Source organism: Streptomyces sp. NPDC051320 (assembly GCF_040682175.1).
Classification (GTDB): domain Bacteria; phylum Actinomycetota; class Actinomycetes; order Streptomycetales; family Streptomycetaceae; genus Streptomyces.
This window is the reverse complement of record NZ_JBFBAL010000021.1, coordinates 1-57671: the sequence shown is the minus strand read 5'-3', so window position 1 is coordinate 57671 and position 57671 is coordinate 1. Positions and strand designations below refer to the sequence as shown.

General features: G+C 67.9%; 44 protein-coding genes and 11 pseudogenes. 34 read left to right on the top strand and 21 right to left on the bottom strand.

Annotated features, from left to right (window positions below; all coding sequences use genetic code 11):
* The first annotated feature begins 449 nt into the window (after positions 1-449).
* On the top strand, positions 450-824 hold the full coding sequence (locus tag AB0M87_RS31010) for a VOC family protein (RefSeq protein WP_365858864.1): 375 nt from the start codon (positions 450-452) through the stop codon (positions 822-824).
* 450 nt (positions 825-1274) lie between these two features.
* On the opposite strand, the gene AB0M87_RS31005 is transcribed toward AB0M87_RS31010, so the two are convergent.
* A complete protein-coding gene (locus AB0M87_RS31005) occupies positions 1275-2150 on the bottom strand; it encodes a hypothetical protein (protein WP_365858862.1) in 876 nt (291 codons plus the stop codon).
* 436 nt (positions 2151-2586) lie between these two features.
* Here AB0M87_RS31005 and AB0M87_RS31000 point away from each other — a divergent pair.
* From AB0M87_RS31000 to AB0M87_RS30965, 8 genes and pseudogenes are all read left to right on the top strand, one after another.
* Positions 2587-2787 (top strand): annotated as a pseudogene (locus AB0M87_RS31000) (cupin domain-containing protein); the annotation flags it as partial.
* A gap of 527 nt (positions 2788-3314) precedes the next feature.
* Complete coding sequence (gene dnaE / locus AB0M87_RS30995; RefSeq protein ID WP_365858892.1) at positions 3315-6770, top strand: DNA polymerase III subunit alpha; 3456 nt, start codon at positions 3315-3317, stop codon at positions 6768-6770.
* A gap of 388 nt (positions 6771-7158) precedes the next feature.
* On the top strand, positions 7159-7665 hold the full coding sequence (locus AB0M87_RS30990; protein WP_365858861.1) for a DinB family protein: 507 nt from the start codon (positions 7159-7161) through the stop codon (positions 7663-7665).
* A gap of 162 nt (positions 7666-7827) precedes the next feature.
* Positions 7828-7965 (top strand): annotated as a pseudogene (locus tag AB0M87_RS30985) (IS5/IS1182 family transposase); the annotation flags it as partial.
* An 88-nt stretch (positions 7966-8053) separates the two neighbouring features.
* A complete protein-coding gene (locus tag AB0M87_RS30980; RefSeq protein ID WP_365858859.1) occupies positions 8054-8506 on the top strand; it encodes a hypothetical protein in 453 nt (150 codons plus the stop codon).
* 110 nt (positions 8507-8616) lie between these two features.
* Entirely contained in the window at positions 8617-8937 is a 321-nt protein-coding gene (locus AB0M87_RS30975) for a hypothetical protein (RefSeq protein WP_365858856.1), read from the top strand.
* A 54-nt stretch (positions 8938-8991) separates the two neighbouring features.
* On the top strand, positions 8992-9909 hold the full coding sequence (locus AB0M87_RS30970) for an NADP-dependent oxidoreductase (RefSeq protein WP_365858854.1): 918 nt from the start codon (positions 8992-8994) through the stop codon (positions 9907-9909).
* Between the two features lie 178 nt (positions 9910-10087).
* Positions 10088-10273 (top strand): annotated as a pseudogene (locus AB0M87_RS30965) (IS5/IS1182 family transposase); the annotation flags it as partial.
* Between the two features lie 78 nt (positions 10274-10351).
* Here AB0M87_RS30965 and AB0M87_RS30960 read toward each other — a convergent pair.
* The 5 genes and pseudogenes from AB0M87_RS30960 to AB0M87_RS30940 form a co-directional block, all read right to left on the bottom strand.
* Positions 10352-10957 (bottom strand): dihydrofolate reductase family protein, encoded by a 606-nt coding sequence (locus tag AB0M87_RS30960; protein WP_365858853.1) that lies wholly within the window; start codon positions 10955-10957, stop codon positions 10352-10354.
* Positions 10958-11153: 196 nt separating this feature from the next.
* Complete coding sequence (locus AB0M87_RS30955; protein ID WP_365858897.1) at positions 11154-11555, bottom strand: hypothetical protein; 402 nt, start codon at positions 11553-11555, stop codon at positions 11154-11156.
* 94 nt (positions 11556-11649) lie between these two features.
* Positions 11650-12201, bottom strand: a pseudogene (locus AB0M87_RS30950) (pyridoxal-dependent decarboxylase); the annotation flags it as partial.
* A complete protein-coding gene (locus AB0M87_RS30945; RefSeq protein WP_365858895.1) occupies positions 12174-12479 on the bottom strand; it encodes a hypothetical protein in 306 nt (101 codons plus the stop codon). The pseudogene AB0M87_RS30950 and the gene AB0M87_RS30945, both read right to left, overlap by 28 nt.
* A 608-nt stretch (positions 12480-13087) precedes the next feature.
* Positions 13088-13393: an STAS domain-containing protein gene (locus AB0M87_RS30940; RefSeq protein ID WP_365858851.1), complete on the bottom strand. Its 306-nt coding sequence runs from the start codon at positions 13391-13393 to the stop codon at positions 13088-13090.
* A gap of 208 nt (positions 13394-13601) precedes the next feature.
* Here AB0M87_RS30940 and AB0M87_RS30935 point away from each other — a divergent pair, with 208 nt between their 5' ends.
* On the top strand, positions 13602-13928 hold the full coding sequence (locus tag AB0M87_RS30935) for a helix-turn-helix domain-containing protein (RefSeq protein ID WP_365858849.1): 327 nt from the start codon (positions 13602-13604) through the stop codon (positions 13926-13928).
* A gap of 454 nt (positions 13929-14382) precedes the next feature.
* On the opposite strand, the gene AB0M87_RS30930 is transcribed toward AB0M87_RS30935, so the two are convergent.
* The gene (locus tag AB0M87_RS30930) at positions 14383-14952 is read right to left on the bottom strand and encodes an AAA family ATPase (protein WP_365858847.1); all 570 of its coding nucleotides are present in this window, start codon (positions 14950-14952) and stop codon (positions 14383-14385) included.
* 316 nt (positions 14953-15268) lie between these two features.
* Here AB0M87_RS30930 and AB0M87_RS30925 point away from each other — a divergent pair.
* A pseudogene (locus AB0M87_RS30925) lies at positions 15269-15632 on the top strand (IS1380 family transposase); the annotation flags it as partial.
* 59 nt (positions 15633-15691) lie between these two features.
* Positions 15692-16129 carry a VOC family protein gene (locus AB0M87_RS30920; protein WP_365858845.1) on the top strand — a complete coding sequence of 146 codons (438 nt, stop codon included), beginning with the start codon at positions 15692-15694 and terminating at the stop codon, positions 16127-16129.
* Positions 16130-16750: 621 nt separating this feature from the next.
* Here the strand turns inward: AB0M87_RS30920 and AB0M87_RS30915 are convergent.
* A complete protein-coding gene (locus AB0M87_RS30915) occupies positions 16751-16921 on the bottom strand; it encodes a hydrophobic protein (RefSeq protein ID WP_365858843.1) in 171 nt (56 codons plus the stop codon).
* Positions 16922-17071: 150 nt separating this feature from the next.
* Between AB0M87_RS30915 and AB0M87_RS30910 the strand changes: the two genes are divergently transcribed.
* Both AB0M87_RS30910 and fxsT read left to right on the top strand, forming a co-directional pair.
* On the top strand, positions 17072-17245 hold the full coding sequence (locus tag AB0M87_RS30910) for a CsbD family protein (protein ID WP_365858841.1): 174 nt from the start codon (positions 17072-17074) through the stop codon (positions 17243-17245).
* A 391-nt stretch (positions 17246-17636) separates the two neighbouring features.
* Complete coding sequence (gene fxsT, locus AB0M87_RS30905) at positions 17637-19658, top strand: FxSxx-COOH system tetratricopeptide repeat protein (protein ID WP_365858839.1); 2022 nt, start codon at positions 17637-17639, stop codon at positions 19656-19658.
* 418 nt (positions 19659-20076) lie between these two features.
* Here fxsT and AB0M87_RS30900 read toward each other — a convergent pair whose 3' ends face one another.
* The 3 genes from AB0M87_RS30900 to AB0M87_RS30890 form a co-directional block, all read right to left on the bottom strand.
* Complete coding sequence (locus tag AB0M87_RS30900) at positions 20077-21408, bottom strand: enolase C-terminal domain-like protein (RefSeq protein ID WP_365858890.1); 1332 nt, start codon at positions 21406-21408, stop codon at positions 20077-20079.
* Between the two features lie 44 nt (positions 21409-21452).
* Positions 21453-22790, bottom strand: a complete 1338-nt coding sequence (locus tag AB0M87_RS30895) for a gluconate:H+ symporter (protein ID WP_365858837.1) — start codon at positions 22788-22790, stop codon at positions 21453-21455.
* 111 nt (positions 22791-22901) lie between these two features.
* Positions 22902-23864 carry a 5-dehydro-4-deoxyglucarate dehydratase gene (locus tag AB0M87_RS30890; RefSeq protein WP_365858835.1) on the bottom strand — a complete coding sequence of 321 codons (963 nt, stop codon included), beginning with the start codon at positions 23862-23864 and terminating at the stop codon, positions 22902-22904.
* 106 nt (positions 23865-23970) lie between these two features.
* On the opposite strand from AB0M87_RS30890, the gene AB0M87_RS30885 reads away from it, so the two are divergent.
* Positions 23971-24759 carry an IclR family transcriptional regulator gene (locus tag AB0M87_RS30885; RefSeq protein ID WP_365858833.1) on the top strand — a complete coding sequence of 263 codons (789 nt, stop codon included), beginning with the start codon at positions 23971-23973 and terminating at the stop codon, positions 24757-24759.
* Positions 24760-24990: 231 nt separating this feature from the next.
* Here AB0M87_RS30885 and AB0M87_RS30880 read toward each other — a convergent pair.
* A pseudogene (locus tag AB0M87_RS30880) lies at positions 24991-25181 on the bottom strand (integrase core domain-containing protein); the annotation flags it as partial.
* 238 nt (positions 25182-25419) lie between these two features.
* Here AB0M87_RS30880 and AB0M87_RS30875 point away from each other — a divergent pair.
* The 3 genes and pseudogenes from AB0M87_RS30875 to AB0M87_RS30865 all read left to right on the top strand — a co-directional run.
* Positions 25420-25989 carry a TetR/AcrR family transcriptional regulator gene (locus AB0M87_RS30875; RefSeq protein WP_365858831.1) on the top strand — a complete coding sequence of 190 codons (570 nt, stop codon included), beginning with the start codon at positions 25420-25422 and terminating at the stop codon, positions 25987-25989.
* A gap of 50 nt (positions 25990-26039) precedes the next feature.
* Positions 26040-26897 (top strand): NAD(P)H-binding protein, encoded by an 858-nt coding sequence (locus AB0M87_RS30870; protein WP_365858829.1) that lies wholly within the window; start codon positions 26040-26042, stop codon positions 26895-26897.
* A gap of 30 nt (positions 26898-26927) precedes the next feature.
* Positions 26928-27086 (top strand): annotated as a pseudogene (locus tag AB0M87_RS30865) (transposase); the annotation flags it as partial.
* Positions 27087-27182: 96 nt separating this feature from the next.
* Here the strand turns inward: AB0M87_RS30865 and AB0M87_RS30860 are convergent.
* From AB0M87_RS30860 to rph, 3 genes and pseudogenes are all read right to left on the bottom strand, one after another.
* Positions 27183-27602 (bottom strand): annotated as a pseudogene (locus AB0M87_RS30860) (alcohol dehydrogenase catalytic domain-containing protein); the annotation flags it as partial.
* Between the two features lie 1404 nt (positions 27603-29006).
* Complete coding sequence (locus tag AB0M87_RS30855) at positions 29007-30425, bottom strand: MFS transporter (RefSeq protein WP_365858827.1); 1419 nt, start codon at positions 30423-30425, stop codon at positions 29007-29009.
* Positions 30426-30659: 234 nt separating this feature from the next.
* Positions 30660-33260 carry a rifamycin-inactivating phosphotransferase gene (gene rph, locus AB0M87_RS30850; RefSeq protein WP_365858824.1) on the bottom strand — a complete coding sequence of 867 codons (2601 nt, stop codon included), beginning with the start codon at positions 33258-33260 and terminating at the stop codon, positions 30660-30662.
* A gap of 1036 nt (positions 33261-34296) precedes the next feature.
* On the opposite strand from rph, the gene AB0M87_RS30845 reads away from it, so the two are divergent.
* Positions 34297-34833 carry an isochorismatase family cysteine hydrolase gene (locus tag AB0M87_RS30845; RefSeq protein WP_365858822.1) on the top strand — a complete coding sequence of 179 codons (537 nt, stop codon included), beginning with the start codon at positions 34297-34299 and terminating at the stop codon, positions 34831-34833.
* Between the two features lie 77 nt (positions 34834-34910).
* Positions 34911-35294, top strand: coding sequence for a histidine phosphatase family protein (locus tag AB0M87_RS30840; RefSeq protein ID WP_365858819.1), 384 nt, complete (start codon positions 34911-34913; stop codon positions 35292-35294).
* Here the strand turns inward: AB0M87_RS30840 and AB0M87_RS30835 are convergent.
* The 3 genes from AB0M87_RS30835 to AB0M87_RS30825 form a co-directional block, all read right to left on the bottom strand.
* Positions 35225-36232, bottom strand: a complete 1008-nt coding sequence (locus tag AB0M87_RS30835; protein ID WP_365858817.1) for a zinc-dependent alcohol dehydrogenase family protein — start codon at positions 36230-36232, stop codon at positions 35225-35227. The genes AB0M87_RS30840 and AB0M87_RS30835 overlap by 70 nt on opposite strands.
* 140 nt (positions 36233-36372) lie before the next feature.
* The gene (locus AB0M87_RS30830; protein WP_365858815.1) at positions 36373-36720 is read right to left on the bottom strand and encodes a helix-turn-helix domain-containing protein; all 348 of its coding nucleotides are present in this window, start codon (positions 36718-36720) and stop codon (positions 36373-36375) included.
* A gap of 237 nt (positions 36721-36957) precedes the next feature.
* Positions 36958-37749 carry a restriction endonuclease gene (locus AB0M87_RS30825; protein WP_365858888.1) on the bottom strand — a complete coding sequence of 264 codons (792 nt, stop codon included), beginning with the start codon at positions 37747-37749 and terminating at the stop codon, positions 36958-36960.
* Positions 37750-38107: 358 nt separating this feature from the next.
* Here AB0M87_RS30825 and AB0M87_RS30820 point away from each other — a divergent pair.
* Positions 38108-38626: pseudogene (locus AB0M87_RS30820) on the top strand (site-specific integrase); the annotation flags it as partial.
* Between the two features lie 32 nt (positions 38627-38658).
* On the opposite strand, the gene AB0M87_RS30815 reads toward AB0M87_RS30820, so the two are convergent.
* A complete protein-coding gene (locus AB0M87_RS30815) occupies positions 38659-39390 on the bottom strand; it encodes an SDR family oxidoreductase (protein WP_365858813.1) in 732 nt (243 codons plus the stop codon).
* Between the two features lie 129 nt (positions 39391-39519).
* On the opposite strand from AB0M87_RS30815, the gene AB0M87_RS30810 reads away from it, so the two are divergent.
* Positions 39520-40110, top strand: coding sequence for a helix-turn-helix domain-containing protein (locus AB0M87_RS30810; RefSeq protein ID WP_365858811.1), 591 nt, complete (start codon positions 39520-39522; stop codon positions 40108-40110).
* 270 nt (positions 40111-40380) lie between these two features.
* Here AB0M87_RS30810 and AB0M87_RS30805 read toward each other — a convergent pair whose 3' ends face one another.
* Entirely contained in the window at positions 40381-41811 is a 1431-nt protein-coding gene (locus AB0M87_RS30805) for a protein kinase (RefSeq protein ID WP_365858809.1), read from the bottom strand.
* A gap of 619 nt (positions 41812-42430) precedes the next feature.
* Between AB0M87_RS30805 and AB0M87_RS30800 the strand changes: the two genes are divergently transcribed.
* The 12 genes and pseudogenes from AB0M87_RS30800 to AB0M87_RS30745 all read left to right on the top strand — a co-directional run bounded on the left by AB0M87_RS30800 (position 42431) and on the right by AB0M87_RS30745 (position 57215).
* On the top strand, positions 42431-43264 hold the full coding sequence (locus tag AB0M87_RS30800) for a PIG-L family deacetylase (RefSeq protein WP_365858886.1): 834 nt from the start codon (positions 42431-42433) through the stop codon (positions 43262-43264).
* A gap of 95 nt (positions 43265-43359) precedes the next feature.
* A pseudogene (locus AB0M87_RS30795) lies at positions 43360-43530 on the top strand (IS1380 family transposase); the annotation flags it as partial.
* A gap of 543 nt (positions 43531-44073) precedes the next feature.
* Positions 44074-46776 carry a discoidin domain-containing protein gene (locus AB0M87_RS30790; RefSeq protein ID WP_365858807.1) on the top strand — a complete coding sequence of 901 codons (2703 nt, stop codon included), beginning with the start codon at positions 44074-44076 and terminating at the stop codon, positions 46774-46776.
* 357 nt (positions 46777-47133) lie between these two features.
* Positions 47134-48054 (top strand): alpha/beta fold hydrolase, encoded by a 921-nt coding sequence (locus tag AB0M87_RS30785; protein ID WP_365858805.1) that lies wholly within the window; start codon positions 47134-47136, stop codon positions 48052-48054.
* Positions 48055-48158: 104 nt separating this feature from the next.
* Positions 48159-48947, top strand: a complete 789-nt coding sequence (locus AB0M87_RS30780) for an IclR family transcriptional regulator (RefSeq protein WP_365858803.1) — start codon at positions 48159-48161, stop codon at positions 48945-48947.
* 174 nt (positions 48948-49121) lie between these two features.
* Entirely contained in the window at positions 49122-49769 is a 648-nt protein-coding gene (locus AB0M87_RS30775; RefSeq protein ID WP_365858801.1) for an ABC transporter permease, read from the top strand.
* Positions 49762-50766: an ABC transporter ATP-binding protein gene (locus AB0M87_RS30770; RefSeq protein ID WP_365858799.1), complete on the top strand. Its 1005-nt coding sequence runs from the start codon at positions 49762-49764 to the stop codon at positions 50764-50766. The genes AB0M87_RS30775 and AB0M87_RS30770 overlap by 8 nt, the downstream gene beginning before the upstream one ends.
* Positions 50763-51521, top strand: a complete 759-nt coding sequence (locus AB0M87_RS30765; RefSeq protein WP_365858797.1) for an ABC transporter permease — start codon at positions 50763-50765, stop codon at positions 51519-51521. The genes AB0M87_RS30770 and AB0M87_RS30765 overlap by 4 nt, the downstream gene beginning before the upstream one ends.
* Positions 51522-51579: 58 nt before the next feature.
* Positions 51580-52530: a glycine betaine ABC transporter substrate-binding protein gene (locus AB0M87_RS30760; protein ID WP_365858795.1), complete on the top strand. Its 951-nt coding sequence runs from the start codon at positions 51580-51582 to the stop codon at positions 52528-52530.
* Between the two features lie 29 nt (positions 52531-52559).
* Positions 52560-53381, top strand: coding sequence for a nitrilase-related carbon-nitrogen hydrolase (locus AB0M87_RS30755; protein ID WP_365858793.1), 822 nt, complete (start codon positions 52560-52562; stop codon positions 53379-53381).
* Complete coding sequence (locus tag AB0M87_RS30750) at positions 53374-54207, top strand: DUF6282 family protein (RefSeq protein WP_365858791.1); 834 nt, start codon at positions 53374-53376, stop codon at positions 54205-54207. The genes AB0M87_RS30755 and AB0M87_RS30750 overlap by 8 nt, the downstream gene beginning before the upstream one ends.
* 149 nt (positions 54208-54356) lie before the next feature.
* The gene (locus AB0M87_RS30745) at positions 54357-57215 is read left to right on the top strand and encodes an FAD-binding and (Fe-S)-binding domain-containing protein (protein WP_365858789.1); all 2859 of its coding nucleotides are present in this window, start codon (positions 54357-54359) and stop codon (positions 57213-57215) included.
* 274 nt (positions 57216-57489) lie between these two features.
* Here AB0M87_RS30745 and AB0M87_RS30740 read toward each other — a convergent pair.
* Positions 57490-57671 (bottom strand): annotated as a pseudogene (locus tag AB0M87_RS30740) (VOC family protein); the annotation flags it as partial.

The following is a 57671-nucleotide window of genomic DNA, read 5'->3' as shown; positions in this document are numbered from 1 at the left end:
ATTCTGCTCCAAGGCAGCTCGGCACTCTTGGTGCACCTTCGCCGCCACCCACACCATCACCGTGAGCGGTCGCCCCCAGTCCGTGCTGGTTTGCTGCAGCTGCGACGGTCCTAGCCCGCTGGGACGGATGCAGCGTGCCGGCCTTCCGCCTCGCGCAGGACGACGTCAGCGAGCGCCCGGGCGTGGCCGGTCAGCTGGAGGTGATCTGCTCGCAGTCGCGTGTCGTGAGCGTACCCTCGCCTGTCCACGCGAGGTGCATGGCGGGCCTCGCTGCTGGGGCGTCTTCGCGCGGGCGGCCGGCGGTCACCGCTGGAAGCCCTCGCCGCCGTTGGGCCGGTGACCGTCCGCTCCTGCGACGAACTCTGTCCCCCGCAAGACCGAAGCAGATCGGCGCAGGTCTCTCTGCGCAGGCAGATGCGTGGAAGCGAGTGGCGGGGCAAAGTGGGGGCATGACGACGACGCTCGGTGCCTTTGTTCTCAGTACTCCCGATCCGCCCGCGCTGGCTGACTTCTACCGGGCCCTGCTGGGCTGGCAGGAAGTCGATCGCGAGCCGGAGTGGGTCCGCTTGCGGGCTCCAGAACAGGAACGCCCCAGCCTCAGCTTCCAATTGGAAGCCGACCACACGGCCCCCGTCTGGCCTCAACGCCCAGGAACTCAGCAGATGCAAGCACACTTGGACTTGCAAGTCGACGACCTGGAAGCGGAGACCGAGCGAGCTCGCGCCCTGGGCGCGACGCTGGAGGAGTACCAGCCTCAGAAGGACGTACGGGTCTTCCGCGACCCTCACGGCCACCCGTTCTGCCTCTTCCTCCCGGGCGCCTGAACGACCCGGCTTAGCACCGGGACGGAGGCAGGCGGCCGGCACCTCCACCAGCGAGGTCCGAACGACATTCTCCTCGGCCCCCTGCCAAGTACACCCCGACGAGGACGCCGAGGCGTCTGGACACGCTGAGGGACTCGAACTGGAGTGGGGCGGCATGACTTCCAGCGAAGATGCACACCAGGCGCAGCTGGCGGGCCCCCAGCATAGTCCGAGGCCTGCAACTGACGGCGAGGGCGGGCTGTTGCAGCTTTTGAACCAGCGGCTGCTGGAGTCCGCTCTCTGCCCACGTCGGGAGGCTGACGGGTCAGGAAGGTTGGCAGTGCCCGCTGTGATGGCGCTGGTGTTTGTCAGCAGGGAGCCAGCTTTCGGTGATCCCACACCGGGTGCAGGCCGATGAGGACACCGTAGGCCGGGTGAAGCACAGCTCGACCAGTTCATCCGGCAGGGGGGTCAGCTCACGCAGATCAGCCCGAGCACACAGATCCCCGACGGGGAGGTCGCCACCGGTGTGGAGCTTGACTGGGACGTGCCCGAAGTACCTGAAGACGAAGTATGCGACGTGCCCGAAGTGCCCGAAGACGAAGTATGGGAAGCGCTCGAAGTGCCCGAAGTGCCCGAGGACGAAGTATGCGATGTGCCCGAAGCACCTGAAGACCCCGAAGTTCCCGACCCCGTGCCCTCGGTGGCCGTCGGGGCGGGTGGCTGGGTCGCCGTCGTACCGGTGCCGGCGGTCGTCGTGTCGGAGGAGGGCGCGGACGCGGTCCGCTGCGCGGCGGCCTTCGACGTCGTTTGCGGGGCGGCGGCCGTGTCCGGCTGCGTCCCGGCAGAATCCGTGTGGGTCGCGCTGTGCCCGGGACGCTGTTGCGAGGTGCCGGTCGTGGGGGACTGGGAACTCGTGGTCGAAGGCTTCCGGTGCTTGCCCGTTCCGGCCGACGGGAGCAGGGTGGTCTGGTCCGCCGACTGCTCATCGGTGCCCACGCTCGAGAGGTCCGTGGCCGTCGACGCCTCGGCGCGGTGGCCGGAGCCGCGGTCCATCGAGGCGACGGTCAGACCGCCGCCGACGAGCGCGACGGCGGTCGCGACCACGGCTCGGCGCTGGTTCTTCTTCCAGCGGGCCCGCTGTCGGCGACGGGCCGCCCGCCCCTGCGTCGCGGGTGCCGGACCCTCGGCATCACTGTCGGCGCCCTCGAAATCACCGCCGGAGTCCTCGAAAACACTGCCGACGTCGACGTAGGCGCCGTACGCGTCGGTCCCCCGTGTCGCTGCCACCTCCGGCCAGAGCGCTGTGGCGGCCGGGGCCGGGACGGTGCGGTCGCCTGCGGGCAACGGCGCTATGTCCGGGGCGTAAGCACCGCAACCGGGGCACACCAAGGCTCCGTTGAGGTGCCGATGGCACGAGGAGCAGTAGTCCATCCGCTTCTTCCTGACGGTTTTGCACGAGGGATCGAGCGTGGGATCGAGCAGCCTGCAACGGTAACGGCGCCTTCGAAAGATCGTGTGAGGCGGATGTGGCGCTCCTGTGCCGATTCTCTTGCTCATCGCGCGAATTTCCAGGTGACCTGCGTGCCCGTGGTCTTGATCACAGTCACCGTGACCCTCGGGCGAGAGGTACACCGGGCGTTGTCGCTTGGCCCTGCGCCGGGGAATCCGAGCAGCACCGTAAAGATCAACGACGACCGCAGAACATGGATTCGAGCCCCCGAAGTCGCCTGAGTGGCCTTGTTCGCGAGTCATGGTTCCGACTCAGGTTCCGTGATCGGTGACACACCCGCACCAGGCCGGTGTCGTGGAGACCGTCAGTGTCACCGCCGGACGGATGACGCGCGTCGTCGACGGCACCGAACACACGGTGGCGGCCGGGCAGACAGCCACGTTCGACGGCGATGCCCGCCACACCTACCGCGGCTCGGACACCGAAACCTGCAACCTGATCATGACCGTTCACATCCCACCCGACCCTGCTCAGGATCTGCGGCAGACCCGGCGTACGTCGGAGTGCGGCTCGAAGTCCGAAGCCCACACCAGGTCGCCGGCACGCGTGAGGCAGATGACTCCGTCCAGAATCGGATACACGACCCGCTCCACATCGTGCCGGACTACTGAGCCCCCCACCGTGCCGCCGCACCGCGGCTGGAACGCTGCAGCGGGCTCGAGCGCCCCGTGGGTATCGGAGTCCACAACGTAGGCGTAGATCCACCCGTCGCGGTGGCGCGTGATGACCTTCGGCGGCGCAGGAAACATCCGCAGAGGCTCACGCACAAGTCGGGCCACCCGAGATCCGGGGGCGGCGTGCACGCCGAGCGAGGCGTGGGCAGGCCGACTACCACGCTCTGACGGGCCAACTATCGCGCTCAGTAGCCAGGTGGAGCGCTCAGTCACATCCGGGATCGCCAGGTGAGGCCGAACTTCGCGACTCGCACGTTCGATTTATGTTCGAGTAATGTAGAGACCCGTAGGGGGCATTTGAGTGGTTTTGTACCGGAGGTGGTGATGGGCGGCGGTGTTCACCTGCATGTCGCCAGCGGCTACTCCGCCCGCTACGGCGCTTCCCACCCGCATGACCTCGTTGCCCGGGCCGCAGAGCGGGGCATCGGGACCCTCGCGCTGACCGACCGAGACACGGTCACCGGGATCGTTCGCTTCGCGAAAGCCGCTGCCGTGGCGGGTGTGCGGCCCATTTTCGGTGCCGACGTCGCGGTCGCCCCGCACTCCCCCGCCGGTCCGGGCCGCCGGGGGCGGATACCGGTCCGTGGGGGCGCGCATGTGGTGGAGGCGCCGCTGCGGGTGACGCTGCTCGCGCAGGACGCCACCGGGTGGGGGCGCCTGTGCCGTTTGTTGTCAGCCGCGCATGCCACGTCGGTGGGTGGGCCGCCGGTCGTATCCTGGCCGGTGCTGCACCAGTACGCGGATCAGGGTCTGACCATTTTGCTGGGGCCGGCCTCGGAGCCGGTGCGGGCGCTGTCAGCCGGGCGGCCGGATATCGCTGAACAGCTCCTTGCGCCGTGGCGGGAAGTCGCGGGGTCGAATCTGCGCATGGAGGTCCTGTGGTGGGGTCTGGAGAGCCTGGGGCCCGGGTCGCTGCGGCTCGCCGCGCACACGCTCGCTCTCGCCGACCGTCTCGATATACAGGCTGTGCTGACCAACGCGGTCCGCTACGCCGACCCCGGCCAGCACAAGATCGCCGACGTCCTGGACGCCGCCCGGCTGCTGCGTCCCATCGACCGGCGCCGCCTGGACTGCGGGGAACGCTGGCTCAAGGACCCGGATGCGATGACGACCGCGGCCGAGCAGATCTGCCGGGCCGCCGGCGCCGGGCCGACGCGTGCGGCCGAACTGCTCGCTGAGACCGCCCGCACCGGTGAGCAGTGCGTGATCGATCCGGTGGCCGATCTGGGGCTGGGCCGGCCGCATTTCCCGGAGCCGGCCGTCGTGGGCGCGGATGCCGGAAAGGGCGGGCCGATGCGGTTGCTGAAGCAGCGGTGCGAGGCCGGGATGGTCGCCCGCGGACTCGACCTGGACCAGCGGGCCATGGATCAGCTCGACTACGAGCTCACCGTCATCGGTCGGCTGAGGTTCGAGCCGTACTTCCTCGCAGTCGCCCAGGTTGTCGCCGACGTGAGGGACATGGGGATCCGGGTCGCCGCCCGCGGGTCCGGCGCGGGTTCGATGGTCAACCACTCCTTGTTCGTCGCCACCGCCAACCCGCTCGAGCACCGGCTGCTCTTCGAGCGGTTCCTCTCCGAGCGCCGTACCTCGCTGCCGGACATCGACGTCGATGTGGAGTCGGCCCGCCGTCTGGAGGTCTACGACCGGATCATCGAGCGCTTCGGCACGGAACGAGTCGCGGTCACAGGCATGCCCGAGACCTACCGGGCCCGCCACGCCCTGCGCGACACCGGCCTCGCCCTGGGGCTGGCCCCCCACCTCATCGACAAGGTCGCGAAGTCGTTCCCGCACATCCGCGCCTGCGACATCCGTGACGCCCTGACCCAGCTTCCGGAGCTGCGGCAACTCGCGGCGCAGGCCGGCTCCTACGGGCCGCTCTGGGAGCTCGCCGAGGGGCTCGACAAACTGCCCCGCGGGATCGCGATGCACCCCTGCGGAGTCATCCTCTCCAACACCACGCTGCTGGACCGCCTCCCGGTTCAGCCGACACCGGGCGGGCAGTACCCGATGCTCCAGGCCGACAAGGAAGACGTCGAAGACCTCGGCCTGCTCAAGCTCGACGTACTGGGCGTGCGGATGCAGTCGGCGATGGCCCACGCCGTCGCGGAGATCCGCCGTACGACCGGCCGGCAGATCGACCTCGACAACCCCGACCATGTCCCCCTGGACGACGTGTTCGCGTTCAAGATGATCCAGGACTCCGACACCGTCGGCATGTTCCAGCTCGAATCACCGGGACAGCAGGACCTGGTCGGCCGGCTCCAGCCCCGCGATCCGCAGGACGTCATCGCCGACATCAGCCTCTTCCGCCCCGGACCGGTCCAGGGCGGCATGCCCGCCCTCTACATCGCCGCCCGACACGGTGCCGCCCCCGCCTACCCCCACCCCGATCTCGAACCCGTACTCCGCGACACCTACGGGGTCACGATCTGGCACGAACAGATCATCGACATCCTGGCCGTGATGACCGGCTGCGACCGCGCCCTGGCAGAAGTCGCCCGACGCGCCCTCGCCGACGAGCAGCGCCTTCCCGAACTGGAAGCATGGTTCAGGGAGAAGGCCGGCGCCCGCGGCTACAGCACGACAGTCCTCGACGAGGTCTGGGCGATCGTGGAGTCTTTCGGGGCGTACGGGTTCTGCCGCGCGCACGCCGTCGCGTTCGCCGTCCCTGCCCTGCAGTCCGCCTGGCTCAAGGCCCACCACCCCGCAGCCCTGTATGCCGGACTGCTCGAGCACGACCCCGGCATGTGGCCCCTGCGGGTGATCGTCGCCGACGCCCGCCGCCACAACGTCCCCATCCTGCCCGTCCACGTGAACCTGTCCCGCCCGACGTACACAGTCGAGGACACCAACACGGGCTGGGGCGTGCGGTTGTCTCTCTCCTCGGTGAAGGGCATATCGGAGGAGCAGGTCGAGCGGATCGCCACCGGCCAGCCCTACAACTCCCTGCAGGACTTCTGGCAGCGCGCCCGCCCGGCCCTGCCGATCGCCCAGCGCCTCGTCCAGATCGGCGCCCTCGACCAGCTGAAGGGCGAGCTGACCCGACGCGACCTGATGCTGCAGACCGGCGAACTCCACCGCCACACCCGCACCCGCCCCGGCGCCGGCCAGCTCCCGCTCGATGACACCCTCATCACCTCCGGGCCGTCCGGACTGCGGGAGATGACCAGCCGCGACATCCTCGACGCCGAACTCCAGGCACTGAACATCGACGTCTCCCAGCACCTGATGGAGCACCACCACCGGCTTCTGCGGGAAATCGGAGCCACCGACGCCCAGCACCTCAAAGCCATGGAGCCAGGACAACAGGTCCTCGTCGCCGGGGTACGGGCCTCCACCCAGACACCACCCATCCCGTCGGGGAAGCGGGTCATCTTCGTCACCCTCGAAGACGGCTACGGCCTGGTCGACATCGCCTTCTTCGAAGACTCCCACGACTGCGCCCACACGATCTTCCACCACGGAGTCCTCCTCGTCCGTGGCACCGTCGAAGCCCGCGGCCCGCGCCGCACCGTGGTCGGGAAAATGGTCTGGGACCTCGAAGAGATCGCCACCACACGCCGCGACCACGGCCTTCAGCCCGTCCTCGAACTCCTCGGCCGCACCGGCCCAGCACCCACACCCGCCCAACCCGCCCCATCCCCGCCCGCTCCCTCACGGACCCTCACCAACGGCACCGCCGGCGCCAAGCTGCACCCCTACGCCGACCTTCGACCCCCCGGCACCCGCTCCGCCGACCTCAACCGACTCGGCCACACCAGCCCCGGGAGCGCCGGATGACCCACAGCCCCCGCACCATCATGCGGATCCACTTCCACCCCGCCGTGCCGACCGCCGAGCTCTACTAGCAACTCCTGGCCGTCCCGGAAAACATCACACCCCGCAACGCCGCCCACGAGGCCGACTGGTGTACTGACGTCGACCTCACCGGTGCCCTGCGCTCTCGGCAATTTCTTTGGGGCTTTCTACGTGGTGGTCTGACAGTGCTGGACGGTGCCTCGTTAAGCCGGCAGTTCATTAGGGCCTGTCCGGCGGCTCAGGCCGGGCGGCCCGCCGGCGCTGCATCGCTGTAGCCGACCCGCCGGGCAAGGGGCTGGGTGGGTGGAGCGGGTTGGGTCCGTCGATAATGCCTCGACATCCGTCGCGGTGATCGGGCACGCTTCGCTCGATGACCGGAATCGACGACACGCCGCCCGCGTGGGACGAGCGCACTCAGCTCACCACGTTTCTCGACTACGCACGTGACACCGCCCGCGCCAAATGCAATGGCGTCTCTGCGGAGAACGCCCGCAAGGCGCTCCTGCCGGGCTCACCGCTGATGACCATGAGCGGAGTGATCAACCACCTCCGCTGGGTCGAGTACTACTGGTTCCAGGTGGTCTTCCTCGGCGAGGAAGACCGGGCCCCCATGACAGAGGAGGACCCCGACCGCGAGATGCGTATCGCCGTCGACTTCCCGCTTGGGCAGTTGCTCGACGAATACGCCGAACAGAGCGCCCACTACCGCGAACTGGTCACCGGGAACGGCCTGGACAACCAGGCCCAGCGAGCCATCCGCAACGGCCTCCACGTCGATCTGCGCTGGATCCTCCTCCACCTCATCGAGGAGACGGCCCGCCACAACGGCCACCTGGACATCCTGCGCGAGATGCTCGATGGCACGACCGGCGATTAGTGTCCTGAGTCAGTAATTCCTCGGCAGTATGAGGCCAGGGATTCGAGGGCCTGGTCGGAGAGGCACAGACGCTGGTCGGCGGGCGGCACGTGGGACAGGATCTTCGCGCAGGTCCTCGCCGACGCCGACGCAGAGGGGCGCATCGACTGATCGGTGGTGTCCGTGGATTCCACCCCCTGCCAAGCGCATCAGCACGCCGCCGGGGCCTGTAAGAAGCCACCGCGGCTACCGGGAAAGGTGGGGCCGTCCCGGCAACACCGCCCCGACGAGGGCCTCGGCCGATCCCGCGGCGGCCTCACCTACATAACGCACCTGGCTGGGAAAGGCGGCCGTCGGCCCCTGGCCCTCCCCGGGCCAGTGGGGCGACGCCCCGCTACTCATCCCCGTCATGGAACGCATCCGCGTCGGCCGGCTCCGCGGCGGGCGCCCTCGCACCCGACCTGACCGCCTCGGCGGCGACAAGACCTACTCCCCCCGCCGCTACCTGCGCAGACGACAGATCAAGCACACCATCCCGGAGCCGAAGAACCGGCGGCCCAACCGTCAGCGCCGCGGCAGCAGGGGCGGACAGTCGAGCGATGACATCGACTTGGCCCGGGCCGGGAGCTCGATCGATCCCAAGCGCGCCACGGTCACTCGTTTCGCTCAGCCCGTGGTGGAGAGCCGCGGTCAGGTGAGCGACGCCGACCTGTCGGCTGTGCGAGGCGCTGGGTGCACCGGCCCGCAGCTCCTGGCGATCGTCACGGTGGCGGTGCGGGTCCTGCTGACCAACTTCACCCACAACGTCAACCAGACCGACATCGACATCACCGCCGTCAGTTCGGTCGGTACGCCGGGATGAGCGTCGGCGTCCTCGTCGAGGCGGCGTATCCAGCCGCTCGACCCGTCACTGTCTCCAACGATCAATCGGGAAGGTTCGGTATGCCGGGCTCCGAACTCTATGAGAGATTCATGGCACTGCACACCCGCGACGGTGGCCTCGTCATGCCGGATACATGGACGGCCTCTCGGCGCTGGTGCCGGCCGATGCCGGCTTCGAGGCGATCGCGACATCGTCAGCGGCGCTCGCTGCCACGCTCGGCCGGTCCGACGGGCGTCGCGAAGTCGCCCCGTGGCGAGCACCTCGAGCATGCGCGGCTGTTCGGTCAGCTCACCGGGCCGCCCGTTAATGGCATGACGCTGCTGCTGGCCCTCGGCCGGCCCGACCCCGAGAAGCAGTACACCAACCCGATGGCGCGATTCGACGCCGACCAGCTGTTCACCCTCGTCTAAACCCCCACCCGGAAACCAAAAGCCACAACACATACGAGGAAGAGGACAATCTCGATGAAAGCCATTGTGGTAACCGACCAGGCCGCGGGAACGGCCGGGATGACGCTGACGGAGCGGCCTGAGCCGCCCGCAGCGATCAACGACGTCATCGTTCAGATTCATGCATCGGGCTTCGTCCCCACTGAGATGGAGTGGCCATCGACCTGGACCGATCGCGCCGGCCGTGACAAGACACCGTCGATCCCCGGCCACGAACTGGCCGGAGTGGTCACCGCCCTCGGCTACGGCACGACGGGGCTGTCGGTCGGGCAGCGGGTGTTCGGCCTCGCCGACTGGCACCGTGACGGCACCCTGGCGGAGTACGTGGCGATCGAAGCACGCAACCTCGCACCGCTGCCCGGCGACGTCGACTTCACGGTAGGCGCGTCCCTGCCAATCTCGGGTCTGACCGGGTGGCAGGGGCTGTTCCGGCACGGCCGCCTTCAGGCCGGCCAGACCGTCCTCGCCCATGGAGCGGCCGGGGCAGTCGGAACGATGGTGACCCAGCTCGCACGTGAGGCCGGCGCTTACGTCATCGGCACCGGACGCGCCACCGACCGTGATAAGGCACTCGACTTCGGCGCACATGAGTTCGTCGACCTCGAGAACGACGCGCTGAAAGACGTCGGCGGCGTCGATCTGGTCTTCGATGTCATCGGTGGCGACGTTCAGAAGCGGTCCGCTGCCCTGATCAAGGCCGGAGGAACGCTGGTGTCCATCGTCGGCCCGGTCGAGGCGCGACCCGCTGACGGCCTGGCGGTGGACTTCGTTGTCGAGGCCGATCGTGCCGAACTGGGTGAGATCGTGCAGCGGGTGCGGGACGGACGGCTGCGCACAAACATCGGGGACGTCGCGAGCTTGGATGATGCCGTTGGTGCCCTTAACCCGACCACGCGACGCAGCGGGAAGACAGTCATCCGCGTACGCCCGTAGGGAGTAACGGCTACAGTCCGACGGCGTAGTCGTCACCCTCGGCGCCGCCGAGCTCGCCGTCGGCGCCCGCACGTCCTCCGGCGAGGTCGTCTGCCACCGACCCGAGCTGGTCAACGGCATCCCCGCCTGCCGCACGTTCTGGCGCCCCGGCAGAACCCCTCTCTCCGTCATCGGCTGGGCGATCCGCAGCCACTTGCGCAAGCGCGGTACCCGGACGGCGATCCCCGTCCGGGCCGACCAGCGACGTCACCTACTGCGGCGGGGAAGCACGGGCGGCAGGGCCCCGGCCTTCGACCGCGAGACCGACAAGCAGTGCATCAACCGTCTGAAGCGATGGCGCGGCCTCGCCACCCGTCACGAGAAGGCCACGACCATCTACCGGGCCGGACTCCACGTCGCGGGCATCCTTCCCAGGTCCGTTGGGCGACCCGAACGAGACCGCCTAGTAGCTGTCGTAGCTGGGCTTACCGTTCGTCCGGTAGACGCCGACGATGGTGCCGCCCTTCGTCGTCGAAACGCTGACCGGCTCCAGCGCGGTGGGGATCGCTCCGTCGGCGAACAGTCGCTTGCCGGTGCCGATGATCACCGGATGGATGGTCAGCCGGTACTCGTCGACGAGGCCGTGATGCATGAGTGTCTGGGCGAGGTCGCCGCTGCCGACGACGTTGACGTTGCCGCCGTCGGACGCCTTCAGCTTGCGTACGGCATCGACGATGTCGCCCTCCAGCAGCGTGGAGTTCTGCCACTCGACGGACGTCAGGGTCCGAGACGCCACGTACTTGTGCATGCCGTTCATACGATTGGTGAACGGGTTGTCGGGATCGGCGGTCGGCCAGTACGACGCGAAGATTTCGTATGTCTTGCGGCCGAGCAGCATTGCGTCGGAGTGCTCGTACCAACCGGCGATGGCCGTGCCGACCTCGTCGTCGGCTACCGGTTTCTGCCAGCCGCCGTACTCGAAGCCGCTCTCAGCGTCCTCGTCCTGACCGCCCGGCGCCTGCATGACGCCATCCAGCGTCAGGAACGTGCAAATGATGATCTTGCGCATAGTGCGCTCCCTTCGTCGACGGGTAGACCGCGCCACCGCCGGAAACTCATCGGAGGAACTTCCGCGGCGCAGCACTGGGGACGTCGTTCGGGTCAGCCCGGCTGTGAGGTGCGGTGCCTCTTGGCCGACCCGAGCGGGCTCTGGTGCCAGCAATGCAAGGCGGAGGGAGGGACGGTTCGCGGCGGGCTGAGCGTCCTCACTGTCGGTGCTCGTGGAGGCGGACGGCGCGGGTCACCTCGTCGAGGAGGATGTCGAGGTCGGCGAGGATGGTCTGGTGGTTGCAGATGCAGGCGCGCAGGATGGTCCCGCCCTGGTGAGTGACCGTGGCCAGGTGGGCCCGGCCGGCGTCCTGGACCTGTTGGGCCACGTAGGTGTGGAAGGCGTCCGGGTCAGCGGCGTCGGTGCAGATGCGGAAGCAGGCCACCGGCAGCGGGCCTCCGGCGCGCAGCTCGAGCAGCGGATGGGCGGCGATCCTCGACCGCAGTTGCGCGGCCAGCTCCAGGTACTGCTCCAGGAGTTGGGTCACTCCGATACGGCCCAGGTGCTGCAAGGTGGCCCACAGGGTAAGGGCGCGGGTGCCAGGGCGGGTGAGTTCCACGGTGGCGTGCGAAAGCCCACGGCCAGGGGGTGCGGTCGTCCGCCGTGAGGTAGGACGCCTGGTGGGCGAAGGCGGTGTGCAGATGCTGAGGGTCGGGTAGCAACAGGGCCCCGCAGCCCACCGGGACGCTGAGGGTCTTGTGCGGATCGATGGTCAGAGAGTCGAGGCGGTCCACGCCCGCATAGTGCGGGGCGAGCGCCGTGACCGAGGCACCGAGCCCGCCCCAGGCGCCGTCGGCGTGGTGCCACATGCCATGGTCTCGACAGATCGCGGTGATGGGCTCCAGCGGGTCGATGGCCCCGGTGGCGGTGGTGCCGAGCGTGCTGACGGTGCAGAACGGCAGCAGCCCCGCGGCCGTGTCGGCCTCGACCGCTGCCCGCAGGGCGGCGGGCTCCAGTCGGTCGGAGGCATCGGTGACGATCGGACGCAGCCGGTGCGCGGGCAGTCCGATGGCGGCGGCTGCCTTGGCGACGGACATGTGGGCCTGCGCGCTGTAGTAGAGGGCCAGCCTGGAGTGATCACGGTCGTATGCCGGTCCGTCGGCGGCTCCTCGTCGGGTGAGGTACCAGGTGCGGGCGCAGGCCATGGCAAGGAGGTTGGCCATGGAGCCACCGCTCGTCAGTACGCCGCCGCTGGTGTCGGGCAGGCCGGCCAGCGCCGCCAGGTCGCGGACGGTGCCTCGTTCGAGTCCATCAGGGCGTGCTCGCCCATGCCGCAGGTGGCGTTGACGGCGGTGGCGAGCAGTTCCGCGATCACTCCGGGGGCAGAGGGCGGTGAGTTGATCCAGGCGAAGAAGGCGGGGTGCCCGTTGCCGGTGGGGTAGGGGGCGATGGCCTCCTGGACGAATGTCAGCAATCCGCCGAGCGCCATGCCCTGTTCCGGGAGCGAGGGTCCTGCCAGGCGCGTCCTGTGCTTGCTGGGCATGGGCTGGGTGACCGGCCGATCGGGCACCTCGGGTCAGATAGTGCGCCACCCACTCGGCGGCGGCCACCAGCTCGTCCCGCAGCACCTTGGGGGCGACGCGAGCAGCTCGCGATCAGTGCCCGCCCCGGGCACATGGGACGCAAACGAGGATGAAGAGTCGTGGTCAAGCATGGGACCGCCGATGTCCTTTGTCTCAGTGAAGGTCCCAACACAGCAGCCGAAACCATGATCACAACGATCGGACGAGCCGCCCGTCACCGCTCGCGCAGGCTCTGACTTACGTGATCAAATTCCGCTGTCACCCAGCCGCGTTCGGCAAGGGTGCCGTCTCGTCCGAGACGTTTCGCTGTCGCACTGAACGAGGGTCCAAAAGGTTCGACCGACACCGACAAGCCAGGAGTTCTCCTCGGTGCGACCGACGAACAAGGCCGGGAACTCTCCGTTTGCCACCGTCCACTGAACGACGGCTCCGAGGTTCGGTGAACTCGGGCCTTTTCGAACGGCCACCGGAGATACCGGAGATCTCATGCACGGCAGCACGCCACAGGAGCTCCAGCAGTGATCGATGACGGCTCCTAGCCGGTTCCGCATCATGTGTCGGTCATGCCTCAGGACCCGGCGGCTCCCTCCACTGTTGCTCGTATGTGAAGGATGGTGTCGGTTCCGGTCACCTTGAGGAGCCGCAACAACTGTGGTCCCGGTGCGACCACGCGCAGGGCGGTGGTCTGGTGGACGATGATGATCAGGTTCAGGAACGAGGAGTCCGCGAAGGTGACGCCGGATGTGTCCAGGACCACCTTCGGATGCTGGATAGCTGCGGTGGTCAATACCTCTGCCAGAGGCGTGATCGAGTGCATGTCGTACTCGCCGTCGGCCACGACGACCCAGGCGTCCCGACACTCGTACTGGGCCACCGAGGCATGCGCAGGCGCATGCCCACCATCCAGGTCAGGCAGCTGCGCGCTGCTTGCGGCAGCGTCACAACCGGGCCCTGCTATGACGGCCTCGTCCCACGACATTCTCGGACCTCCCACGCGCACTTCACCGAACCACGTCACGCAATGCGCGAAAACTATGTCATGTATTTGAGTACCGGTAAAGCTGTCACCTAACATGGACGGCATGATCGGAGAGTCCGAAACGCACACCGGGTGGACGTTCATCACCAACCACGCACGGGTACTTGCGGCCATCGCCGACAACCCGAGCATCCGCATCCGCGACATCGCCGCTCACTGCCGACTCACCGAGCGCGCCGTCCAGCGGATCATCTCCGACCTCGAGCAGGACGGCTACCTCTCCCACACCCGCGAAGGACGCGCCAACACCTACCGCATCAAACCGGACAAGGTGCTGCGCCATCCGGCAGAAGCCGGCCTGCCCGTCGCCTCCCTGCTCTCGCTCCTCGTGCAGGACGAGACCAACCGCGGCAGGAAACCGGTCGCCTAACAGCTCCCAGGAACGCGGACAGCGAGCGGAGCCGCACCTCCGCTCAGCAGCCGGGCAAGGGCCCCGTTGAGTGGTGGCGCCAGACGCCACGGTCCCGCGCCGTGTCGCCGCTGATCTTCGCGAAGAGATTGATACGGACGAGGGTGGCTTGAGGAATATGCGGCCGCCCCCGGCTCGCTAGGTCTGTCCCGAATCCGGCGCTGCCGCCAGGGCATGCGGCTCAATCGAAGTGGGACGGCTACCAGCCTCTTCCGGCCCGGTACGCAGACGGGCGCGTGGAACCGCGCTCTCGCCGGGGCACCCACATGGCAGCCGTTCATTCTTCACTTTCTTCGCTGCTGCTGTTGCATCGAGGCAGTCAGGTGCAGACGTTCACGCAGCTCACCGGGCGGAGCTTGCCGGAAGAAACAACAACAGGAACAATCCGCCGTCTCTGCGTCCCAGCCAGCCTTTGTCACGCCTCCGGGATGCCGGGGAGGTAGCGTCCGCGAAGACGAGTGAACGCGGTAGGCATAGGGCGATGTGGAAGAAATTCCTTAATGTGCTGAGCGCACTCGCGGGCGTCCGCCTTGCTGGTGTCGCACTCCAGGTCGTAATCGCCGTGGTTGTGCACCAGTTCAAATTGGTGCGCAGCTAGCCCGCTGGGGCGGTCGCCCCGGGCTTGCTCACGGCGGACCACTTCGTCTAGCGAACACCGGACGCCGACGAATAGCACATCCTGCGGGCGCAGCACCGCCAGGCAGTCAAGCAGCCGCCACGACTCACTGAGAACATGATCAACGACGATGTCGTTACCCACCTCAGCCATGGCCGCAATCGAGCGATGGAAGCCCATTCGGGTCTGCCGCAGTGCGGTGTCGAGCTCTGCCGGCCCGAGCTCCCGCTTGGTGCGCATCGCGTTGAAGCTGTCGACTGCCAAGTGGAAGAAGACGCCGTCATCTACCACTCTCAGCAGTTCCCGGGCGATACTGGACTTCCCCGAGCTGGATGTGCCATTAAGAAATATGATCCGCCCAGATGCCATGCAGCCATGATCGCACAGCCTCGCGCTACCGAGTCTGCCGGGCCTTTAGGTGGGAGCTGTTGGTCATGGTGAGGTCTCCGGCCGGGGAAGAGACCGCGGGTGTCTGCCGATTGGCAGATTGAGGGCTGCTGCGTAGCTCTGGAGCCGTTCTTCCAGTCCAGTGCACTATTCGTTCAGCTTCTCGTGCTTGCGCTTAACCTCGCGCTTTCACGAGGAGGGCTGTCCGACTGGTGGTCAAGAAAGCAGAACGTGCCTTTTACCGAAAGAATGAGGGTTGTTGAGGTTCTTGATTTCAGCACCGTCGGGCACTTTCCAGATGAAGAAGCGTATCGGGAACTGCCCTCGTGTCCGCGTCGAGGGCGGCGGTCGCGGAGTGGGTTCGCAAGACAAGGTGCTCCTGGACGTCGCCCTGACGTCGCGCTCGGCGGTCACTGCCTCGCGGAGGTCGCGATGCTGCGGTACGAGCCGGCCGTCTTCGGCCCGGTCGCCTCCGACCCCGACGGTCTCCCGCCTGATCGACATCCTTACCGCTTCCGGCGAAAAGGCCCTGCAGACCATCCGTCCGCACAGTCCGAGGTGCGTAACCGGGTCTGGCCGCAACTGGGCCGGGTGCGGCGGCGGACAAGCACCCGGACGCCGGTGGACAGGTCACGGTCGACCTCGACAGTGCCCTGGTACTCGGCTGCGTCCTTGCCGGAAGCACCTGATCGGCCCGGCTCGGCTCGGTAGCATGCAACGCATGGCCATCAAACTTGAGAACGTCGGCATCGCCGTTCGCGACCTCGAAGCAGCGATCTCCTTTTTCACCGACCTCGGCCTCACGGTCCTCGGCCGCGACACGGTCAGTGGTGAGTGGACCGACACCGCCGTCGGTCTTGATGGCAATCACGCCAACATTGCGATGCTCCAGACGCCAGACGGTCAGGGTCGCCTTGAGCTCTTCGAGTACATCCACCCCGAAGCAATCGAGTCGAAGCCCACTCTTCCCAACGAAATTGGCATGCATCGCGTCGCCTTCTCAGTCGACGACATCGACAAAGCCCTTGAGACAGCCGCAAAGCACGGATGCCGTCCGCTTCGCGGTGTGGCGACCTATGAGGACGTCTACAAGCTCACGTACCTCCGCGGTCCCAGCGGCATCCTGGTGATGCTCGCCGAGGAGCTGAAGAAGAACTGACGGCTGCTAGGTCAATTGGCCTCGCGCTTACCCAAGCCGCCCTCCTCAGACCGGGAAACGCCGGCTCGAACACGGTCGCCGACCACATCACCACCGCTCAACTGGCCCCTGGCCCAGCTGCCGAAGAAGAACTGTGCCGCCAGAGATGGCCATAGTGATCTGTCGTGGCGAAGGCACCGTAGGCGTTGAGGGTGCGGCCGATAGTGAGCCAGTGGGTGTGCGGCGTCCCGTCCGGGTCGGTCTCTCCTGGAGGGCACCCCGGATGGAGCGAACCGCATCGAGGTAGGCCGCCCACTTGCGGTCCTCGGATCCCGGCCAGGAGAGCGGCGCGGGAGCCCGTAGCGGCGGTGGTGGCGCGGACCGGTTATGCGAAGGTCCAGGCACTCGCCGTGGGCCGTGAGTATGTCGTCGGCGACGTCCTTGACGAAGCGCAGCGACCACATCAGCAACTGCTGGCGGTCCCTTTCCCCCATGGCGGCGCATCCGGCATACGCATGGCCACGGGGAAGGGCACCGGCGTGGTGTGGCACCCAGCAGCGGGCACGGTGTCAAAGCCTGGCGGAGAACGCAGTGGTGGGGGCTCCGGCAGTGCCGGAGCCCCCACCACGGATCGGATTCTGTCTACCAGCGGTACCAGCGGCCACGCTTGCCGCCGCCGCTCGTGGGACGGATGACAAAACCGAGCAGCCAGACCACCAGCACGATCACGGCGATCCACCACAGAGCCTTGAGCGCGAAGCCGGCACCGAAGAGGATCAGAGCGAGGAGGAGTACAAGAATGATAGGAAGCATGACCAGCCAGATGCCCCGAACCCTTCGATCCACTCCCCCAACGTTTGCAGCTTTTGATGACAGCGCGGATTCGACAGCAATGTTTGGACGTCGCGAGGGCGGCCAGGCGGTGGTTGTTCCTGAAGTCGACCACAGCAAGGTGTGAGTGACATGGCTGCCAACGAAAAGTCGCAGGCCAAGACCGAGCAGGCCAAGGGCAAGGTCAAGGAAGCCGCCGGCCGCACCGTGGGCAACGAACGCCTCACCGCAGAAGGCCGCATCGACCAGGCCAAGGGCGACGCGCGCGAAGCCAAGGAAAAGGCGAACGACACCTTCAAACACTGATCCCTCAGCAACCCGCGAACCCTCCCCGGACCGCGCGGGGCGTGTGGCCCGGCCCCCGTGCCGGGCCACACCCATGCCCCGCCGGACCGGTCGCAGCCGGGCCGCGGGACCTCCGGGTACCGCTGGGGCGGCGGTTGGGTGACGGCTGAGGACCAGGTGCAGATCCTTTCGCCGCACCCGCTACGCACCGAGCCCGGTGGCGGCCTTCGGTACTGCGCCGCCTCCCTGAGCCTCGCCGCCAAGTCGGCGGCGCCGCACCGACGCGCCCTTTCGCGACTGCGTGGAGCGCCACCGGCGTCGGCCAATCAACCCTCGCACGGGGCAACTTCTCAGCTACGATCGCGTCGGCTGTGGTCGTCGCGGTCGCCGTCGTGACCGGGGAGAGGGAGCCATGCTGCGGAGGCTGGTCGGCACGCTGATCGGCCTCCTCATGCTGTTCGTCGGCAGTCTCGCCTTCAACGCCGCCTCCGGGCAGAGCCGCTGGCCCGGGCCGCTCGACTTCGTGCGTGTCCACCCCTGGGTGGTGCTCCTGCTCCTGGTCCCGCTCGCATTGGTCGAACTGCGGCCGGAGCCGCGCGGTCACCGCACGCCGCGCCCGACAACGCCCGCGACGTACCGGCTTCCGCCGCGCAACACCCACTTCACCGGACGCGACGCCACCCTGCGGGAGCTGCGACGGCGCCTCACTTCGGCAGGCGACGTCGCGATCCAGGCCGTGCACGGGCTGGGCGGCGTGGGCAAGACACAGCTCGCGGTCGAGTACGCGTACCGCTACCTGGCGAAATACAGGTTCGTCGCGTTCGTCGACGCTGAGGCCCCCGACCTGGTGGCATCGCAATTCACGTCGCTGGCCAGGGAGCTGGGGCTGGGAGAGGTGGGCCCGGAGCAGGTCGTCCCCGGTGTGTACCGCGAGTTGCGGGACCGCAGGCCCTGGCTGATCATCTTCGACAACGGGGAGAAGCCGGGCATGCTCACGCACGCGCTGCCGTCGGGAGACCTGGCCAGGAACGGCCACGTCCTCGTGACGACCAGGGTGAGCGGATGGTCGGGCAGGGCCGGCGTGATGGACCTGGAGGTGTTCACCAGGCAGGAGTCGGTGGAGCTACTGGTCCGGCGGGTGCCCGGTACGACCGTAGAGACAGCGGACCGGATCGCGGAGCAACTGGGAGACCTGCCTCTCGCGTTGGAGCAGGCAGCCGGCTACATGGGCTACAACCAGACGGTGCCCGAGGAGTACCTGAGCCTGCTGACGTCGCGGTTGGAGGACATGATCTCGAGGGGTGAGCTGGCCGACCGACCGGCGGTGGTCGTCACTACCCTGTGGCAGCTCAGTGTGCGCAGGCTGGAGCGGGAGCAGCCGCAGGCGGTGCGGCTGCTGGAGCTGTGTGCCCTGTTGGCGCCGGAGCCGATCCCGCTGGAGCTTTTCACCGGCTCCCCGGAACGGCTGATCACGGCGGCGGCCGACCCACTGGCGTGGGACACGACGGTCGGCGCGCTGGCCGGCCTGGGTCTCGCACGGCGCGAGGATTCCGCCCTCTTGCTGCACCGGCTGGTCCAGGCAGCGACCCGGGCGGCGATGCCGGACGACGTGCTTGCGACCACTCGGGTTTCGTTGTGCCGTGCCCTGCTGGCGGCCGTGCCGCACGACATCCACGGCGACCCGGACGCACGGCCGCGCTGGCACGGGCTGCTCCCGCACGTGCTGGCCGTGACCAAGGACGACCCACCGGCCGGGTGTGCCGCGGATACCGCGGTGCTGCTGCGGCTGGCCTCGGAATTCCTCCTGCAGATCGGTGACCGCGGGGTGGCACTGCCGCTGTGCGAACGCGCCCTCGCGCTCGACGAGGCGCTTGGGGGTCGGGATGCGGAGGTCGGCTTCGACCTGATCACCCTGGCGCAGATCCACCGGGACCTCGGCATGCCGGAGACGGCCCGCCCGTTGGCGGAGCGCGCGCTGCGCCTGCACGAGTCCTGCCTGCCGGCGGGGAGCCCCACCATCGCGACGGACCTGGCGACGCTCGCGCGGACGCTGTGCCTTCTCGGCGAGCAGCAGGAGGCGTTGCCGCTGGCCGAGCGGGCGCTGCACATCGACGAGGCCGCGTACGGGCCGGACAACCCCTACGTGAGCTTCGACCTGATCGCCCTGGCCACCGTCCACGCAGACCTCGGCGACCACGCCACAGCGGTGCGCTTGATCTCACGGGCGCTGCGGATCCGTGAGGCTCTCTACGCGCCGGACCACCTGTACATCGGGTACGCCCTGCTGTTCAAGGCCGAAGTCCTGGACGCATTGAGCGACCCGTCCGCCATAACCCCCGCTCGCCGGGGGGCCCACATCCTGCACGCCCAACTCGGCAGGACGCATCCCAAGACTGAGGACGCTCTCGCGCTGGTGGACCGGCTGAATCGGTGACCCGCTGGGGGACGGGGCGACCTTTCGCGCCCGGTCGGCGCGCCCGGCGCACCGCAGATCCCAGTGGCGGGCCCGGGCCTCCGCGCTCGATGCCGAAGAGGTCCTGGCGGTGGCGCGGCGGTTCACGTGGGGTCGAGCCGGTGTGCGCGTTTCATGGTGGTTGTGCCCGCGCCGGAGGTGATGGCGCAGGTGAGGTACTGCGGTGCCGCGCAAGCGTTGACGGCCGGCGTCGATCTGGTGAAGCGGGCGCGTGCAGCAGGTACGGCGCGCTGCCCGCAAGTCCCGCCACACACTGGAGAAGGACATACGAAACTAGATCACGACCTGGAACAAGGTCCCCCACCCCTTCACCTGGGCGAAGAGCGCCGACGAGATCCTCGAACGCCTCGCGCATATCTTGATCGGGTTCCGGCGGACACTAGCGCACCAGGCAGGGGCGCTTGGCGTTGAACGTCCAGCCGGGTACCAGGTATTTCATGCCGGCGGCGTCGTCCCGCGCCCCCAGTGTCTCTTTCCGGTAGAGCTCGTGGGCTGCGAGGAGGCGGTCCATGTCGAGTTCGACACCCAGGCCTGGGAGGTCGGGCACGGCGATCTCGCCGTCGACGATTCGTGGCGGGGTGACGGTCAGCCGCTCCAGGCCCTCCTGCCAGATCCAGTGCGTGTCCAGGGCGTTGTACTCCCCCGGGGCTGCGGCGCCGCAGTGCGTGATCATGGCGAGCGAGATGTCGAAGTGGTTGTTGGAGTGGCAGCCCCAGGTCAGACCCATCACATGGCATAGCTGGGCCACCCGCACCGAGCCCTGCATGGTCCAGAAGTGAGGATCGGCCAGTGGGATGGAGACCGACTGCAGGGCCAGGGCGTGGGTCAGCTGTCGCCAGTCGGTGGCGATCATGTTCGTGGCCGTCGGGAGGCCCGTGGCGCGGCGGAATTCAGCGAGAATCTCGCGCCCGGAGTAGCCGTCCTCCGCTCCGCAGGGATCCTCGGCGTAGGCGAGCGTGCCCCTCAGTGGCGCACACAACTCGACCGCCTCGCGCAGCGACCACGCGCCGTTCGGGTCCAGGGTGATCCGCGCCGCAGGGTAGCGGTCCTTGAGCGCCCGTACGGCCTTGACCTCGTCGGTGCCCTCAAGGACTCCCCCCTTTAGCTTGAAGTCCCGGAAACCGTACAGGTCGTGGGCTGCCTCGGCCTGACGGACAATCGCCTCGGGCGTGAGGGCCTCCTCGTGCCGGAGGCGGTACCAGTCGACCTCCGAGTCGGCCTCACGGACGTACCCCAGATCGGTGCGGTCAGGGTCGCCGACGTAGAAGAGGTATCCCAGCACCCTTACGGCGTCCCGCTGTTGGCCGTCACCGAGGAGGGCCGCTACCGGTACGTCGAGGTGTTGACCCAGGAGGTCGAGCAGCCCCGACTCGACAGCGGTGACCGCGTGGACGGTGCTGCGCAGGTCGAAGGTCTGGACGCCGCGTCCGCCTGCGTCCCGATCGGCGAAGCGGAGGGCGATCGCCCGCAGGACACGCTTGTAGTCGCCCACCTTCGCACCGATCACCAGGGACTCGGCATCGCGCAGCGTCTGCGTGATCTTCTCCCCGCCGGGGACCTCGCCGAGTCCGGTACGGCCGTCGGAGTCCTTCAGGACGACGACGTTACGCGTGAAGTAGGGACCGTGCGCGCCGGAGAGGTTCAGCTCCATGCAGTCCCGACCTGCTACCGGATAAACGGAGAACTCGGTGACGGTCGGCTGGTTGTGCATTTTCATCGAAATCCTTGGATATGGCGCTGCTGCGGGTTCTGTGGTCAGAGGCTGAGGGCGTCGAGGACCCACTCGCCGGCCAGGACTCCTCCCAGACCGAGGATGGCGAGCACCGTCGTGTAACTGGTGCGGACCTTGATCGCGTCAATGACCGATAGGTTGAAGTACTCCTTGAACAACCAGAATCCGGGATCGTTGACGTGTGAGAAGGCGATGGAGCCGCACGACACGGCGAGCACCATCATCTCGGCGTGGATCCCGCTGCCCGAGAGGAGCGGCAGCACCACGCCGGATGCCGTGACGACGGCCACCGTCGCCGAGCCCAGTGCGATGCGGAGGATGACCGCGATGAGCCAGGCGAGGATGATCGGCGAGATCGCCCAACTGTCGGTTGCGGACTTGATGTAGTCGGAGATCCCGCCTTCGACCAGGACGTTCTTGAAGGCGCCACCCGCACCGATCACCAGCAGAATCATGGCCATGGCCTTGGCCGCCGAGGTGCAGGAGGCGTTGACATCGGCGAGGCTGCGGCCGATCCGCGGTCCGAACGCCCAGCTCGCCAGTGCCAGGGTCAACAGAAGCGCGATGGGTGCCGAGCCGATGAAGGCGACCAGGTGCAGGAACGGGGTGTCGGCGGAGGTGGCCAGATCAGTGAGGGCGGCGCCGGCAATCAGGACGACGGGGAAGAGGGCCACGGACAGCGACCAGCCGAGGCCGGGCATCTCCTCGTCGGTGAACTCGCGCTCGCTGACGAGGCCCGTGGGGATCGCGGGGTCCATCGCCTTGACGAACGGCAGGCGCGGCCACACGAGGGCTATCAGCGCACCGGCCGGGATGGCGATGAACAGGCCGTAGAGCAGGGTCAGTCCGATGGATGCGTGGAAGGTCGCGGCGACAGCGGTGGGGCCGGGGTGCGGCGGCAGGAAGCTGTGCATGGTGGACAGAGCAATCGACATCGGCAGACCGACCCAGAGCAGCTTCGATCCGGTGACCCTCACCAGGGTGAACGCAATGGGCACGATGATGATGAACGCGACCTCGTAGAACATGGTCACGCCGATGAGCATGGCGGTGACCACCATGGCCACCTGGACCCAGCGGGGTCCGAAGGCGTCGAGGAGCTTGCCGGCTATGCGCTGTGCGGCTCCGGAGTCCCCCATGACCCGGCCGACCATCGCCCCGAGCCCGATGGTGAGCATCGTGTCGCCGATCTGGCCCCCGATGCCCTCCGCGAGGACGTCCGGAATCTTCTCCAGCGGGATTCCCCGAACCACAGCGACGCCGACCGCCACGAGGAGCAGGGCGGCGAAGCCGTTGAGTTTCAGTCGGGTCATGAGGAGCAGCAAAACCAGAACGCTGATCCCGACTACAAGGAGTGGCATGTCAGTTCCCCTTTGAACTGTCGAACTGTCGAATCGCCGGCCTGCCATCGGCTCCTCGGAGACGGTGGCGGTGGCGGTGCGTGAAAGGAGTGCGGCGGCGGTGGGTTCGTGTCAGGCGGTGCGTCGGCGGACGGCTCCGACCAGGCTCAGACCGTCGTCGAGGATCTTTTCCAGGTCGCCGAGGTCGGCCGGGTCCGGGTCGGTGAGCGGGGCACGTACGGGGCCGACCGGCAGACCTCGCAACCGGGCCGCGGCCTTGACCAGGGACACGGCGTAACCCGGCACCCGGTCACGCAACTCGACCAGGGGGACGTAGAAGTCACGCAGGAGCTTGTTCACCGCCGCGTCGTCGCCGTCCCGCAGGGCGCTGAAGCAGGCATCGGCGATCTCGGGCGCGAACGCGTGGACGGCCGACGAGTAAGCCGGGACCCCGACGGTGGCATACGCGCGGGCCTGGATCTCGGCGGTGGCGGCTCCGTTGAAGAAGAGGAAGCCGTCGGGTGCGGCGAGGGTGAGGCGCTGAAGCCGATCGAGATCGCTGTGCCCGTCCTTCAGACCGATGACCGTGGGGATCTCGGCGATCCGGCGCACGCTTTCGGCGGTGAACGCGACCTGGCCGCGCTGGTACGCGATGAGCGCCAGCCGGGTGCCGGCCGCGATCCGGCGCAGCTGCTCGACCAGACCTTCCTGCGGGGCGCCGACCAGGTAATGCGGCAGCACCAGCAGGGCGTCGGCGCCGGCCTCCTCTGCGATGCGGGCGAACCGAAGTGCCTGTGCCCAGCCGTAGCCGATCCCCGCCACCACAGGCAGCCGGCCGTCTACGACCTCGACCGTGGCCTCGACAACTGCCCGGTACTCGTCCTCGTCCAGCGCGCTGAACTCCCCGGTTCCGCAAGCGGGGAACACCGCGCCGGGTGCGGTGGCCACCTGAGCGGTCAGATACGTCCTGTACGACTCCAGATCGAGGCTGCCGTCGTCCCGGAAGCTCGTGAGGGGGAAGGACAGCACTCCGCCGGCCATACCCTCGCGCAGCCGCCGAGCGACGTCTTCGATCTCCGCGTTGATCCGCTCCATGAGACCCATCCCTATATGCAGATGCCGTGCATGTATGAGAACGGAGGTTAGGTTCATGACCAGGCCGCGGTCAATGGGCGCGGCATCGCGGACTTAAAATGCGGCCATGCCGGAAAACAGCGGGGTCCGTGGGGTGAAGTCGGCGGCCCGCACCGTCGCACTACTCGAACTGCTCGCCACACGGGGCGACCGGCCCGCGCGCCTGGACGAACTCGCCGAGGACCTGGCCGTACCGCGCAGCAGCATGTATCAGCTGCTGCAGACCCTCGTCGACTGCGGCTGGGTACGCTCCGACAAGACCGGTTCCCTCTACGGCATCGGCATCCGCGCCCTGCACACGGGCACGAGCTACCTGGACAGCGACCCACACGTGCGGACGGCCCGCCCGTATCTCGACAAGGCGTCGGATGCGCTCGGCGAGACGATTCACCTGGCCCGGCTCGACGGGCCGAACGTCATCTACCTCGCGACGCGCGAGTCCCACGAATATCTGCGCACCATCAGCCGGGTCGGCCGCCGGATCCCGGCCCACGCCGGAGCCCTCGGCAAGGCCCTGCTCGCCGAACGGCCCGACGACCAACTCCCGTTGCCAAACGCGCCTTTGGTGGCCCTCACCGAGAACACGCACACCGAACGCGCCGCGCTGCTCGCCGACCTCGCCGGGGTGCGGAAGCGCGGCTACTCCGTCGACTACGAGGAGACAGTGTCCGGCATCGCGGGCTTCGGCTTCGCCCTGAGGTACGACACACCGGCCATCGACGCCATCAGCTGTTCGGTGCCGGTGACACGACTCAGCGAGGGGCACAGCGCCCGGATCGTCGAGGTCATGCACGAGATACGGACGGAGATCGAGACTGTGCTGTCACCCGCCGCAGGTGCTCCCGACTGGCGCTGATCCCTCGCCGCGCTTCTCTTCCCAGGGGTTGAGGCTCAGCGGTAACTCGCCGACGATTTCGAACCCCGTCCTCGGGGTGCGGCACTCCCCCAGGCGGCCGCCGACGGACTGGGCTTTCGCCGATGCCGTCGGGCCCGGGCGATCCTCCGTCTTGTGATCACAGGCACCGGACGTGCCCAGCCAGCTGAACGACAGCGCCTTGTCGAAAACGCTCCACGTGTATGGACCCTCGGGGTTGTCAACGCGGGTGATGGGGGTCTGGCCGGCGAGTGCGGTGTGGCAGCGGTGGTGGTTGTAGGTGTGGAGGAAGTCTGGCAGAGCGTCGGTGCGTTCGGCGTTGCTGGCGCAGGGCCGCAGGTAGGCCCATCGTCGAGCAGGGTGCGGTTGAAGCGTTCGACTGTGCCGTTGGTCTGCGGCCGGTAGCGCTTGCCGGTTGCGCCGAGGCCGGCCAGGGCCTGGCGCCCGTCCGCCGACGAGCGCCGGCGCCGTCTGTAGCCGGCCTCGCTAGGCCCTGCCTCCTTGATCTAGCGAGCCTGAGTTGCCGCGGGTCTGCCCTCTGAGTTATTTTCGATACGCAACCGTAGCGTATCGAAAGTAGGTCTAGGCGTGGCAAGCGCATCGAATGGCTCGGGAAGTGGCGGCACGGCTGGGCCCCCCGTCATGGGGCGCCCGCGTGATACCAGTCGTGACCTGGCCATTCTTGATGCCACGCTGGCGCTGTTGACCGAGGTGGGCTACGAGCCGCTGTCCATGGAGGCGGTGGCGAGCCGTTCAGGGGCAGCGAAGACGACGATCTACCGGCGCTACCGCGATAAGGCCGCGCTGGTCGCGGCCGCGGTCGAGCATCGCTCGCACGACACACCTCCCGCGCCTGCCGCAGGTGACCTGCGAGGAGACCTCCTCGGGCTGGTCACCTGGCTGGGCCGGCAGATCGCCGAGCAGGAGATCGGTCTGCTGGGGGCCCTGTTCGCCGGGATGCGCAGCGACGCGCGCCTGGCGGAGGAGATGCGCCGCATTCTGCGTCGGGACGAGGCAGCGATGACCGACGAGCCCCTGCGCAAGGCCATCCGGCACGGGGAGCAGCTGACTGCCCGGGCTGCCGAATTGTTCGCCGAGGTCGCCCCGGCGGTGATAGTCCACCGCATCGTGATCGCGGGCGAGCCGTGCGACGAGGCGTTCATCGAGCATCTCGTTGACGACATCCTCCTGCCGCTCCTGCGCAGCCACTGACACCACCCCGCCTGCGCCCGACGCACCGCGGAAAGGAAAGGAAGACACTCATGATCGTCGTCACCGGAGCGACCGGCGCCCTGAACGGCGCCACTGTCGAACACCTCCTCAAGCGCGTGCCCACCGAAGAGATCGGCGTCAGCGTTCGCGAAGTCGCCAAGGCTCAGCATTTCGCCGACCTCGGCGTGCGGGTACGCCAAGGTTCCTACGAGGACCCGGCCGCGCTGCGGCACTCCTTCGAGGAGGCGGAGCAGGTCTTGCTCGTCTCCTCCAACGATCCGCACGCCGATGCCGTCTCCTTGCACCGCGTCGCCATCGAGGCGGCCGTGGCAGCTGGAGCCCGGCGCATCCTCTACACCAGCCACCAGGGCGCCGGCGCCGACAGCCCTTTCCACCCGGCGCGTGACCATGCCGCCACCGAGCAGCTCCTGGCCGAATCGGGCGTCGCCTGGACCGCGCTGCGCAACGGCTTCTACGCCCACAGCCTCGCCTGGCTCCTCGGTCCCTGGCAGGAGACCGGCATAATCGCCGCCCCGGCCGACGGTCCGGTGTCCTGGACCGACCGCGCCGATGCCGCCGAAGCGGCAGCGGTCATCCTGGCCGGTGAGCGGGCCTTCGACGGTCCGGTCACGGTCACCGCCCGCCAGGCGGTGACGTTCGACGACGTCGCCGTGATGGCATCGAAGGCCAGCGGCCATGGGGTCACGCACGTGACGCTGGACGACGAGGCATGGATCGCCGGCAAGGTCGCCGCCGGTACTCCGGAGGCGATGGCGCGGATGACGCTCACCACCTTCCAGGCCGCCCGCCAAGGCTGCTTCGCGGGAGTCGATCCATTGCTCGCCGAGCTGCTGGGCCGAGAGCCCCGCAGCGTCGCCGACCAGATCGCGGACCCGAACGCCGCCTGAAAGAGGAGGCAGTGGTGTGCTCGGCAGGGGGATCTCACCGATGACGAGTGGGCGGTGCTGGAGCCTCTGCTGCCCAAGAGCAACAACCGCTGGGGCCGCCGGCGGGACCACCGACAGGTGATCAACGGAATCATTCACCGGCTGAGCACCGGCTGTCAGTGGCGTCAGCTGCCCGCTCGCTTCGGCCCATGGCGGACCATTCACAAACGCCACATGCTGTGGTCAGCCAACGGCACCTGGGAGCGACTTCTCCAGCACGCCCAGGCCATCGAAGGCCGCCGCGGGAACGGCCGTGCCGCCGCGCGCGACGCCGAACTGGCCGAGCGCGCGCGTGGCCGTCTCGATGGTGGCAGGCAGCGCGGCAGCGCCGGGGAAGTCGAGCGACGGTGGGATCGGCGCATACGAGGACAGCAGCGCCAGCTCGGCCTGGGCCGCCCCCTCAGCGGAGAAGCCGAACACGCGATCGCCGACGGCCACGTCCGCCACGCCTTCACCGAGCTCGTCGACGACCCCCGCCGCCTCATAGCCCAGGGTCTGCGGGAGCTCCTCATCCATCAGGCCCTTGCGCTTCTTCCAGTCGCTCGGATTGACGCCGGCCGCGCGCACCGCGATCCGGATCTGGCCGGGCCCCGGATGCGGATCGGGGAGATCCACGATCTCCAGGACCTCCGGGCCCCCGAACTGGTTGAAACGGACTGCCTTCATCATGCGCTCCGAACTCGATTCAGGGTGTCGCTGTTGGTGCGCGTACGACAACCTGCCGGTCTCGCCTGCCGGGTCGGCGCCACGCGCGGGGCGGGGCTCTCCGGCGGCCCTCGCCCACCGTTGCCCACCGCCGCCTTTCCGCGGCAGCGCCCGGCCCCGCATAGACACGCTCTGGACGAGTAAGAATATCCGCCAGCAGGGCGTGTGCTGGGGTTATCGGATGCACGAGCCGGCCGGTCGGATGTCCCGCCAGTGGTGTATCAGACCCGGCGAATCAGGCTACGGACGGTGGTGGTGACAGTGGCCAGAGCGAGGCTGTCTCGGCGAGTTCACGAACCTCTTTCGATGGACGTGTGCTCCGAACGAGTGCGTTCATCGATCCTTGAGCGATAGCGCGGCGCAGGTCAGGCCGCTCGTGGCGTAACCAAAATCGAGTCGAAGGCGTTCTCACGAGCGGCGCTACCTCCGGTGCCGACACGAACGAACGGAGCAACCTTGATGCGTGGGACAAGACTGGGAACGGCCGCGTTGCTGGCCGGCGCCGCAATCCTCTGCGGTGCCACGACGGCCACGGCAGACCCTGGGCAGACCGACTTCGCCCAAGACAACCCCGTGACCCAGCTCGTAGGCTCCGCCGCGGGCGCTCTGGCCGACGGCTCCGGGTCCTGCGCTGCACCGTGGGCTGATCAAAACCTCGGCGACGATGTCAGCTACGCATGCCAAAGGATCCAGATCTACAGGGCGGACTGACCACACCGCCTCGCAGTGAGTGCAGAGCCTTCGCCCGGAACGGTGGTCGGGGGCTCTGCGCTGTGGGCCACCGGTCAACGTTCCCTGTGTTGTTCTGCGGGACCGGGCGAGCCCCTTTGTGGTTGCCCATCACTGGCGCCGGGCGTGGCTTTCAAAGTTCTGCTGTCCGTGACACAGGACAACCGATGATCCGGCGCAGTGGAGTTGAGCGTTCTCACCGAAAGCTGATGGATGGGCTTTCTCGTCATCGAAGCTTGAGCGGGCTGGTCAGAGCTGTCTCCTCCAAGCCGAGCTTGGATGAGTCTCACTTCCCGGGAGCGTCGAGATCTACCCCGTCCGCGCCACGGGCGGACGCGGCCTTTGCCCACCCGGAGATCAGAGGTCGTTGACCGACAGCCGCGCCAGGCTCTACTCCCGGAGGACGCCCGCGCATTCACCTCGCGGCTGCCCTCAGCGCCGTCACACTGACCACGGTCATGCTCTGGGGTGCGCCCCCGGCCAGCGCCCACAGCTCCACTGCATTCACTCTGGACAGCGCATGTTCTCCGGCGCATGCACGGGTTCCGGCCAAGCGATCGGAGTCAATGCCGGTCTCGACAATGGTGCCGGCGAAGTCGCAGACTGCCCCGGCCTGCCTGACGGCCTCAAGACGCTTTACGTTCCTTTCGCGTTCGCCGGCACGCACAGCCACGCAAGGCCCGCGGCGATCAGGTAGGCGAGCGCGCCGATGGCCATGTTGGTGCGCAGCCCGGTGGTGTACTCGGTGGCTGTGGCGAGCAGGCTGCCGCCGAGCGCGACGCCGGTGGCGCTGCCGATCTGGCGGGTGGTGTTGAACAGGGCGGAGGCGGCGCCTGAGTACGCCGAAGGCGCGGCACCCATCACGGTGGCGGTTGAGCCGGTGAGGGCGAAGGAGGTACCGAATCCCGCGGCCATCAACGGGGCCACCAGCAGAGGGTAGGCGGGGTCGGCTCCCGCAGCGGCCCAGCCGGCCAGCCCCAGGGCGGCCAGGAGCATGCCGAAGATCACCAGTGGACGATCGCCGGTGCGGCGGGCCAGCCGCCCGGAGAGGACGGAGGCGAACATGGTCATCGCCACCGCCGGGAACAGCGCCAGCCCGGTACCGAGGGCGCTGAAACCGCGCTGGTGCTGGAATTCCAGGCTCGCGGTGAACACCATGCCGTAGAAGCCGAAGTTGAACAGCAGGCCGATGACGGCTCCACCGCTCATGGCACGAGAGCGCAGCAGGCTCGGCGGAAGGACCGGAGAACGGGCCAGCCGCTCGCGCACCGCGAACGCCGCCGCGGCCAGCACGGCCAGGCCCACCCCGGCGAGAACAGCCGGATCGGACCAGCCCCGCCGTCCGGCCTCGTTGAGCGCCGCGGTCAGCAGCGCCACCGCCACCACGACCGCGCACTGTGCCGGCCAGTCCAGGGCCCGGGTGGCGCGCCGGGGCGAGCGTGCTACATGCCGCAGCGTCAGCATCATGCAGACCACACCGACGGGCAGATTGATGAGGAACACCCAACGCCAACCCAGCGTGGAGACGAGCAGCCCACCCAACAGCGGGCCGGCAGCGGCCGCGATGCCCGCCATAGAACCCCACAGTCCAAAGGCCCGAGAGCGTGCGGCCGATGCCGGGTAGGCCTGCTGGAGCAGGGCCAGGGAACCGGGCACGATGAGCGCCGCACCGAGCCCCTCCACCAGCCGGGCCGCCACCAGGAAAGCGGTGCTCGGCGCGAGCGCGCAAGCAGCCGAGGACAGAGTGAACACCGCCACGCCCGAGCAGAAGACACGACGGTTGCCGAGCCGGTCACCCAGCGCGCCACCCGTCAGCAGGAACCCAGCGAAGACCAGGATGTACCCATCGGTGATCCACTGGATGCCGGTGAGCGAGGCCGACAGTTCCCGGCCGATCACCGGCACGGCGACGTTGATGGCCGTCACGTCCAGGATCACCATGAAATACCCGGCGCACACCGCCAGCAGTGGCGCCCAGGACCGATACTCGGGCTCCGGGGCCGAGGCGGGAGTGGGCGTGGAGTCACCACCGCCAACGGACTCCGCGAACGCCACGGCCCCAGCTCCTCCCATCCGTGGAGACACGACATCAAAAGCCACATTAAGGGACAAGGAGCCGCTCGTAGAACCCGCACCACGTGCGGGGATCGGCATTGACTTCGTGGGGGCTGCTGGAGACCAAGACCCTCCAGTCGAAATTCACTTCGATGGCACGTTTACCTTGCAGCCTTCCGCAACCAGAACGGCACGTGGACGGTGAAGCAACCCTGAGCCGTTGCCTCACCGTGGTCAAGGCAGGATCTCGACGTACCCCTCGGTTCCGTGCACGCGAATCCGCTGCCCGTCCCGGATCAGCCGGGTGGCCTGCTCAACGCCCACGACGGCCGGCAAGCCGTACTCCCGGGCGATCACTGCCCCATGGGTCATCAGGCCGCCCACCTCCGTCACCAGGCCCGCGATTCCGACGAACAGCGGCGACCAGCTGGGGTCCGTGAAGGTCGTGACCAGGATGTCGCCCGCTTCGAGATCGGCCTCCGCCATGTCAAGGATGAAGCGGGCCCTTCCCTCGATGGTTCCGGCGGAAACCGGTAGGCCGATCAGGGCGCCGGCCGGCACGTCGTCGCACCGGTACGCCCCGGTGACGGCCTCACCATCCGATGTGAGCACCCGGGGCGGTTTGAGCGCGTGGTACGACCGAAACGCGTCCTTGCGCTGCTGGATGAGCTGGTCATCCACCTGGTTCGAGCGGCGCACGACGTCGTGGAGTTCCTGGAACGTGAGATAGAAGATGTCCTCCTTCTCAGGAAGCACGTTGGCCTGCACGAGGCGCTCGGCCTCCCTCAGCAGGGCCCGCTTGTAGACGAAGTAGCGGCTGATGACGCCGTACTTGGGGTACTCCCGGTACCCGATAAAGGTTCTGAGCCGGTCGATCATCCGCTTGGCCTCGTCGGCCTTCTGGTCCCCGTCCGGCAGAGCCCGCAAGCGTGACAGCACGTCCTGTTCCTTCTTCTGTGCCTTCTGCCGCCCTTGCTCGAAGCGCCGCGCGGCGGCGCCCGGCTCGAACATCCTGACGTTGTCAAGGAGCACGGGCACGAGCGTGGTGGGGCGTTCGCGCCAACGTGGCCTCGTGATGTCGATCTCGCCAACGCAGCGCATGCCGTACCGGTCGAGGTAGTCCTCTATGACGTCACACGCTTCGGTCCCGCCCGCGACCTTCGCCAGCTCGTCCAGGAAACCCTCGTCCTCGACGCCCTGCAGGAACGCCACCACCTCCGGATGTGGGCGGATCGCGTCCGCGACGTCGAGCAGCGCCAGGCCCATCTGCGAAGTGACGTTGTCCGGGGCGGAAAGCGTCAGCGTGTCAGCCGCGTTCTTCTCGCCCAGCCACTCCTGCAGCGTGTCGTTGAGCCACCACGTGGCCTCCATTCCCGCCATGATCACCTGAAGGTTCAGCGGATCGCTGAGGACTCGCTTGTGCTCCTCGAAGGCCTCCAGCAGGAAGTCGAACAGCGCTGGTCCGGTCTTCGTACGGATGCCGCGCTCCAGTGCGGCAATGGACGCCTGGCTGCGCTCGATCAGCTCGGTGATGATGGCCGGGTCGGTCTCGATCGGGGCAGGGACACCGCCGGCCGGCGGCCGGCCGGGACTCGCGTCCGGTAGCGACGGGACGAAATCGTCGCGGTCGAGGACGGTCTCCAGCGCGTCCCTGGTCAGCGGATCGCCTCTGCCGATGACATCCAGGAGACCGGCGCGGCTCACGGGCGAAGCCAGACGCCGGGTAGCGTCGACGAACAACCTCCCACCGGCCTCGTGCATCGGCGCCATGGCCGTCAGCTGCCACAGGGAGAGCCCCAGGGGCTTCATCGGGTCGGTCATCATCTGCTGATGACCAACGGAGAGGTAGACGTGATTCTCCTGGTCACCGGTCTCGGGGATGGGGAACAGCGTCGTGATCGGCCGACTCTGAACGATCGCGAAGCGATCATCGACCAGGCACCATTCGATGTCCTGCGGGCGGCCGAAGTGCGCTTCAATCCGCCGCCCGAGCTGCACGAGCAGCACGACCTGCGCATCCGTCAACGCCGGCTGCTCCTGCCGCTGCGAGTCGATCGTCACCTCCTGCGTACCGCCGGCCGGCAGGGCGTGGACGGCACGCCGTTTGGCGGCGATCGCCTTGGCGACGACTTCGCCGTGTCGCACCTTGAAGACATCCGGGTTCACCAGGCCGGAAACCAGGGCCTCGCCGAGGCCGAAGCCGGCATCCACGGTGGCGACCTTCCGGTTGCCCGTGACGGGGTCGGCTGTGAACAGGATGCCGGCGGCATGCGGGAAGACCATCTGCTGCACGACCACGGCCATGCGGACCGTTCGGTGGTCGATGCTGTTCCGCTGGCGGTAGGTCACGGCCCGCTCGGTGAACAGCGAGGCCCAGCACCGTCTGACGTGCTGGAGGATCGCTGTCGCCCCCACGACGTTGAGGTACGTGTCCTGCTGGCCGGCGAAGGAGGCCGTCGGCAGATCCTCCGCCGTCGCGCTGGATCGGACGGCGTAGGCGGCTTGCACGCCGAGTTGGGTGTGCGCACGGGTGATCGCCGCCGTGAGATCGTCCGGGATGGCGATCCCTTCGATGGTCCGACGAATCTGCGCGCTGAGCGTGCGGATCTTCTCCCGGTCGTCCGGGTTCAGGCGCGACAGCAGATCGAGTCGATCGTCGATCGACGGAGCTTCCGCCATGATCCGCCGGAAGGCGTCCGTCGTCACGCAGAAGCCACCCGGCACGTGGATGCCTTCGATCCGCGACAACCCGCCCAGGTGCGCACCCTTGCCGCCGACGACCGCGACCCGCGTCTCGTCGACCTCTTGAAGATCCAAGACGTACTGCTCGATCATTTCGATACCTCCGAGGCAGCCGTGTCCCGCTGCGCTCCGGTGGCCAATCGAATCACCGACGCCTCCAGCTCTGTCGAACCGCTTGCCAGGCACCCCCTCGTCTCTGGCTGCCCGCCCTCTGACGAGTCGGCGGGCCGTTCCGCCCAGTCGGGCGACGCGCACCCCCGCACCTCCGCTCCGAGCCCCCGCACCGGGACTGCCGGTCCTACCACTGGGTCGACGTCACCGCGTCCCCCGTACATCGACAACAACACACGCACGTCGTGCCCCCGTTTCCGCAGGTTGTGGCATCGGCCGACGATTCTGGGCCGTGACCGGGGTCTTGTGGCAAGCCCCCCAGCGCGCTATATGTTGAGAGTGGCAAGGAGAGAGCTCTCCTTGCCTTTGCCTTTTGGCATCCAATGGAACCGACAAGCTTCTCGCGAAGCGGTGGCGCGCCGCGTACGGTTACGCGTCGTTGGGCCAGGCGGGCGTCCCATCGGCCTGCGAACGCAGCCGCGGAACCAGAAGTTCTTTCCCATGCCGACAAGGCCCGAACGTCGAGCGCGCCGCCGTCTCCCGGAGGTCGTTGCGCCACGCCGCCGTGCTGGGCCAAGCTCGACGAACGGACGCTTGAGGGTCGCCGTAGCTCACATCGGCCGGCACCCCAGCCAACGGTCCCCATGGCACCCCGCCCGGGCCGTGGCCCCGCTGTGCCTCCGCAGCGACCGGATTCGTTGGGCAGCTTCAGTCCGTCAGTGCCCGCTCCGACAACGAGCACACGATGCTTCAAGGATTTTTCGCGTGACCGAAGACGCCCGCGCACATGCGTGAAGCCCAGAAGGCGCATTCCTGGGAGCGGACCGCGCCGGACTTCTGCCCTATCCGGTCGGCGGACTGCCACTGTGAGCAGCCGGGACACCACGCGTGGTCGGTGGAGCCGCTCAGGGCCGCGCAGTCTGCCCGTAAGGGACGTACGCGGGCCCGGGCACGCCCGCGGCGCCATCTGCGGGGGTGGTCGACGTGCAGACGCCTTGCAGGCTGACATCATGTCCCCATGGGGAAAAGCGCTCTTATCGTGATCGACATGATCAACACCTATGATCACCCCGACGCGGAGCTTCTCGTCCCGTCCGCACGCGCGGCGTTGCCACAGATCGTCCGGCTCCTGGAGCGAGCGCACACCCAGGGCGTGCCGGTCATCTACGTCAACGACAATTTCGGTGAATGGCGCTCTCATCACGGGGAACTCGTCGCGGCTGCCCTGGCGGGACCGAAACCCGAACTGGTCCGACCTGTCCAGCCGGGCGAGGATTCGCTGTTCGTGGTCAAGGTCAGACATTCGATCTTTTACGAAACTCCTCTCAGCTACCTGCTGTCCCGGCTCGGCGTGGACCATGTGGTTCTTACCGGCCAGGTCACCGAACAGTGCGTGTTGTACTCGGCTCTCGACGCGCACATCCGCCACCTGCGTGTGACGGTTCCCGACGACGCCGTAGCCCATATCCACGATGATCTTGCCCGGGCAGCACTGATCATGATGGAACGCAACATGCACGTGGCCGTCACCACGACCGACAAGGTCGATTTCTAGACCTTCCGTTCGCAACGGGCCGGCCCGCGGCGCGGAGCAAGGTTCGGCGGAAGCTCACAACGGCCGAGGTAGGCGCGGTGGAGTCGCCGACCGATGACGATGCGGTAAGGGGCAGTGCCCCGGTCGGACCCGACCGGGGGCACAAGAGGCCTTGGTGCCGGCCGTTGCTCGGTTCGACGGGGAGCGCCGCTACCGACGGCCGCCCCGACGTTCCGCTGACTGACGCGGGGGAGGCCACCGCGAAGGCGCTGGCTCAGAGGTCGACCCGGCGCCGGCTGATCGCCATGGTCAGCGGCCCTCTGAGGCGCCATACGACGGCCGAGCCGGCGGGCCGGGTGGGCGTCGGGCCCGGCCCCGACCTGGAGGGCTGGGACTTCGGCGAGCGGGCAGTTCAGGACGGAGTGTCGTCGTGGTTGACGGTGACGACGATCTTGCCGACCTGGCCGTTGGCCTCCATGTAGCGGTGGGCCCCGGCGATGTCGGAGAGGTCGAAGGTCTTGTCGACGACCGGCGTGAAGGAACCTGAGGCCAGACCCGCGTTGACGAACGCGACCGCGCGACGCAGGCGCTCGGGGTCGGAGGTGATCTCGAAGAGGGTGTAGGTGCTGCTGTTGAGTGCGGGGAAGGACTGCGCGTTCGGCAGTGGCGTGATGCGCGGGTCGAGGGCGCCGTAGACGACCAGGTGGCCGCCGGGAGCGATGGCCTGGGCGAGGGTCTCGACGCCGGGACCGGCGATCGGATCGAATGCCAGGCGCACGCCCTGACCGCCGGTGATCTGCTGGATCCGCGCGGGCAGGTCCTCGTCGTCGGTGACGACGACGTCGGCCGCGCCGGCGTCCAGGAGGCGATGCTTCTTACCCGGCCCGCGCGTGGTGGCGATGGGGATCGCGCCGATGTGACGGGCGATCTGAATGGCCGCCAGGCCGACACTGCTGGAGGCCGCGGTGATCAGCACGTAGTCTCCCGGACGCACCCGGCCGCTCTCAGCCAGGGGGCCGTAGGCGGTGATGTAGGCCATCCACATCGCCGCCACTGTGGTGGCCGCGACGTTCGCGGGGCGGGCAACCACGGCGGAGGCCGGGAGTATCACGTGGTCGCCGTAGGTGCCGTACTCGCTCTGCAGGAACGACGGAACGACGGCGACCAGGTCGCCGGCGGCGACGCTGTCCACGCCCTCCCCGACCGCCTCGACCACTCCCGCGGCCTCGTAACCCAGCGTGGAGGGAAAGACGGGCTGGTAGAAGTAGGCGCCTTCCCGGTACATGATTTCGGCCCGGTTCAGGCCGATCGCATCCACCCGGATCCGCACCTCTTCCGCGCCCGGAGAACGTACCTCGACGTCGCGGAGGGTGAGGACCTCGGGGCCGCCGAGCCGGTCGAACTGTACAAGCTTTGTCATGGTGCATCAGTCCCAGGGGTGAGGGTCGGGAAGCAACGCCGGAGTATCCGGACGTCACCCACTACCGTGCCCCAGACTTCGATGACCGTCAAATTTCGACATCCATCGAACTATGTACCCGCCGAGGTACGTCAGGAGTCTCAGGCCGCGCCCGCCGCCTCCGCGGCGCAGGCGGCCATCACGGCCGACAGCAGGCCGGGAAACCGCTTCTCCATCTCGCCGGTGCGCAGCGCGTTCATCTTTGTCGTCCCCACGTAGTACTGGCGGATGAGGCCCGCCCCGCGCAGCACGTTGAAGTGATGCGTCAGGGTCGACAGCGACACCGGCGCTGCGAACGTGCCGCAGCTCAGGTCCTCACCAGCGCGCACCAGTTGCGACACCACCATCCGTCGCACCGGATCCGCCAGCGCCTCCAGAACCTGCTGCAGCGAGACCTGTGTCAGGTCGGGGTGCTCCACAGTCCGGGCAGCAGCACGGGGACGGGCCACGACGACTCCTTGGGGTATGTCAGTACTCGGTCCATAGTACGACCATCATCGAAGCAAGAGCTGGTGGGCTTCGCAGCCGACCCCACGCTCCAGCGCACCGCGTTCGCACCGACATCGACGTCCAGAACCTGCCGCACTCGCACAGGACGGCAGACGGCACATGTAGGGGTTGCCGTCCGCGGCGCCATCGGGGCCTGCCGGGGAGACGGCATCGGCCGCCGTAGAAGTTGGGGGGGGTCAGACGGTGGATTCGTCCAAGGCAGTGCCCACCTGGTCCGAGGCGGGCTCGTCCACCATCGAGGGCCCCCAGGGCGCCGGCCCCGAACCCTCCGCCCAGGCAGCGAGACGAGCACCGTCCACGCACCGGATACCGCACGCCGCGGCGTACTCCTGAGCCGGTTCCGTGAACTGACTGGTTGTCACGACTGCGGCAAGCTGGGCCCCGTGAATCGTCCAGCAAGTACCGCCGAAACGCTGGAGCTCCTGGGAGCCGACCTTGTTCGTAGGGCCATACAACTTGCACTGCACCACGACGCGCCGGCCATCGGGGGCGATCGCCACGACATCAGCACCAAGATCACCGGCGCCACCGACAACCTCGACCTCGCGGCAGCCGTCTCGTTCGCACAGCGCGGCGACGGCGGCCTCGAAACCCTCCGGGTCGAGAGCCGAGAAGTCGGGGGTGGGCTGGGGCAGTACCGCGGTCAACCCCTCCTGAGCCACGGCGGGCGTGGAGCCGGCAGGCTCCTGGCTCCGGGCGGCCGCAAAGGGGGTGGGTGTGTCGTTGTTCTGAGCTGTCTCAGCGAGTTCACGATCAGCCTGAGCCATCCCTGCGCGGGCGGCACGGCGCAGCTCCCGGGCCCTCGGCATCGCACGGAACACGATGTAGAGCACGGGAATGGCGAACGGCCCCAGGAGTACGGCAGCGAGCGGATGCGCCCCGGCCCAGTGAGCGAATCGCAAGAAAAGGAGCGCGGCGGCGCAGAGCAGGGCACCGACCAGCGCGAGGGCGACGACCGGCCCGCGCAGCGATCCCGCCGTTTTGGGGCGGCTCGCCTCACTCCTGCTCTTCCGTATCAGCACTGAGCCTCCTCCACACCGTCACGAACCTCGTCGACGGACGTGTGCCCCGAACACCGCAATCCATGATCGACAGACAGGGCCGGCATCATGCCTGCGCACCAGGGGTTCGAAGAACATGGAACGAAAACCGGCGCCAAGCATCTGTCGGCCTGGTGGGCGCCTGACGGGCCGTCGGGCGCGCGGCGATCTTGAAGTCACCCACAGACAACGGCCGCCTCTCTGCGGTAACTTGGGCCGTCACCTGCGGTGACGTTCTCCGGCCGCTACGGGAAGCGTCCCTGTTATCTGTGGCAAGTGGAAAGCGGTGCCCACCGTCGCACAGCTGCCGGCCGTGAAGGCATTGACCGTCTGCGCGGCGGCGGACGTGTTTCTCGACTCGCTCGGCAACCCGGACACCGTCCGCAACTACGGGATCGGGGTGGGCAAGACCGCTGAACGGCTCGGCGAGGCCCGGCCTCCGGCGTCGGTCGTGGACGGCGAGATCGGCGAGGCCCTGGAACTGCTCCGGGGCACCGCGGTGGTCAACACGTGGAACTCCCGCCGGGCGGGGGTGCTGTCCTGGCTCGGCCGGTGCCGTGAGCACGGCTACGAGGGACCGGTAATCCCGGCCTGGGCGAAGCGGCTGGCGGTGCCGGACTCCGAAACCCGGGCCCGCTCGAAGATGGCAGTCGCCCGGCTGATCGCGCGGCGCGAGGTGCACCTGCGGGAGAAGGCGCTGCGGCGGATGCTCTACGAGACCGCCGGGCGGGCCGAGGAGATCCTGGGCGTCAACATCGATGACCTGGACTTCGCCGGGCGCCGTTGCCTGGCCAGGGCCAAGGGAATGTGTGTGTGGTGCGGCGTGACTGCGCAGGCCTATCCCTGGGCGGTGGGGCGAACGACGATGTCACCTACATCGACACCGTCCGGCTGTTCAATGGCGAAGGCGATGGCGCGGGCCACCGCGTCCGGCGAAAGAGCGATCTCCATCATCTTGTCGATCTGGTCCTTCACAGCCGGATCCATGCGCTCTGCGAAGTCCGTGCGGACGGCGCCGGGCGAGACCACGGTCACGCGCAGGCTGTCGCCGGCCTCCTGGCGCAGGCCCTCGGAGATGGTGCGCACGGCGTTCTTCGTGCCGGCGTACACCGATTGGAGCGGCACGATGCGCAGTCCGGCGGTGGACACGGTGTTGACGAAGTGCCCGAAACCCTGCTCCCGGAAGACGGGAAGGGCTGCGGCGATCCCGTACAGGACCCCCTTGAGGTTGACGTCGATCATCTCCTCCCAGTCCTCGACGCGCAGGTCATCCAGACGGGAGATCAGACCGATCCCGGCATTGCTGACGAGGACGTCGAGCTTGCCGTATCGATCGCGTGCCAGCTGGACGAGGCCGGAAAGGTCCACGTGTCGCGTCACGTCCGTGCGGGCCCAGGCGGCTTCACCGCCGGCCTTTTCGATGCGGGCGGCCAGGGCCTCAAGACGCTCCGGACGGCGTGCCCCGAGGGCGATCTTCGCGCCGCGCTCGGCGAGCAGGAGCGCGGTCGCCTCACCGATGCCGCTGCTGGCGCCCGTGATCGCCACGACTTTGCCTTCGATTCCCGACATGATGGACAGTCCTTCCAGTAGAGAAGTGGGGGCGGCCATGCCCTACAGTGAAAGTGGAGGCTCCGCCACTTCATCCACGTTAAGTGGCGGCTCCTCCACTTAGCAAATGGAGACAGGGGAGAGCCATTGATGGTCCGGGACGCAGGACGCCCACTGAGGGCTGACGCACAGCGGAACCGGGACAAGATCCTGGCCGCCGCGGTGCGCGTGTTCACTGAGGAGGGACTGGATGCCCACTTCGAGCGCATCGCCAGAGAAGCGGGCGTGGGAACCGGCACCCTCTACCGCAACTTCCCGACCAGGGAAGCTCTGATCGAGGCGGCGTACCGCAACGAAGTGGCCCGGCTGTGCGACGCCGTCCCCGGCCTCCTTGCGGCGATGTCGCCGCCTGAGGCCCTGCGAGCCTGGACTCGCCGCTTCATCGACTACGCCACCGCCAAACTCGGCATGGCCGACGCCCTGCGAGCCGTCGTCAACTCGGGAACCAATCCCTACGCCGACAGCCACGAGATGATTCAGGCCGCCCTCTCCACCCTCATGGACGCCAATACCGCTGCCGGAACGATCCGGTCCGACATCAGCCCGACCGACATGTTCGCCGCCCTCGCTGGTATCGCCCTCACCTCGGCCAAGCCCGAGCAGCGAGAGCAGGCCGAACGCCTCCTCGACCTCACCCTGGACGGACTGAAACCTGCGCCGTCGCGGCTCCCAGAAAACTGACGGCAGAAGCCCGGACACCATCGAAGCTGATGTTCCGCGCGGTCTGTTCCAGTAGTGCTCGCGCGGAGTCCGCGTAGCGCATCGCGGTCTTGTCGTCGAGCCCGAACACCCCGGCGAAGGTGGAGCGGGTCGGGCCCGTGGACCAGGGCCACTTCGAGTTGCCGATCGACGCGGAGGCGCTCCAGCGTCGCGACCTGTCCGCACACGGTCGCGCTGATCCAGTGGTTGCTGCCGGTCGTTCCGCCGGATGTAGATCCCCCTGCGTTACTCCTATTCGCGCGTCCGGGGCCTCTTCTGAGGCTTTTCAGTCTTGCCCGACCGCTTGCCGCGGGCCTGCGTCCCGGGCTTGGCATGCGTGGCCTTATCGGACTTCCCCCTGGGCCGGCCGGCCGGTTTGTCACCCGAGGTGGGGTGTGAAGGTGGTGCTGCAGTGCCGGGTACGGCTCTGTCGGCGACCGGCTCCCGGCTCGGAGTGGTAGTGGCAGGGCTGGTGCTGTGATCGAGGGCGGGGTCACGGACCTGAGCGGCGAAGGCCTCGCGGGTGGAGGACGTCGGAGCCGCAGGCCCCGCCTCGTTCCTGTCAGCGGGCCTGCCTGGAGGGTCGGCTTTCGCGGAGGGACTGCTAGTGGCCCGGGTCGTGTTGTCACCGGTTCCTTGGGGCGAAGCGCCGTCGGAGACGGCGACAGTGGCGGCCATGACAGCGGCGAGCGCGACGGCTCCGCCGGCGACCGCCATGCGTGCACGTGCGGGTGCGGACTTCGGCGCGGCCGCCCCTGCGGCGTGCGACGGAAGCTGGTGTGTGAGGTCGGCCCGCGCCGGTGCCTCTCCGGGAACCAGGCTCGTGACGTCGGCCGAGGATGGAACGGACTCGGAAGGGGCCGCGTCGGCCAGGGCGGTCAGTATCCGAGCGCAGTCGGGTGCCGGTGGGCGTGCCGCCGCCTCCATGGCGTTCATATCCCGCAGCAGAGCCACCAGCTCTTCCGGCAGGAAATCGGGCCATTCGGGCCGCCGGTGGAGTCGCGCGATCGCGGCCTCCAGGGGGCCACCGTCGTATTCGAGCCTGCCTGTGATGCATTCGAGGAGTACCAGCCCGAGGGCGTAGATATCGGCGGGCGGGCCGACGGACTGGCCGAGCACCTGCTCGGGGGACAGGTAGGCGGCGGTGCCGATGAGTGTGCCGGTAGCTGTGCGAGCGGTGGCGTCGAGCAACCGGGAGATGCCGAAATCGGTCAGGTGAGGGTGGCCGGACGTGTCCAGAATGATGTTCGAGGGCTTCACGTCGCGGTGAACGACCCCTGCCTCATGCGCGTGGGACAGGGCCTGGGCGAGGCCGGCGCCTAGTGCGGCGGTCTCGCCGGAATCCAGGGGACCCGCGGCGATGCGCTCTTTCAGCGTAGGGCCTTCGATCAGCTGCATGACCAGGTAGGCGCGCTCGTTGTGCCGTCCGGCATCGTAGACGGTGACCAGGCCGGGATGCTGCAACCGGGCGAGGATCATCGCCTCGTTGTGGAAGCGTTCCTCCATGTCGATATCGGCGCCGGCGCGGAAGACCTTGACTGCCACCGGCCGTTTCAGCCGTAGGTCGAAACCTCGGTGGACGTCGCCGGCGCCACCCGAGCCGATGACCGCGTCGAGGCGATATCGCCCGGCCAGCACATCCGCGGTCCGGGACAGCGCCAAAGCCGACCGGCCGATCCTCATGCCATCTCCCACTGCTTCGACAGGTGATACGTGCATGCGTTCTTCATCAGGAGGACGCCGGACACGTGTACCCGTGAAAGGCTGGAATAGCCCTGTGCCGAATCGGGACCGGGGCCCCTTGACCCGCCGGGCCGTTCGCTCCACTGAGCCGTGTGCGACCAAGTGGGCGCCCGCGCTGGGCGTTACCAGCACGGGGCGCCTTGCGGTGCGGTTCCTCGCTCGTTACTCAACCCGGCGTGGGTTGCGGCTGCTGGGGTCGCGGATCTGCGCGGGAGGTCTCCCGACCCCCCCCCCACGGCCCGCGCTTCGACACGGGGAGCCACCGAGGTTACGGCCCGCGCGCCCCGGAAGCATGCCGGATCCAACTCGCTTGCCATGCAGCGCACTCGAGCCTCCGGGTGCAGCACATCACAGTCTTCCCCAGTGCGCCGTGCAGAGCCCGACAGCAAGGAACACCACCATGGCCCGGTCTGAAACGGCAGATGAAGAACAGGAGTGGGCGAACCAAGGCCGATCGCATCCCAGGACATACCGGACGACTCGGGCGGTCTGCGGGCGGTCATGTACCGCCGTGCCGCAGACTGGCACCGATCGCTTGACCGACCAGAGGATGGATTTCATGGCCGACCGGCCTTTGACGCTGATGGCAGTGCACGCCCACCCGGACGACGAGGCCACCGGAACGGGGGGTGTGCTGGCGCGTTATGCGGCGGAGGGCTTCCGCACAGTGCTTGTTACGTGTACCGACGGTGGCTGCGGTGACGGTCCGGGGGGTGCGAAACCGGGCGAACCGGGGCACGATCCGGCTGCCGTTGCTGTGATGCGCCGAGGCGAGCTCGAAGCAAGCTGCGAAGTCCTGGGGGTCGGTCATCTTGAACTGCTCGGGTACGCCGACTCCGGGATGATGGGCTGGCCGGCCAACACCGCGCCTGGGTCGTTCTGGAGTACGCCCGTGAATGAGGCAGCCACTCGGCTGGCCGAACTGATGCTGCGTTACCAGCCCGATGTCGTCGTGACCTACGACGAGAACGGGTTCTACGGCCACCCCGATCACATCCAGGCCAATCGGATCACGATGGCGGCGCTGTCACTGACCGGGATGACCCCCAAGGTGTACTGGACGACGGCGCCGCGCTCGATGATGAAGGAGTTCGGGAAGATCATGCGCGAGTTCGGCGCGGACTGGGACGAGCCGGATCTGTCCGAGGCCGAAGCGGTCCCCGAAATCGGCCTGCCCGACGAGGAGATCACCACGTGGGTGGACACCACTGAGTTCGCCGGCCAGAAGTTCGACGCGCTGGCCGCGCACGCCAGCCAGGGTGAGAACATCTTCTTCCTACGCATGGGCAAGGAAGGGTTCACTCAGCTCATGGGTGTGGAAACGTTCGTCCGGGTCCATGACACCACCGGCGCGCCCCTCCCCGAGAACGACCTCTTCGCCGGCCTACGCTGAGCTCCGCCAGCGGCCTTCCCTCCGACATACGCGGGCATCCCCTTGTTCGGCCACCGCCGGAGCCGCTTCCCAGGTGAAGACGGGGGTCGGACCAAGGGAGATCGACGGCATTGACGCCGTGGCGACGTCCGCAGGCGGTGCACGATCCGGCCAAGATCCTGCTGGACGTGGCCCTCGCGGTCACGCTGGGCGGGGACTGCCTCGCGGACGGCACGATGCCACGGCCCGAGCCGGCCGCGTCCGCGCCGGTGGCCTCCGACCCCACAAAGCCGCCCGGACGCCGCAGGGCGGATGACCGTGGACTTGGACGGGTCTTCGTGATGCCACTCGTGACGTCTCAGGCACGCAGGAGGCCGCAGCGCTCCACCTTACGGAGGTCGAGGAGGCCGGCCGGTATGGCGGCCTCACGCTCCCTCGCCACCTGATCCCTCCCGATGGGGGAATGCGTGGGAGCCTGCCAGTGCCGAAGGGTCACCCGGCGACTGTGCTGGATCCACCAGGACCGGATGCGGTCGGCTGCGTCATACGCGTCGCAGCGACCGGCGTCGATAGCGCGGGTGAGATCGATCAGCGCGCCGCAGGGTGCGTCGCTGCCTTCCCCGGCGGTCTCCGCATAAGCAAGGACCCGGGCTGGGTCCCCGTGTCCGCGTAGCGCGCAGAGCGTCACCCACTGACGGTTGCACGAAGGTGAAGGCCGGGCACAGTGTCTTCGCTTCTTGAATTCATTGCGCAGGCCATTGACGGGCATCGTTCATAACTTTATCGTCGCTGCGAACTTCACTGTGACCCTCGCGATCCACCGGAGAACGATGAAGCACCACCCACACACGGCACGGCTGTTCGCCTTTCTCCTCGCGGGCGTCCTCACCGCTACTCTCCCCTCGGCCGCGCCGGCCGGGGCGCATCCCTCAGCTACCCCCGCCGCCCGTACCGCGGACCCGTCCGGCGGCGGAAACTGGCAACTGACGTCCACGCACATCGATCCGAAGGACAACGCACACGCCTACGTCGGCAACGGCTACCTCGGGCAGCGCATCCCGCCGAACGGCGCCGGATACGCCACCACCAACCAGACCCGCACCGGCTGGCCGCTGTACACCCCCGGCTACGACGGGGCCTTCGTCGCCGGTCTGTACGCCCACAACCCGAAGACCACCGAGAACCGCCAGGTCGCGGCCGCCATCCCGACCTGGACGCCGCTCACGGTGAGCACCGGTGGCAAAAACGCGGAGACGTTCACCTCCGCTACCTCCGCGGGCCGGATCTCGCACTATCGGCAAACGCTCGACATGCGGCACGGCCTGGTGCACACATCTCTGACGTGGACAGCGACCGACGGCCGCGCCACCGACCTCGTTTACGACGTGGTCGCCGACCGCACCGAGGCGCACGTCGGCGCAGTCCGGCTACGGATGTCCCCGCACTGGAACGGGAATGCCAAGGTTACCGACCTCATCGACGGGCGCGGCGCCCGCCGCGTCGCGCAGACCGGCGGAGGGGCCCGGCCGGGCGGCCGGACCATGGACGTCGCGTTCCGTGCGGATGGCACCAAGACCGTCGGCGCCGTTGCCTCCTCCCTGCGTACCGGCAAGAGAGTTCGTACAGGAAGTGAACAACGGTCGGCTCCTGCCAGGAAGCTGAGTACCCACCAGTCCGTGGGGTTCCCAGTACACACCGGCCGCTCCTACGAGCTCACCAAGTACGTCGGCGTGGACACCGCCCTGACCTCGAAGGATCCCGAGCGGTCCGCCGTTGCCGCCTCGCAGCGTGCCGCACGCCGCGGCTGGCCGGCCCTCGCCGCCGCACACTCCGCCGCCTGGGACAGGCTCTGGCGCAGCGACATCGAGGTGTCCGGCGGCGGCGACCTGCAGTCCTGGGTGCGCTCCGCCGAGTACGCGCTGTTGTCGAACACCCGGCGTGGTTCCTCCGACAGCATCTCGCCTACCGGCCTGACCAGCGACAACTACGCCGGACTGAAGTTCTGGGACGCCGAGACGTGGATGTACCCGAGCCTGCTGGCCGCCCACCCCGACCTCGCCAAGTCCGTCGTAGACTACCGCTACCGCACCCGTGCGGGCGCCCGCTCCAACGCGAAGAAGCTCGGCTACCCGGGTCTCTTCTACCCGTGGACCAGTGCGAGCAAGGGCAACCTGTGGACCGAGTGCCACAGTTGGGATCCGCCGCACTGCAAGACCCAGAACCATCTCCAGAGCGACATCTCCCTCGCCACCTGGCAGTACTACCTGGCCACCAAGGACACCAACTGGCTGCGTACCCGCGGCTGGCCCGTCATCGAGGGCATCGCGCAATTCTGGGCCGGACGCGTCACACACAACAGTGATGACAGCTACTCCATCAAGAACGTCGCCGGTCCCGACGAGTACAGCAACGGCGTCAACGACGGTGTCTTCACCAACGCCGGGGCGGCCACCGCCCTGCGTACCGCCACCCACGTCGCCCGGTTGCTCGGCAAACAGGCCCCCGCGAGCTGGACGACGATCGCGGACAAGCTGCGCATCCCCTACGACGCGAAGAAGCAGGTCTTCCAGCAGTACGACGGCTACAAGGGCTCCGCCATCAAGCAGGCCGACACGGTGCTGCTGATGTACCCGCTGGAGTGGCCCATGTCGAAGCGCGCAGCAACCAATACCCTCGACTACTACGCCGCTCGCACCGACCCCGACGGCCCGGCCATGACCGACTCGGTGCACGCCATCGACGCGGCCTCCATCGGCGAGCCCGGCTGTGCCACGTACACGTATCTGATGCGGGCCATCAAGCCGTTCGTGCGCGGACCGTTCGACGTCTTCTCGGAGGCGCGTGGTGACAAGGCGGGTGCCTCGGACCCGCTGTCCGGCTCCCCGGCCCAGGACTTCGTGACCGGCCAGGGCGGCTTCCTGCAGACCTTCACCAACGGCTTGACCGGGCAGCGGCTACGCGAGGCCCGGGTGCACCTCGACCCGGTGCTGCCGCCGCAGCTGAGCCAGGGTGTGAAGCTCAAGGGCCTGCGCTGGCAGGGCCGGACGTACGACATCGCGATCGGCGCCCATGAGACCACGGTGCGGCTGACGCACGGCGCGCCCTTCGAGGTAGAGGGACCGCAGGGCTCGCAGATCGTCAGCGCCTCCGCACCCGCCGTCCTCAAAACCCGGCGGCCCGACCAGGTCCCGACCGACAACATGGCCCGGTGCCGTACGGCGCAGGCGAGTTCGGAGCAGCCGGGTCAGTACGCGGATGCCGCAGTCGACGGCAGCACGGCAACCGCCTGGGTGCCCAACGGCGCCGACGGCAGCCTGACCGCCGACCTCGGCCGCAACACTCACATCTCCGGCATCACCCCGCACTGGACGGACCGGCGCCCCGCCTCGTACCGGATCAGCACGTCGGTGGACGGGAAGCACTGGCAGGCCGCGACAGGGCAGTCCGCGACAGCACGGTACGTGCGGGTGTCCGTACACGCGGCTGACGCGAAGAAGCCGGTCGGGGTGGCGGAGTTGGTGGTACAGCACTGACACAGGGCGGCCATGGCTCCAAGGCTGTCCTCGATCGCCGGGAGGGCTGATTTCGGCTCCTCCGGCGATCGAGGGCATGTCGCCTTGTCACCGCCCTGCCGCCGGCGCCGATGGGGGCGCCCAAAGCAGTGTCGTCTCACCGGGCGCGAGCGCCCTGCACCCCTGCGTGCGGTTGCATAATCTGCATCGCCCCGTTGCGCTTGCTGCATCCTCTCGCGATGGTGAACCCGTTGAGATCTGCGGCACGTTTTCGGCAATCTACGTCGGTCTTCCCGCGAACGGATGCGGAGAAAGGCGTCAGCCCGAGAGCGGGCAGAGGTCTCGATCCACTCGGTCGGACTAGTACAAGGAATCACCGTGATCCAGAAGGAAACGACTTTTTACAGCGAGGGCAGCCGCCTCAAGGCCACCATCTACTACCCGGATGATCTGCCTGAGAGCGGGCAGCCCCCGGCCCTCGTCATCAACTCCGGTTATCAGGGGTTCAACGAGTTCTACCCGAAGATGTTCGCCGGGCGGATGACCGAGCGTGGTTTCGTCTGCCTGGGTTTCGACTACCGGGGGATGGCGGACAGTGAAGGGGAAAAGGGCCGGGTATTGATCGAGGAACAGGCCCAGGACGTGCGGAACGCCGTGACGTTCATCAGCTCTCAAGAAGACATCGACCCCCGCCGCGTCGGCCTCATCGGCTGGGGCATGGGCGCTGCGAACGTCATCCTTGCCGCCGCGCAGGGCGGGAAGGTCGCGGGCGTGGCTTCCCTGAACGGGTTCTACGACGGGGCGCGCTGGCTCAAGTCCATCCACACCTATGACGAGTTCTTGAAGATCGTCGATGAGGTGGAGGGAGACCGGGTGCGCCGGGTCCAGGAGGGCGAGTCCAAGCTCGCGGACACCTTTATCCATTATCCGCTCGACCCTGCCACCGATGACTACGTCCAGAAGGAGTTGGCGCAGATATACGGCTTCGGGCACCCGACCAGGCTCCAGTTCACGGAGTCCATCCTGGACTTGAATGTGGAGAAAGTGGTGGCTGGCCTCTCGCCCACACCGCTGTTCATCGCGCACGGCGAGCGGAACACGCTGCACCCCTATGCCGAGGCCCTGGCCCTGTACGCGTCGGCCGCTTCGCCCAAGACCCTCTACACGGTCGACGGGCGGCACAACGACTTCATGTACAGCGAGCACCCGGAGTTCCTGCTGCTGTGCGACCGCCTGAAGGAATTCTTCGACGAGACCTTCAGCGCCTCCGCTGCTCCCGCCCGGAGCATCTCGGCCTGACCCTCACCGGGGCCGCCCCGCGGCAGAAGGCGGCCCGTAAAACCAGCGTTGTAATTAATGCAACTGGCGTTGCGTCTATCACACCCTGTCCTTAGGATCCCGGGATGGCTCTTGAGCAGAATCAAAGTTCCTCGGCGCAGAGTGGCGCTTCGCGGGTGATGGCGATACTGGACGCACTCACGTCGGCTGATCCGGCCGTCTTCCCGGACGGCTTGAGCGTGGCGGATGTCGCCAGAATGCTGGGACGCGAGAAGTCCGTCGTGTCACGGCAGCTCAAGAGCCTGCTCGACGCGGGGCTGATTGCCAGGGGCCCCTCGGGGCGGTACGAGCTGAGCTGGCGGCTCTTCGCACTGGCGGTGCGGGCAGGGGACCAGCGGCTGACCAAACTCGCGGCCCCTGTGATGCTCAGGCTGACCGAGGCCGTCCGGGAGCGCACCTACCTGACTGTTCTGAGCGATGGCGAGGTGCTCACCGTGCATTCGGAGAGCTCCCGGCGATCGATCGAGGCCGTGCACTGGGTGGGCCGTACGGTACCGGTGCCCAGGAGTTCCAGCGGCATGGCCCTACTGATGGACCATGAGGACGACCACATCCTCGAGATGGTCCGGCGCGGCGACGACGGGATCTCGGCCCGCGAAGCCGTCGAGTTCCTCGCCCGGGTGCAGGAGGCCCGCAAGCGGGGATACACGGTCGCGAACCGGATCTTCGACCCGGAGCTACTGGGCATCGGGGCACCGGTGCGGGACTTCTCCGGCCGGATCAAAGCCGCGATGAACATTTCCGGTCCCGCGTTCAGGATCGAGCCGCACATCCAGGCATTCGCCGGGCACCTGCTCTCGACAGTGCGGGCCCTGCAGACCTCCCTCTGCTCCGACCCGCGCTCCTCGACCTGACGGGCCGAGCAGTCCCCGACGGCCGCCGGCTCCCACCGATACCGATCCCCTAGAGCCCAGGACACCAACCGTGCACCATCTTGCCGAACCTCTGCCCGAGTCCGACTCAACCGGCCTGCGGCGACCGATCCTCAACGCGGTTCGAAACTGTGCCCGCGAAAGGTCGACCACCCCATGAAACTCATCGCCTACATGGCCGCCAATGCCGATCGCCTGCTGTTCTTGACCGAACAGCACATCGAGCTCGTTCTGATCAGCGTGGGGATCTCCGCGGTCATCGCAATCGGGCTCGCCCTCCTGACCCAGTGCGCGCCGCGCCTGCGCCACGGACTGCTGTCACTGACGGGAACCCTGCTGACCATCCCGTCCTTCGCCCTGTTCGCCCTCATGATCCCCGTCCTGGGACTCGGCGTGGCCCCGACGATCGTGGCTCTCGCCGTCTACGGGATCTTCCCGATCCTGCGCAACACGGTCACCGGCATCGAAGAAGTCGATCCGGCCGTCGTCGAGGCGGCACGCGGCCTCGGCATGAGTTCGCAACAGAGGTTGCGCACCGTCGTGCTGCCTCTGGCCTGGCCGGTCATTCTCAACGGGATCCGAACGGCCACGATCATGCTGGTCGCAACCGCAGCCATCGGAGCCGTCGTGAACGGCCCTGGTCTGGGAGAGCTGATCTTCCAGGGGCTGCAGCGCATCGGGGGAGCGAACGCGCTGGAGGAAGCCCTCTCGGGCGTGATCGGAGTGATGTTCGTTGCTCTGGTCCTCGACCTGCTGTTCATCGTGATAGCCAAGATCACCGCCTTGCGAGGATTGAATGTCTGAAAGGTCCACCCCGAGCCCGGACGCCGTGATCTTCCTGGACGGCGTCTCCAAACGATACCCAGGCCAGGAGAAGGCGGCCGTCTCCGAGCTTTCCATGGAGGTGAAGCGAGGAGAGTTCGTCGTCCTGGTCGGCCCCTCCGGTTGCGGGAAGACCACCACGCTACGGATGATCAACCGCCTCGTCGAGCCGACCCAGGGACGGATCTTCATCGCGGGCAAGGACGTCACCCACGCCGACGTGGACGGCCTGCGACGCGGTATCGGCTACGTCATCCAGCAGATCGGCCTGTTGCCCCATCTGACCATCGCGGACAACATCGCCCTCGTACCCAAGATGCTCGGGGTGAAGAAGTCCGAACGCCGTCAGCGAGCGGAAGAACTGCTGGAGATGGTCGGGCTCGATCCGGCCGCCTATGCCGGCAGGTACCCGAGGCAGCTGTCCGGCGGTCAGCAGCAGCGCGTCGGCGTTGCCCGCGCCCTCGCGGCAGACCCGCCGGTGATGCTGATGGACGAGCCGTTCGGTGCCGTCGACCCCATCGCGCGGGAAAAGCTCCAGTCGGAGTTCCTGCGGCTCCAAAGGCGCATCCGCAAGACGATCGTCATGGTCACTCATGACATCGACGAAGCACTTCGCCTGGGCGACCGCATCGCCATCTTCGGGCCCAGCTCCCGCCTGGCCCAGTTCGACACTCCCCTGGAGATCCTGAGCAACCCCGCCGACGACTTCGTACGTGACTTCGTCGGATCCGGTGCCCCGGTACGCCGGCTGTCTCTTCTGAAGGTGGCAGACGTCATGGCATCCTCCTCGCCCGACGCGTCCGGTATACCGAGCACCATCGCGATTGACGCCGGGGAAACGGTTCACAGGGCGCTCGAGCTCGTGCTGGCTTCCCGGGCAGAGGGCATTGAAGTCAGCGTACCCGGAGACGGCAGTCGCTACCTCGACCTCCAGTCCCTGCTGACCGCCGCCGCCCAGCCGACGAAGGTCCTCTCGTGAGCAGCGCGGCCGTCGAGGAAGTGTCCGTACCGGGCACACGGCGCTCCACGGTCTGGGTGCTGCCGCTGGTTGTCCTGGTTCTCCTGGGGGCCGTCTGGGCCTATGTCGGCTCCCTCCAACTCGACTCCATCGAGACCCGTAGCCTGGCCCCCGGGGTCGTGCTGACCGCGCTCTGGCAGCATGTCCAGCTCGTCGTCGTATCGACGATCCTGACCATCGCTGTCGGCGTCCCCCTGGGGGTACTTCTGACCAGGCCCGCCACCAGGAAGGTGGGCGGGATCGTGCTCGCGGCGGCCAACGCCAGCCAGGCAGTGCCGTCCGTCGGCGTGCTGGTGGTGCTGGCCCTGGTCTTCGGCGTCGGCTTCTCGATGGCCGTGGTGGCGCTCGTGCTTTACGCCCTCCTCCCCGTGCTGCGCAACACCATGGTCGGGATCCGTCAGGTGTCCCCCGCGCTGATCGACGCAGGACGTGGCATGGGCATGAGCTCCAGAGAAGTGCTCTACACCATCGAACTGCCGCTGGCAGTCCCGGTGATGCTGGCAGGCATCCGTGTGGCGCTGATCCTGAACGTCGGAGTGGCCACCCTGGCCGCATTCACCAACGCCGGCGGCCTCGGCTCCATCATTTCGGCCGGCATCTCCCTCGACAGGATGCCGGTGCTCATCGTCGGGAGCGCCCTCACCATGGCCCTGGCCCTGACCGTCGACTGGCTGGCCGGCCTCGCCGAACGCGTCCTGCGCCCGCACGGCATCTGAGACCCCTCCCTGCTGCCCGCACCGAACGCGTCATCACCCACCATGAAAGGAGTCCCGCATGCGCAACACCATGCTCGCTGCCACAGGTCTGCTCGGCCTTGTACTCACCAGTGGCTGCGCTCTCAGCAGCAGCGGGCCGGACGCGGGCGGAGGCCCCGCGAAGGACGGTCCCCTGAAGGGGGCCACTCTGAAAGTCGCTTCCAAGAATTTCACCGAGCAGCTGTTGCTGTGCGCCATCACCGCCGAGCGGCTCGAGTCACAGGGAGCGAAGGTCAAGCGCACCTGCGGCATGAGCGGAAGCAATGCCGTCCGTGCCGCGCTGAAGAGCGGCGCCGTGGACATGTACTGGGAGTACACCGGCACCGGCTGGCTGGCCCTGCAGCAGCGGCAGGCCGTCACCGACCCGCACACCCTGTACCAAAAGCTCAGCGCCATGGACAAGGCCAAGAACAACGTGGTGTGGCTCCCGCCCGCAGCGGCGAACAACACCTATGCCGTCGCGGTGAAGACCGAGAAGGCGAAGAAGCTCCACGTCTCCACGCTCTCCGACTACGCCGAACTCGCTACGTCGCATCCGGGAAGTGCCGGCTTCTGCGGCGCTTCGGAGTTCTTCGGCCGCGACGACGGTTGGCCCGGGCTCCAGAAGGCCTACGGTTTCAGCCTCTCGAAGGACAAGGTGGCAGAACTGGCGGAGGGTCCGATCTACAACGCCGTCGCAAAGGGAAACCCCTGCAACTTCGGCGAGGTCTTCGCCACCGACGGCCGGATCTCAGCCCTCGGGCTCACCGTGCTGAAGGACGACAAGAGGTTCTTCCCGCCGTACAACCTCTCCCTCAACGTCCGAGGGGCCACCCTCAAGAAATACCCGCAGATCCGGACGGTGATGAGCCCGGTGAGCAAACTGCTCACCACCTCCGAGCTGCAGAAGCTCAACGCGCAGCTCGACGTCGACGGAAAGACTCCCGAGGAGGTCGCCGACCAATGGCTCAGCGCCAACAAGCTGAAGTGACACCTGGTCAGGAACGTCACACGCTTCGGGTGGGACTCATCCAGACCGCGCCTGTCTTCGGCGCGACGCAGGACAACCTCGACCGCATCGCCGAACTGCGCCGTAGCCTCGGCCCGATCGATCTCGCCCTCACCCCGGAGCTCTCGGCCAACGGCTACGGGTTCGCTCCGCACAGGGAGACAGATCTGTTCGACAGCGACGACCCTCGGCTCGAGGTACTCGCATCCGAAGGAGTCGCAGTGGGCTTCGCCGAGAGAAGCGCCTCCGGCCGGCCCTTCAACACCTACCTGCTGCCCGATCACCTGACCGAGAACCGGTTCCTGCAGCGCAAGCTCCACCCCGTCTCCTACGCGCCGTGGAACGAGCACCTCTCGTTCCAGCCCGGCACGGAGCTCGGGACCGCGGATTTCCGCACCGCCAGGATCGCCACGGCCATCTGCAACGACATGTGGCATCCGGTCATCCCCTGGCTGGCGGCTCAGAACGGGGCCGAAGTCCTGGTCGTGCCGGTGGCCAGTATGGAGGGGGCCGACCCCGCGAGAATCCGTCGCACGTGGGAGGTGATCCTGGAACACGCCGCCGTGCTGATGCAGTGCTACGTCGTCTTCGTCAACCGCTGCGGCACAGACAGCGGGGCCCGGTTCTGGGGCGGTTCACGCGTTCTGGGCCCGGACGGCAACGTCCTGGCACAACTCGGGAGCGAGCCCGGTGCCACCGTAACCGAGCTCGACATGACGGCCCTGCGCCGGCTCCGGGCCGAAGTCCCCGTGCTCGCGGAGGCCCGAACCGATGTCCTGGCTCATGCGCTCGGGCCGGGCCGCGTATCCCCAGGGGGGCAGGCACGTGTTTGACGTCCATGTCCATGCCGCCCCCGACGTACTCGAACGAATCGGCTACGACGACCAGATCGGGCAAAGCTACGCCACGGCCGGGTACAGCGGTTTCGTACTGAAGGCACACCACGAATCCACCGTGGGCCGGGCCAGCGCCCTCAGCCGCTCGTCGGGGCTGGAGGTCGTGGGGGGAATCGCCCTCAACCGTGCCGTCGGCGGAATCAACCCGGCAGCCGTCCTCTCAGCCCTGTCCACAGGCGGTCGGGTCGTGTGGTTCCCCACGGCGGACGCCCACACCCAGGAAAGCGCACACCTGCCACGGCTGGGAGACCTGGACGAGCGACTGGACCGCTCCGTGCTGTCCGTCCCCCCGGTCCTTTCCCCGGACGACAAAGCCACGAAAGACGTAACCCTCGTTCTCGATCTGATCGCCGAGCACGACGCGGTGCTGTGTACGGGGCACCTCAGTGGCGAGGAGTGCAGGTGGCTGTTCCGACAGGCCCTTGACCGGAATATCAGCAGGTTCCTGCTCACGCACCCTTCCTACACCGTCCCCGCTATGAAGGCGCAGGAGATCGCCGAGCTCGCCGAAAAGGGCGCACACGTCGAGATCACCGCCTACCAACTGTTCCATCAGCCCGGGATCACAGCTTCCGAACTGGCCGCAGTGGCCCGAGCGGCAGGGCCACGTCTGGTCCTCTCCTCCGACGCAGGACAACCCGACAGCCCAGAACCTCCCGCCGCCCTCGAACAGCTCATCGCCGCGCTGTCCGCCCAAGGCCTGGACCTCGGCCGGCTTCGGGCCGCGGCCGGCGACACACCCAGGAAACTCGTTCTCCCCTGACGGCCAGCCAGGGAAGCGGCTGAACCACGCAGACGTCATGGTCTCTCCGGTCCGTTTGCAAGCTCGTCCAAGGACACAGACACGGCTCCGGTGGACACGGATCCATACCCACCTCGGCAGACCAATGGCCCACCAGGAGTAGCGCGCACATGGCCTCGAACGTGACCGATTCCCCGAAAGACTCCGCCGAGGTGTTCCTCGACGACCTCCGTAAACGCTTTGGCGATCTCGTCGATCACTCGTCCCTGACCCGAGCTCTCTATTCGACCGACGCTTCGAACTACCGCGTCGTCCCCCGGGCCGTGGTCACGCCCAAGTCGAAGGACGACGTGGTCGCAGCTCTCGGCATCGCCCGCACCCACGGGATTCCCGTCACCGTCAGGGGAGGTGGCACCTCCTGCGCCGGCAACGCCGTGGGCGCCGGACTCGTGATCGACTTCTCCCGTTTCATGAACCGCATCCTCTCGATCGACCCGGAATCCTCGACGGCTGTGGTCGAACCCGGGACCGTCCTGAGCACGCTGCAGAACGCGGCCCTGCCCTTCGGGCTGCGGTTCGGCCCCGACCCCTCCACCGCCACCCGCTGCACGATCGGGGGCATGATCGGCAACAATGCGTGCGGCCCGCACGGCCTCTCCTACGGGCGCACTGCCGACAATGTCGTGTCAATGACCTGGTTGACGGGCCGCGGTGAGATCATCACGGCCGGCTCCGGGACCGATGCGTTCGACGTGGTGCCCGGTCTCGGGTCCTTCGTCTCGGAAAACCTGGCCGTGCTGCGCACCGAGTTCGGACGCTTCGGACGCCAGATCTCCGGCTACTCCCTCGAACACCTGCTTCCGGAAAACGGACGCAACCTCGCGGCCGCCCTGACGGGCACCGAAGGCAGCTGCGGAATCCTCCTCGAAGCCACGGTCAGGCTCGTCCCCCGGGCACCGGCTCCGGCTCTGGCCGTCCTCGGCTACAGCGACATGGCCGCCGCCGCGGATGATGTCCCGAACCTGCTCCCTTTGCACCCGCTCGCCCTGGAGGGCCTGGACGCACAGCTCGTCGAGGTCACCCGCCGGGCACACGGCGGCGCGGACGTCCCGACGCTGCCCGCGGGCGCGGGATGGCTCATGGCGGAAGTCGGCGGCGCCACCGCGCAGGAGGCGGTCGAGGCAGGGCATCAGCTCGTCGCCGCCTCCAGCTCAGTTGACGCCGCAGTCCTGCCCACAGGACCCGAGGCGACAAGGTTGTGGCAGATCCGCGCCGACGGCGCCGGCCTGGCCGGCCGCACGTCCACCGGCGAACAGGCATGGCCCGGCTGGGAGGACTCCGCTGTCCCCCCGGAGAGGCTCGGAGACTACCTGCGCGGACTCGAAACCCTCATGACCGAGGAAGGTGTCTCCGGGCTGGCCTACGGCCACTTCGGCGACGGGTGCGTCCACGTCCGCATCGACTTCCCGCTCGAAACCGGGGGTGCGCTCATGCGCAGGTTCCTCGAACGTGCCGCGGCCCTGGCCACCGAGCACGGCGGCTCCCTCTCCGGCGAGCACGGGGACGGGCGTGCCCGTTCCGAGCTGCTGCCCACCATGTACAGCCCGACAGCCCTGCGCGCGATGGAGGACTTCAAGGCCCTCCTGGACCCCGAGGACCTCATGAATCCGGGTGTCGTCGTCCGTCCGGCACCGCTCGACGCCGATCTCCGTCGTCCTCAGGCCCTCCAACTCCTCGCCACTGACGGTTTCGCCTTCCCGCACGACGCAGGAAACATCACTGAGTCCGTACACCGGTGCGTCGGGGTGGGCAAGTGCCGGTCCGACCTGCGCGAGCAGGGCGGTTTCATGTGCCCCTCCTACACCGCCACACGGGACGAGAAGGACTCCACCCGAGGCCGCGCGCGAACACTCCAGGAGATGCTCAACGGCGGGGTCGTGACGCTCGGCTGGCGCTCCCCGGAAGTGCATGAGGCCCTCGACCTGTGCCTGAGCTGCAAGGCCTGCGCGAACGACTGCCCCACAGGCATCGACATGGCCACGTACAAGTCCGAGGCACTCCACCAGACCTACAAGGGGCGTCTGCGTCCGCTCAGCCATTACACGCTCGGCCGGCTTCCGCAGTGGCTCAAGCTCGCCGCGCCACTGGCCCCCTTCGTCAACCTCGTCGGCCGGATATCCCCGCTTCGCAAAGCCATGATGAGCATGATGGGTGCAGACACCCGCCGGTCGCTACCGCGGCTGCCCCTCAAGCCGTTCCGCTGGAACAAGCCGTCCAAGCGGGGCAGAACGAAGCCGGACGGGCCCAAGGTCCTCCTCTGGGTCGACTCCTTCTCGGACGCCATGGCTCCGGACATCCCCCGGGATGCCCTCAAGGTCCTCTTCGCCGCCGGGTGCGACATCGAGATCGCCGGCCCAGGGGCCTGTTGCGGCCTGACCCTTGTCTCCACCGGCCAACTCACCGCCGCCAAAGCCAAGCTCCGCAAGACGCTCGACCTCCTCCACCCCCACGTCAGGGACGGGAGGACCATCGTGGGCCTTGAGCCCAGCTGCACCGCCACGCTCCGCTCGGACCTCCTCGAACTCCTCCCCGACGACCCCCGCGCCACCGAGCTCTCCCGCTCGGTCAAGACCATCGCCGAGTTCCTCACCTCCATCAACTGGACACCACCGCAGGCAACCGCGAAGCTCCTCGTCCAGCCCCACTGCCACCACTACTCCGTCATGGGATTCGGCCCCGATCAGGCTCTCCTGGAAGCCATGGGCTGCGACGTCGAGACCTCCGCAGGATGCTGCGGCCTTGCCGGGAACTTCGGCATGGAAAAGGGCCACTACGACGTCTCCGAGAAAATCGCACAGAGCGGCATCCTCGCCAAGGCATCCGCCGACCCGGGCCGGGACATCCTTGCCGACGGGTTCTCCTGCCGCACCCAGGTACGCGACCTCGCCGGCCTCGACAGCCGCCACCTCGTACAGTTCGTCGCCGAGGCCCTCCGGCACGACACGGCCACAGAAAGGGAGCCGTCCTGACTCGGCCCTGACAAAGCCGCGACGTGTCGAGGGATCACCCCCCCAGTGAGCATGTCGCGCCGACGGGCGGGAGCCGTCCGTCTTCGAGCAGGTGTGCTGCGAGGTCGGCGATGCGGGGACTTCGGTGGCGGGGCCGGGAGGTTTGCGGCTGTCGCAGCGTCACCGGTTGCGCAGACACAGCCGCGTGGGCGGTACGACCATCAGGCGGCCGAAGAGCCTGTGGCGTCCGGGTGGGGTTGGACCGTCAACGCCAAGATGGTCAGTCGCGTGGGGCTCAGTGGAGGCAGAGGCAGAACGGGTGGCCGGCCGGGTCCGCGTAGACCCGCCAGTTGCCTCCGGCCGGAGCTGGTCCGTCCGCTCCAGCACGGTCGCGCCGAGGGTGAGCGCCCGCTTCTCCTCCCCCTCGAGATCGTCCACGTCGAAGTCCAGGTGGAGCTGCTGCGGCCGCTGCTGGCC

Coding starts and splice junctions, on each gene's coding strand:
- AB0M87_RS30980 (WP_365858859.1), top strand. CDS start 8,054: ATGGAACGCATCCGCGTCGGCCGGCTCCGCGGCGGGCGCCCTCGCACC.
- AB0M87_RS30895 (WP_365858837.1), bottom strand. CDS start 22,790: ATGCCACTCCTTGTAGTCGGGATCAGCGTTCTGGTTTTGCTGCTCCTC.
- AB0M87_RS30815 (WP_365858813.1), bottom strand. CDS start 39,390: ATGTCGGGAATCGAAGGCAAAGTCGTGGCGATCACGGGCGCCAGCAGC.
- AB0M87_RS30770 (WP_365858799.1), top strand. CDS start 49,762: ATGTCTGAAAGGTCCACCCCGAGCCCGGACGCCGTGATCTTCCTGGAC.
- AB0M87_RS30810 (WP_365858811.1), top strand. CDS start 39,520: ATGGTCCGGGACGCAGGACGCCCACTGAGGGCTGACGCACAGCGGAAC.
- AB0M87_RS30800 (WP_365858886.1), top strand. CDS start 42,431: ATGGCCGACCGGCCTTTGACGCTGATGGCAGTGCACGCCCACCCGGAC.
- AB0M87_RS30835 (WP_365858817.1), bottom strand. CDS start 36,232: ATGACAAAGCTTGTACAGTTCGACCGGCTCGGCGGCCCCGAGGTCCTC.
- AB0M87_RS30960 (WP_365858853.1), bottom strand. CDS start 10,957: ATGCGCAAGATCATCATTTGCACGTTCCTGACGCTGGATGGCGTCATG.
- AB0M87_RS30900 (WP_365858890.1), bottom strand. CDS start 21,408: ATGCACAACCAGCCGACCGTCACCGAGTTCTCCGTTTATCCGGTAGCA.
- AB0M87_RS30775 (WP_365858801.1), top strand. CDS start 49,122: ATGAAACTCATCGCCTACATGGCCGCCAATGCCGATCGCCTGCTGTTC.
- AB0M87_RS30975 (WP_365858856.1), top strand. CDS start 8,617: ATGGCACTGCACACCCGCGACGGTGGCCTCGTCATGCCGGATACATGG.
- AB0M87_RS30935 (WP_365858849.1), top strand. CDS start 13,602: ATGATCGGAGAGTCCGAAACGCACACCGGGTGGACGTTCATCACCAAC.
- AB0M87_RS31010 (WP_365858864.1), top strand. CDS start 450: ATGACGACGACGCTCGGTGCCTTTGTTCTCAGTACTCCCGATCCGCCC.
- AB0M87_RS30990 (WP_365858861.1), top strand. CDS start 7,159: ATGACCGGAATCGACGACACGCCGCCCGCGTGGGACGAGCGCACTCAG.
- AB0M87_RS30910 (WP_365858841.1), top strand. CDS start 17,072: ATGGCTGCCAACGAAAAGTCGCAGGCCAAGACCGAGCAGGCCAAGGGC.
- AB0M87_RS30870 (WP_365858829.1), top strand. CDS start 26,040: ATGATCGTCGTCACCGGAGCGACCGGCGCCCTGAACGGCGCCACTGTC.
- AB0M87_RS30890 (WP_365858835.1), bottom strand. CDS start 23,864: ATGGAGCGGATCAACGCGGAGATCGAAGACGTCGCTCGGCGGCTGCGC.
- fxsT (WP_365858839.1), top strand. CDS start 17,637: ATGCTGCGGAGGCTGGTCGGCACGCTGATCGGCCTCCTCATGCTGTTC.
- AB0M87_RS30930 (WP_365858847.1), bottom strand. CDS start 14,952: ATGGCATCTGGGCGGATCATATTTCTTAATGGCACATCCAGCTCGGGG.
- AB0M87_RS30780 (WP_365858803.1), top strand. CDS start 48,159: ATGGCTCTTGAGCAGAATCAAAGTTCCTCGGCGCAGAGTGGCGCTTCG.
- AB0M87_RS30805 (WP_365858809.1), bottom strand. CDS start 41,811: ATGAGGATCGGCCGGTCGGCTTTGGCGCTGTCCCGGACCGCGGATGTG.
- AB0M87_RS30790 (WP_365858807.1), top strand. CDS start 44,074: ATGAAGCACCACCCACACACGGCACGGCTGTTCGCCTTTCTCCTCGCG.
- AB0M87_RS30920 (WP_365858845.1), top strand. CDS start 15,692: ATGGCCATCAAACTTGAGAACGTCGGCATCGCCGTTCGCGACCTCGAA.
- AB0M87_RS30875 (WP_365858831.1), top strand. CDS start 25,420: ATGGGGCGCCCGCGTGATACCAGTCGTGACCTGGCCATTCTTGATGCC.
- AB0M87_RS30915 (WP_365858843.1), bottom strand. CDS start 16,921: ATGCTTCCTATCATTCTTGTACTCCTCCTCGCTCTGATCCTCTTCGGT.
- AB0M87_RS30945 (WP_365858895.1), bottom strand. CDS start 12,479: ATGCCCAGCAAGCACAGGACGCGCCTGGCAGGACCCTCGCTCCCGGAA.
- AB0M87_RS30845 (WP_365858822.1), top strand. CDS start 34,297: ATGGGGAAAAGCGCTCTTATCGTGATCGACATGATCAACACCTATGAT.
- rph (WP_365858824.1), bottom strand. CDS start 33,260: ATGATCGAGCAGTACGTCTTGGATCTTCAAGAGGTCGACGAGACGCGG.
- AB0M87_RS30885 (WP_365858833.1), top strand. CDS start 23,971: ATGCCGGAAAACAGCGGGGTCCGTGGGGTGAAGTCGGCGGCCCGCACC.
- AB0M87_RS30760 (WP_365858795.1), top strand. CDS start 51,580: ATGCGCAACACCATGCTCGCTGCCACAGGTCTGCTCGGCCTTGTACTC.
- AB0M87_RS30745 (WP_365858789.1), top strand. CDS start 54,357: ATGGCCTCGAACGTGACCGATTCCCCGAAAGACTCCGCCGAGGTGTTC.
- AB0M87_RS30970 (WP_365858854.1), top strand. CDS start 8,992: ATGAAAGCCATTGTGGTAACCGACCAGGCCGCGGGAACGGCCGGGATG.
- dnaE (WP_365858892.1), top strand. CDS start 3,315: ATGGGCGGCGGTGTTCACCTGCATGTCGCCAGCGGCTACTCCGCCCGC.